This is a genomic window from Prevotella sp. P5-64 (assembly GCF_002251285.1).
Taxonomy (GTDB): Bacteria; Bacteroidota; Bacteroidia; order Bacteroidales; family Bacteroidaceae; genus Prevotella.
In genome coordinates, this window is the sequence record NZ_NPJK01000013.1 from 1 (window position 1) to 49,453 (window position 49,453).

Annotated in this window: 36 protein-coding genes and 4 tRNA genes; 18 read left to right on the forward strand and 22 right to left on the reverse strand. The window is 45.0% G+C overall.

Features of this window, described 5'->3' with window-relative positions; genetic code table 11:
• Positions 1 to 216: 216 nt before the first annotated feature.
• From CIK87_RS03090 to CIK87_RS03100, 3 genes are read right to left on the reverse strand one after another with little or no spacing between them, the layout of a single operon-like run.
• Positions 217 to 1,767 (reverse strand): peptide MFS transporter, encoded by a 1,551-nt coding sequence (locus CIK87_RS03090; RefSeq protein ID WP_094385383.1) that lies wholly within the window; start codon positions 1,765 to 1,767, stop codon positions 217 to 219.
• A gap of 5 nt (positions 1,768 to 1,772) precedes the next feature.
• A complete protein-coding gene (locus CIK87_RS03095) occupies positions 1,773 to 2,516 on the reverse strand; it encodes a porin family protein (RefSeq protein ID WP_094385385.1) in 744 nt (247 codons plus the stop codon).
• A complete protein-coding gene (locus tag CIK87_RS03100; RefSeq protein ID WP_094385432.1) occupies positions 2,516 to 3,871 on the reverse strand; it encodes a LysM peptidoglycan-binding domain-containing protein in 1,356 nt (451 codons plus the stop codon). Before CIK87_RS03100 ends, CIK87_RS03095 begins: the two co-directional genes overlap by 1 nt.
• 108 nt (positions 3,872 to 3,979) lie before the next feature.
• Between CIK87_RS03100 and CIK87_RS03105 the strand changes: the two genes are divergently transcribed.
• From CIK87_RS03105 to CIK87_RS03160, 12 genes are all read left to right on the forward strand, one after another.
• Complete coding sequence (locus CIK87_RS03105; protein ID WP_022311403.1) at positions 3,980 to 4,687, forward strand: gliding motility-associated C-terminal domain-containing protein; 708 nt, start codon at positions 3,980 to 3,982, stop codon at positions 4,685 to 4,687.
• 19 nt (positions 4,688 to 4,706) lie between these two features.
• Positions 4,707 to 7,535 (forward strand): excinuclease ABC subunit UvrA, encoded by a 2,829-nt coding sequence (uvrA, locus tag CIK87_RS03110; RefSeq protein ID WP_094385387.1) that lies wholly within the window; start codon positions 4,707 to 4,709, stop codon positions 7,533 to 7,535.
• 142 nt (positions 7,536 to 7,677) lie between these two features.
• On the forward strand, positions 7,678 to 9,300 hold the full coding sequence (locus tag CIK87_RS03115) for an ABC-F family ATP-binding cassette domain-containing protein (RefSeq protein WP_094385389.1): 1,623 nt from the start codon (positions 7,678 to 7,680) through the stop codon (positions 9,298 to 9,300).
• 48 nt (positions 9,301 to 9,348) lie between these two features.
• Positions 9,349 to 9,924, forward strand: coding sequence for a nucleotide exchange factor GrpE (locus tag CIK87_RS03120; RefSeq protein ID WP_022311400.1), 576 nt, complete (start codon positions 9,349 to 9,351; stop codon positions 9,922 to 9,924).
• 19 nt (positions 9,925 to 9,943) lie between these two features.
• A complete protein-coding gene (dnaJ, locus tag CIK87_RS03125; protein ID WP_022311399.1) occupies positions 9,944 to 11,092 on the forward strand; it encodes a molecular chaperone DnaJ in 1,149 nt (382 codons plus the stop codon).
• Between the two features lie 6 nt (positions 11,093 to 11,098).
• Complete coding sequence (locus CIK87_RS03130) at positions 11,099 to 12,385, forward strand: folylpolyglutamate synthase/dihydrofolate synthase family protein (protein WP_094385391.1); 1,287 nt, start codon at positions 11,099 to 11,101, stop codon at positions 12,383 to 12,385.
• 177 nt (positions 12,386 to 12,562) lie between these two features.
• A complete protein-coding gene (locus CIK87_RS03135; protein ID WP_094385393.1) occupies positions 12,563 to 13,654 on the forward strand; it encodes an aldose epimerase family protein in 1,092 nt (363 codons plus the stop codon).
• Positions 13,655 to 13,688: 34 nt separating this feature from the next.
• Positions 13,689 to 14,984, forward strand: coding sequence for an MFS transporter (locus tag CIK87_RS03140; RefSeq protein WP_094385395.1), 1,296 nt, complete (start codon positions 13,689 to 13,691; stop codon positions 14,982 to 14,984).
• A 44-nt stretch (positions 14,985 to 15,028) separates the two neighbouring features.
• Entirely contained in the window at positions 15,029 to 16,189 is a 1,161-nt protein-coding gene (gene galK / locus CIK87_RS03145; protein ID WP_022311395.1) for a galactokinase, read from the forward strand.
• A 181-nt stretch (positions 16,190 to 16,370) separates the two neighbouring features.
• Positions 16,371 to 17,531 carry an aldose epimerase family protein gene (locus CIK87_RS03150; RefSeq protein WP_094385434.1) on the forward strand — a complete coding sequence of 387 codons (1,161 nt, stop codon included), beginning with the start codon at positions 16,371 to 16,373 and terminating at the stop codon, positions 17,529 to 17,531.
• A 43-nt stretch (positions 17,532 to 17,574) separates the two neighbouring features.
• The gene (locus CIK87_RS03155) at positions 17,575 to 19,593 is read left to right on the forward strand and encodes a transketolase (RefSeq protein WP_094385397.1); all 2,019 of its coding nucleotides are present in this window, start codon (positions 17,575 to 17,577) and stop codon (positions 19,591 to 19,593) included.
• A gap of 4 nt (positions 19,594 to 19,597) precedes the next feature.
• Positions 19,598 to 20,041 (forward strand): RpiB/LacA/LacB family sugar-phosphate isomerase, encoded by a 444-nt coding sequence (locus CIK87_RS03160; RefSeq protein ID WP_094385399.1) that lies wholly within the window; start codon positions 19,598 to 19,600, stop codon positions 20,039 to 20,041.
• Positions 20,042 to 20,102: 61 nt separating this feature from the next.
• Here the strand turns inward: CIK87_RS03160 and CIK87_RS03165 are convergent, their stop codons facing one another.
• The 9 genes from CIK87_RS03165 to CIK87_RS03205 form a co-directional block, all read right to left on the reverse strand.
• On the reverse strand, positions 20,103 to 21,137 hold the full coding sequence (locus CIK87_RS03165; RefSeq protein ID WP_094385401.1) for an esterase-like activity of phytase family protein: 1,035 nt from the start codon (positions 21,135 to 21,137) through the stop codon (positions 20,103 to 20,105).
• Positions 21,124 to 21,729 (reverse strand): 4'-phosphopantetheinyl transferase superfamily protein, encoded by a 606-nt coding sequence (locus CIK87_RS03170; RefSeq protein WP_094385403.1) that lies wholly within the window; start codon positions 21,727 to 21,729, stop codon positions 21,124 to 21,126. Before CIK87_RS03170 ends, CIK87_RS03165 begins: the two co-directional genes overlap by 14 nt.
• 2 nt (positions 21,730 to 21,731) lie before the next feature.
• On the reverse strand, positions 21,732 to 23,060 hold the full coding sequence (gene gldE, locus CIK87_RS03175; RefSeq protein WP_254046049.1) for a gliding motility-associated protein GldE: 1,329 nt from the start codon (positions 23,058 to 23,060) through the stop codon (positions 21,732 to 21,734).
• Positions 23,061 to 23,077: 17 nt separating this feature from the next.
• Positions 23,078 to 23,494: a single-stranded DNA-binding protein gene (locus CIK87_RS03180; protein ID WP_094385407.1), complete on the reverse strand. Its 417-nt coding sequence runs from the start codon at positions 23,492 to 23,494 to the stop codon at positions 23,078 to 23,080.
• Positions 23,491 to 24,054 carry a hypothetical protein gene (locus CIK87_RS03185; protein ID WP_094385409.1) on the reverse strand — a complete coding sequence of 188 codons (564 nt, stop codon included), beginning with the start codon at positions 24,052 to 24,054 and terminating at the stop codon, positions 23,491 to 23,493. The genes CIK87_RS03180 and CIK87_RS03185 overlap by 4 nt, the downstream gene beginning before the upstream one ends.
• Before the next feature lie 42 nt (positions 24,055 to 24,096).
• Positions 24,097 to 24,169 (reverse strand) — tRNA-Gly (locus tag CIK87_RS03190).
• A gap of 22 nt (positions 24,170 to 24,191) precedes the next feature.
• Positions 24,192 to 24,275, reverse strand: a tRNA-Leu gene (locus CIK87_RS03195).
• Positions 24,276 to 24,303: 28 nt separating this feature from the next.
• Positions 24,304 to 24,385, reverse strand: a tRNA-Leu gene (locus CIK87_RS03200).
• A 37-nt stretch (positions 24,386 to 24,422) separates the two neighbouring features.
• Positions 24,423 to 24,495: transfer RNA gene (locus tag CIK87_RS03205), tRNA-Gly, on the reverse strand.
• Between the two features lie 414 nt (positions 24,496 to 24,909).
• On the opposite strand from CIK87_RS03205, the gene CIK87_RS03210 reads away from it, so the two are divergent.
• Complete coding sequence (locus CIK87_RS03210; protein ID WP_022309601.1) at positions 24,910 to 26,001, forward strand: hypothetical protein; 1,092 nt, start codon at positions 24,910 to 24,912, stop codon at positions 25,999 to 26,001.
• 3 nt (positions 26,002 to 26,004) lie between these two features.
• Here CIK87_RS03210 and CIK87_RS03215 read toward each other — a convergent pair whose 3' ends face one another.
• From CIK87_RS03215 to CIK87_RS03260, 10 genes are all read right to left on the reverse strand, one after another.
• Positions 26,005 to 26,592: a YigZ family protein gene (locus CIK87_RS03215; RefSeq protein WP_094385411.1), complete on the reverse strand. Its 588-nt coding sequence runs from the start codon at positions 26,590 to 26,592 to the stop codon at positions 26,005 to 26,007.
• Positions 26,585 to 27,835, reverse strand: coding sequence for a DUF1015 domain-containing protein (locus CIK87_RS03220; protein ID WP_094385413.1), 1,251 nt, complete (start codon positions 27,833 to 27,835; stop codon positions 26,585 to 26,587). Before CIK87_RS03220 ends, CIK87_RS03215 begins: the two co-directional genes overlap by 8 nt.
• Positions 27,836 to 27,904: 69 nt before the next feature.
• Positions 27,905 to 28,822 (reverse strand): NAD(P)-dependent oxidoreductase, encoded by a 918-nt coding sequence (locus CIK87_RS03225; RefSeq protein ID WP_094385415.1) that lies wholly within the window; start codon positions 28,820 to 28,822, stop codon positions 27,905 to 27,907.
• A gap of 10 nt (positions 28,823 to 28,832) precedes the next feature.
• Complete coding sequence (serC, locus tag CIK87_RS03230; protein WP_022309597.1) at positions 28,833 to 29,900, reverse strand: 3-phosphoserine/phosphohydroxythreonine transaminase; 1,068 nt, start codon at positions 29,898 to 29,900, stop codon at positions 28,833 to 28,835.
• Between the two features lie 120 nt (positions 29,901 to 30,020).
• Positions 30,021 to 31,346, reverse strand: coding sequence for a DEAD/DEAH box helicase (locus CIK87_RS03235; RefSeq protein ID WP_022309596.1), 1,326 nt, complete (start codon positions 31,344 to 31,346; stop codon positions 30,021 to 30,023).
• Positions 31,343 to 32,536 carry a lipopolysaccharide assembly protein LapB gene (locus CIK87_RS03240; RefSeq protein WP_094385417.1) on the reverse strand — a complete coding sequence of 398 codons (1,194 nt, stop codon included), beginning with the start codon at positions 32,534 to 32,536 and terminating at the stop codon, positions 31,343 to 31,345. Before CIK87_RS03240 ends, CIK87_RS03235 begins: the two co-directional genes overlap by 4 nt.
• Positions 32,537 to 32,547: 11 nt before the next feature.
• Positions 32,548 to 33,612 (reverse strand): lipopolysaccharide assembly protein LapB, encoded by a 1,065-nt coding sequence (locus CIK87_RS03245; protein ID WP_144008086.1) that lies wholly within the window; start codon positions 33,610 to 33,612, stop codon positions 32,548 to 32,550.
• A gap of 113 nt (positions 33,613 to 33,725) precedes the next feature.
• Positions 33,726 to 34,961, reverse strand: a complete 1,236-nt coding sequence (locus CIK87_RS03250; RefSeq protein ID WP_094385422.1) for a hypothetical protein — start codon at positions 34,959 to 34,961, stop codon at positions 33,726 to 33,728.
• A 28-nt stretch (positions 34,962 to 34,989) separates the two neighbouring features.
• The gene (gyrA, locus tag CIK87_RS03255; protein ID WP_094385424.1) at positions 34,990 to 37,578 is read right to left on the reverse strand and encodes a DNA gyrase subunit A; all 2,589 of its coding nucleotides are present in this window, start codon (positions 37,576 to 37,578) and stop codon (positions 34,990 to 34,992) included.
• Positions 37,579 to 38,130: 552 nt separating this feature from the next.
• On the reverse strand, positions 38,131 to 39,192 hold the full coding sequence (locus tag CIK87_RS03260; RefSeq protein ID WP_022309591.1) for a hypothetical protein: 1,062 nt from the start codon (positions 39,190 to 39,192) through the stop codon (positions 38,131 to 38,133).
• A gap of 154 nt (positions 39,193 to 39,346) precedes the next feature.
• Between CIK87_RS03260 and CIK87_RS03265 the strand changes: the two genes are divergently transcribed.
• From CIK87_RS03265 to CIK87_RS03285, 5 genes are all read left to right on the forward strand, one after another.
• Complete coding sequence (locus tag CIK87_RS03265; protein ID WP_022309590.1) at positions 39,347 to 40,537, forward strand: ATP-binding protein; 1,191 nt, start codon at positions 39,347 to 39,349, stop codon at positions 40,535 to 40,537.
• Positions 40,538 to 40,594: 57 nt separating this feature from the next.
• Positions 40,595 to 44,191: a pyruvate:ferredoxin (flavodoxin) oxidoreductase gene (gene nifJ, locus CIK87_RS03270; RefSeq protein WP_022309589.1), complete on the forward strand. Its 3,597-nt coding sequence runs from the start codon at positions 40,595 to 40,597 to the stop codon at positions 44,189 to 44,191.
• Positions 44,192 to 44,406: 215 nt separating this feature from the next.
• Positions 44,407 to 45,792 (forward strand): chitobiase/beta-hexosaminidase C-terminal domain-containing protein, encoded by a 1,386-nt coding sequence (locus CIK87_RS03275; protein ID WP_094385426.1) that lies wholly within the window; start codon positions 44,407 to 44,409, stop codon positions 45,790 to 45,792.
• Positions 45,793 to 46,035: 243 nt separating this feature from the next.
• Positions 46,036 to 47,724, forward strand: coding sequence for a putative transporter (locus CIK87_RS03280; RefSeq protein WP_094385428.1), 1,689 nt, complete (start codon positions 46,036 to 46,038; stop codon positions 47,722 to 47,724).
• Between the two features lie 97 nt (positions 47,725 to 47,821).
• Entirely contained in the window at positions 47,822 to 49,210 is a 1,389-nt protein-coding gene (locus CIK87_RS03285; RefSeq protein ID WP_094385430.1) for a threonine/serine exporter ThrE family protein, read from the forward strand.
• The last annotated feature ends 243 nt before the right edge of the window (positions 49,211 to 49,453 follow it).

Here is a 49,453-nt window from a genome sequence, read left to right on the forward strand (position 1 = left end):
TTATTTACAAACTTTATGTCACAGTTTCGCATCGGAGTATATTCTTTTTTTCGTGGTAAAGTTAGTAAATATTTATAAATCAAGCATATACAAAGCTGTTTTTCTAATGGCGGTCATTAGAAAATGACAAGAAACTTTTTCTAATGACCGATTTGGGTTAAAGGCTGATTTCTATACGTTTAGAAATCAGCCTTTAATAGTAAATAATCTATCTGCCTATGCTGTCATTTCCTTCAGCTTCTTGAGCAATGCAAACATTACCAATGCGCTGACGAGACAAAGCGCGATGAGGATACCCCAGTTGTACATCAGTGGTATTCTGTTCCACAACATAGATGGGATTGAGCTCAGGTAGTTACCAATGGCTGTGGCAACAAACCATCCACCCATCATAAGGCCCTTATACTTAGGAGGTGCAACCTTGGAAACAAATGAGATGCCCATAGGCGACAGCAACAGCTCTGCCAGTGTAAGGGTAAAGTAGGTAGAGATGAGCCATCCTGGAGACAGTATGCTCTGGGTCTTGTCGCCCAATGACATCGGCGAAATAAGGTCGGTAGATGCCATGGTGATGACGCCAAATCCAAGAGCGGCCACAAGCATACCCCATGCGATACGGGTTGGTGCGCTAACCTCTTTGCCCTTGTTGGCAAGAGCGCCGAAGAATGCCATGCTGAATGGGGTGAGTGCTACTACGAAGAATGGATTGAACTGCTGGAAGTCTGATGGCTGTGCGTATGTAGGATTGTCCATTACTGCATAGAGAGCGTAGGCTCCAGAGAGCAGCAGAACGGTAGCGACACCACAGATAGCACGACTGCGAGTAGACTTGGATTGGAATGTTGCAAAACCGGTATAAACAGAGATGGCGATAAGAGCCAAACTGAAGATGTTGAATCCGATGCGCATAGTGCCGCTAACAGTCAAGTCGGTATACTTCTTCGCAAAGAATGTAAGAGCCGAACCGTTCTGGTGGAATGCCATCCAGAAGAAGATAACCACGGCAAAGACGAGCAGCAATGCCACGATGCGGTCTTTGGTCTGCTTGGGAGTCAACTCCTCTACGGCTACAGCCTGCTCCTTGGCCTGCTTGGCAGTAACATCGGCATGCTTGAACCATCCGCGGAAGGCGAAATAGATGACAGCTGACAGAATCAGAGAGATACAGGCTACACCAAAGCAAAGACCGTATGCGCCAGAGAGGGCCTGGAGATAACTGGGGTCAGTGTTTGCTGCGTTATATTGTAAGCCATAGTGAGACAGATATACGTTGGTAATCCATTTAGCCATTGAGGGGGCAAACATTGCACCGATATTGATAGCCATATAGAAAAGGCTGAAGGCCGAATCACGACGTGATGAGTACTTGGGGTCGTCGTAGAGGTTACCTACCAATACCTGGAGATTGCCTTTGAACAAGCCGGTACCCAATGACACGCAAGCCAGTCCGCCAAACATGGAAATCTGTCCGATAGTATCGGCCTCTGTGGGGATGGCAAGACCCAGATAGCCGAGGAACATTGTGGCAAAACCAATGGTTACGCACTTGCCATAGCCAATCTTGTCGGCTATCATACCGCCAAAGAGCGGAGCAAAATAAACTACTGCCAGGAATATGGCATAAACCTGTCCGGCTTGTGACTCTGTCCATCCGAACTTAGCCTGCATAAACAGGGCAAAGATGGCAAGCATGGTGTAATAACCGAATCGCTCGCCGGTGTTGGCAAGAGCCAACGCATAAAGACCTTTAGGTTGTCCTTCAAACATAATTATTATTTTTTGGTTTTGGTTATATCAAACAGATAAGCAGCCTTGATGATTATATTGCCAAAGTTGGAACTGCCAAAGTAATCGCGCTTGGAGTCGCCGTATATGTTGCCGAGTCCATAGTAGTATCGGGCCTCTATCAGGAAATGCCCTACCTTGGGCACGGTGTACTCCATGCCTGCTCCGACGGCAATGCCATAATCAAACTTGTTTTCTACGGCCATTGTATCTTGTGCAACCACGGTCGAAACGCGGTCATTCATATTGCAATCCTTAACATTAAAGTTGCTTTTGGTCTTCTCGCTGAGATAGAACCCAAATTGTGGACCCAAATTCACAAAGAAACTGACGCCCTTGTATTCCTTTCCCCATGCCAAATGGGCCAATATGGGGACCTGTACATAGTTGATAGTACGGCTATAGTTTTCTGCCAATCCTGTGACGGGATTGATTACAGCCTGGTTGTTGATGTCAAGAATATCCTCCTTCCATCCCAACTGCGAATAGTTGACCTCTGCATATACTGAAGCAATGGTCTTGAAATATTTTTCGCATACATAGCGCATGGACAAACCACCTGTAAGGCCGCCATGATAACCTTGAGTCACCTTAGGGGTAAAACTGACATTGCTCAGGATATATCCGCCATTGACGCCCAATGTGAAATCGTTCCGATGTTCGCCTATCTGCGACATGACGGAAAGAAACGGCATCATGGCTAAACTTAAAATCAAATATAACTTCTTCATTAATATGTTATAGATTCTATCGTTTGGTCGTTTTTATAGTGAATTAACTGGAAACAGGCATTCTCCATACCTCCGTTAGTGTTCTTGTCAAAGTACAACTGTGTCTGAATGGGTTTCATGACTTGTTGCTTTTTTGTTCCGGAAAAGCTCTGTCCGTATTTGTGCAATCCATTGATGAAATATATGGCATGGTCGTAACCGGTCAAGGCAAACTTGGGGAGTGCCTGGATGGTCTCGGTCTTGAACCACTGTCGATAAAGGGCTTCTATCTGCTGGGTCGATTCGGACAAAGGATTGTAATAGAAAGTGGTAGGGATATATGCATCAAACTGATAATAATTGGCAAGATTGTATTTGGTGTACATAAGCCACTCAGTATAGCCAAAGACGGAAATCTGGACATTGGGTGCTGTCATCTTCAGACCATTGAGTTTGGCAAAAACAACATTAAGTTCTGGAGACCGTCCCGAATTAAGTACAACTACATTGGGGAGAGTACGGCTGAATGCCTTACCGAACTGCTGTTCAGATGATTTGATATTGGTAATGCTGTACTTGATGCCTTTGCTATCCAGCTGCTTTCTCAAACCGAATGTGAAAATGCCCTTCTTGCTGGTGCTGTCATTGCAATCTACAAAAATGGCGTGGTGCTTGGGGAAACGTTCCATAAAGGCATAGATAGCCTTCTCGTTGAGACGCTCGGGCGACTGGTAAACTTGGAAAATCTGGCTATTGTGTTTCACCTCGTCGCCAGTGATGGAAAATGGGATAACCATCTTAATCTTATATGTCTTGCAGAATTCGGCAAGATACTTGACCTGATTGGAATACAGCGGGCCAAAGATGATATCACAATTCTGGGCGCCCTTGTCGAGCAAAGTCTGGCGTATATCCGCATCTATCGGTACATTCCATGCGTGGATATCAACTGAGATATTTTGGGCTTTCATCTGCTCGCATGCCAAAAGGAAACCTCGGTAATACTCAGTCATGCGTTTGCCGTCGCCATCAACATTGTGCAGAGGCAGCATCATGCCTATTCTAATGGCTCTCGAGCGTATATCGATGTCTTTCTCGGTGCTCTTCTTGGATGGTTGCTGTACCTCTTTGGGCTGTGATACAAAGGGGATGAACACAATGTCGCCCTTCTTCAACTGATAGCCGTCCTTTTTCATGTCAGGATTGGCCTCCATCAGCTGGTCAACGGTGATGCCGTATTTATGGGCAATGCCATAGATGGTATCTTTCTTCTTGGCCTTGTACAAGTCTTGCCAATTGTTTATCTGGGCATCGCAGACGGCACACGCCATAAGGAGCATGGGCAGCAAAATATAGCGTAACAAACGTTTATTCATTATCTTTATGATTATTTCCATTTGCAAAAATACAAAAAAACTATTACTTCACTCCCAAAACTCTAAACTTTTTGTTAACTTTGCTATCTATTTTTAAGTTCATACACAATGAAGATAGCAAAATTAGTTTTTTTATTGCTAACACTTGGCATATTTGGTCCCGTCTATGCTACACCAGGAATGCCATCAATCGCCCCTTCGGTTGTATTTACAGATGCTGCTGGCAACGAGAGTACGGACAGTTATTTCTCTGGTTCGGCGCCTATAAAAGCGACCTTCAAGCTCAACCCCTCTGATGCGGATGGATGGACGGCGCATTACGAATGGCGCTTCTTCAAAGAAGGTAAAGAGAATGAGCCATATCTTGTGAGATATGAAGAAGATACAGAATACATATTTGCCGAATCGGGAGTCAATCATGTGGTATGCTACACGGTGTTTACCCTCGGGGCAGACACGGTCAGATACGAAGCTGACTATTGGCGTGAGGCCCGCTTCACGGTAACCGTCTACGAAAGCAAACTCGAATTTCCAAACGCTTTCTCTCCCAATGGAGATGGTATAAATGATATCTATCGCGCCAAGCCTGGATATCAGAGTATTGTAGAGTTTAAGGCTATTATTATCAACCGCTGGGGCCAGAAACTGTATGAATGGAATGATCCGGCAGGTGGCTGGGACGGCACATTCAAAGGAAAGGATATGAAAACCGGAACATACTACTGCGTCGTCAAGGCACGCGGTGCAGACGGCCGCGTATTCAATATCAAGAAGGATGTAAATCTCATGCGTGATTACATCGAAACCGAACATTAAAGAAGATATCTTCAGACCGATGAAAGATAAGAAAGAAACTATAAATGTATGGGGGGCACGCGTGCACAATCTCAAGGATGTGGATGTCACAATTCCCCGCAACTCACTCACAGTAATAACAGGCTTGTCGGGTTCTGGCAAGTCTTCGTTGGCCTTTGATACCATATATGCAGAGGGTCAGCGGAGATATATCGAAACCTTTTCGGCATACGCACGCAATTTTTTGGGCAATATAGAACGCCCCGACGTGGATAAAATTACCGGTTTAAGCCCTGTAATCAGCATTGAACAAAAGACCACCAACAAGAATCCCCGCTCAACGGTCGGAACTACTACCGAAATATACGATTATCTGCGTCTGCTCTATGCAAGGGCTGGTACGGCATATAGTTATTTGTCGGGAGAGAAAATGGTAAAATATACAGAGGAGCAGGTGATGGAAATGATACTCGAACAGTATATCGACCATCGCATCTTCATCCTCGCCCCCTTGGTCCGTCAACGCAAAGGACATTATCGCGAACTCTTTGAAAGCATGCGGCGTAAAGGATACCTCTATATACGCGTAGATGGAGAGATAAAGGAGATTGAGCGTGGCATGAAGGTTGACCGATACAAGAATCATAACATCGAGGTGGTTGTCGACAAACTGAAAGTACGTGGTAAAGACGACGAACGGCTCAAGAAAAGTGTGCAGATAGCGATGCGCCAAGGCGACGGCACGCTAATGATTTTTGACGAACACGATAATAGCATCAAGAATTACTCCAAGCGTCTTATGGACCCTGTAACCGGGTTGTCGTATGGTGAACCGGCTCCAAATATCTTTTCGTTTAATTCTCCTGAAGGCGCCTGCCCGCGATGCAAAGGTTTGGGTGTGGTCAACGAAATAGATTTAAACAAGGTAATACCCGATGACAAGCTGTCTATCCGTGATGGAGCAATATCTCCCTTGGGCAAATATAAGAACCAAATGGTATTTTGGCAGATTGATGCTATCCTGCAAAAATACGACTGTAACTTGAAGACGCCCGTATGTGATGTCCCACAGGAAGCCATGGACGAAATTCTCTATGGAACAATGGAAAACCTGAAAATTCCTAAAGAAGTGGTTCATACATCAAGTGATTACTTTGTCACCTTTGATGGTATCATCAAATACTTGCGTGACATCATGGATAATGATGACACATCGGCAGGACAAAAGTGGGCTGAACAGTTCCTGGCCACAAACGTATGTCCCGAGTGCCATGGATTAAGACTCAAAAGGGAATCCCTCTCATACAAGATTGGCGACCGGAATATCTCTGAAGTCGCCAATCTGGATTTGAATGAATTGGCAGAGTGGCTATCTAATATGGCTGAGGGCCTGTCGACAAATCAAAAAATAATAGCCAGCGAAATAATAAAAGAACTACGTACTCGTGTTGGCTTTTTATTAAATGTGGGCCTTGACTATCTGTCGCTTAATCGTCAGTCGGCAACCCTCTCTGGTGGAGAAAGCCAGCGCATAAGGCTGGCCACGCAAATCGGAACAAGGCTTGTCAATGTTCTGTATATTCTTGATGAGCCAAGTATCGGCCTTCATCAGCGTGATAATCAGCGGCTCATCAATTCGCTTAAAGAACTGCGTGATCTGGGGAATACTGTAATCGTTGTCGAGCATGATGAAGATATGATGAGAGCGGCTGATTGGATAATTGACATCGGTCCCAAAGCTGGGCGTAAGGGTGGTCAAGTGGTGTTTCAGGGTACGCCCGAAGAAATGCTTCACCGCGATACAATCACGGCCAATTATCTGAATGGAATCCAGAGTATACAGATACCAGCTCAACGTCGTCGGCCTAATGGCAAGGCGATAGTATTGCACGGATGTACTGGCAACAATCTGAAAAATGTTGATGTCGAGTTCCCTCTTGGTGTCCTTACTGTTGTTACCGGTGTCAGTGGTTCTGGTAAATCTACACTGGTAAACGAGACTCTTCAACCCATATTGGCGCATCATTTTTATCGGGCATTAAAGAAGCCTATGCCCTACTCTTCTATCGAAGGGTTAGAATATCTGGACAAAGTGGTAACTGTTGACCAAAGCCCCATTGGTCGTACACCGCGAAGCAACCCAGCGACTTACACCGGTGTATTCTCCGATATCCGCACCTTGTTTGTGGGGCTCCCCGAAGCTAAGATTCGTGGTTACAAGCCTGGTCGCTTCTCATTCAATGTTAAAGGCGGCAGATGTGAAACTTGTGGAGGAAATGGATACAAAACAATAGAAATGAACTTCTTGCCAGACGTGATGGTGCCATGCGAGACCTGCCATGGCAAGAGGTACAATCGTGAGACTCTGGAAGTAAGATATAAGGGCAAGTCCATTGCAGATGTTTTGGATATGACCATAGGCCAGGCGGTAGAGTTCTTTGAGAACGTTCCATCAATTTTGCCTAAAATCAAGACGCTGCAAGACGTCGGACTGGATTATATCAAGTTGGGACAGTCAAGCACTACCCTCTCTGGTGGAGAGAGCCAGCGTGTTAAACTCGCAACCGAGTTGGCTAAACGGGATACTGGAAAAACTCTGTATATATTGGATGAGCCAACTACCGGATTGCATTTTGAAGACATCCGAATATTAATGAATGTAATAGAGAAACTTGTCGACAAGGGTAATACAGTTATAATTATCGAGCATAATCTTGATGTCATTAAATTGGCTGATTATATAATCGATATGGGTCCTGAAGGTGGTCGAAACGGAGGCAGGGTGCTCGTAACCGGAACTCCCGAACAAGTGGCAGATTGCAAATTAGGATATACTTCAAAATACTTAAAGCTGGCATTGGCAAAATGACAAGTGCTGACCGAATGGGATTTGTGGTCGTTTTTAACACGTTGCATGTGGGTCGTTATAAAAAACGAGCATATATATTTTGTTCTACCCAAGAGTTTTTGTAACTTTGCACACTAAATTATAAATAAGGTATATACAAAAGATGATAACGCTTACCAATCTTGCCATTCAGTTTGGCAAACGAGTATTGTACAAAGACGTCAATATCAAATTTACTCCAGGAAACATTTATGGTGTTATTGGTGCCAATGGTGCCGGCAAGTCAACGCTGTTGCGCGCCATCAGCGGCGATTTGGAGCCCAACAAGGGAACTGTAGAACTTGGTCCTGGTGAACGCCTCAGCGTTCTTGAACAGGACCACTTCAAATATGATGACTACAGCGTAATGGACACTGTACTCATGGGGCATCAGCCCCTTTGGGAAAACATGAAAGAGCGTGAGCGTCTCTACTCTAAGCCGGAAATGACAGAGGAAGATGGCAATAAAGCAGCTGATCTGGAATTGAAGTTTGCTGAAATGAATGGTTGGGAGGCTGAATCTGATGCGGCTCAATTGCTCCAGAACTTGGGCATCAAGGAAAACTTGCACCAAAAGCAGATGGCTGAACTTGCCAATAATGAAAAGGTAAGAGTTATGTTGGCTAAGGCCTTGTTTGGCCATCCTGAGAATCTTCTTCTCGATGAGCCTACCAATGACCTCGATTTGGATACTGTAGAATGGTTGGAAGACTATTTGAGTGAAATCGACGAACGTCAGACAGTCTTAGTCGTATCGCACGACCGTCACTTCCTTGACTCTGTCTCAACTCAGACTATAGACATTGACTTCGGTAAGGTTACCGTTTTTTCTGGTAACTATAGTTTCTGGTATATGAGTTCACAGTTGGCTCTTCGCCAAGCCCAGAACCAGCGCATGAAGGCTGAAGAGAAAAAGAAGCAGTTGGAGGAGTTCATCCGTCGTTTCTCCGCGAACGTGGCCAAAAGCAAGCAGACTACATCACGTAAAAAGATGCTTGAAAAACTTAATGTGGAGGAAATCCGTCCTTCAAGCCGTAAATACCCAGGTATCATTTTCCAGATGGAACGTGAACCCGGAAATCAGATACTCGAAGTCGAGGGGCTGAAAGCTACAGACAACGATGGTAACGTGTTGTTTGACAATGTCAGCTTCAATATAGAAAAGGGACAGAAAGTTGTGTTCTTGTCACGCAATCCGAAGGCAATGACTGCGCTCTTTGAGATTGTGAACGGTAATAAAGAGGCTGATGCAGGTACCTTCAAATGGGGCATCACAATAACAACTGCCTACTTGCCCTTGGACAATACCGAATTCTTCCAGAGCGATATGAATTTGGTGGACTGGCTGTCGCAGTACGGACCTGGCAATGAGGTTCAGATGAAGGCCTATTTGGGAAGAATGCTGTTCTCTGGTGAAGAAGTAATGAAGAAGGTAAATGTTCTTTCGGGAGGCGAAAAGATGAGATGTATGATTGCACGCATGCAGTTGCGTAATGCCAACTGTCTCATACTTGACACACCTACCAACCATTTGGACCTTGAGAGTATTCAGGCATTTAACAATAATCTTACTTCGTTCAAGGGAAATATCATTTTCAGTTCACATGACCACGAGTTTATTGAAACTGTAGCTGATCGCATCATTGAACTTACACCTAATGGAATAATAGACAAACTGATGAGCTATGATGAATATATTCATGATGAGCAAATCAAAGAACTCAAGGCAAAACTCTACGCAGAGTAGTGTTTGGCATGCTTTTTGTTATTCCAAAAGTAATAAAAGATAAGTATTATGAGTGAAGTAAAAGAAAACAAAGTTAACGAAGAAACGTCATCAGAGGCTAAAGATACCATCTCTTCTCAGGCTGCTGATGACTCTAAGAATACCTCAACAGAGAGTTCTGAAGAAGATGCAAAAGAATCTTTAGATGCTCTTAATAAGGAACTGGCCGAAACTAAAGACAAATATCTGCGTACCTTGGCCGAATTCGAGAATTATAAGAAACGTACCATCAGAGAGAAAGCTGAATTGATTCTTAATGGTGGAGAAAAGGTTATCACTGCAATTCTTCCTGTTCTTGATGATATGGAAAGAGCTATAACCAATGCTACCAAAATAGAAACTAAAGAGGCTCTTGAAGAAGGCTGGGAACTTATCGACCAGAAGCTGCATAAGACTCTCGAAGGGCTTGGTCTTAAGCGCATTGAAACGGAAAACTCTGATTTTGATGTGGATTTCCATGAAGCTATAGCCAAAGTCCCTGGTATGGGCGATGACAAGAAGGGTAAGGTCGTTGACTGTACCCAGACTGGCTATATGCTGAACGATAAAGTGATACGACATGCCAAAGTTGCTGTTGGCGATTAATACATTATTATATTAACGTATGGCAAAGCGCGACTATTATGAGGTGCTGGGCGTTAGCAAAAACGCAACTGAAAGCGAGATTAAAGCCGCTTATCGTAAGTTGGCTATAAAGTATCACCCCGACAGAAATCCAGATAATGCTGAAGCTGAAGAAAAATTCAAAGAAGCGGCAGAGGCTTATGATGTTCTTCACGATTCACAGAAGAGACAACAATACGACCAGTTCGGATTTAACGCACCTGGTGGCGGATTCGGAAGTGCCGGAGGATTCGGTGGAGGATTCTCTATGGATGATATCTTCTCTATGTTTGGCGATGTGTTTGGAGGACATGCCGGCGGCTTTGGTGGATTCGGTGGAGGTCGTCCGCAATACAGGGGTACTGACTTGAGACTCACTGTAAGGCTTTCGCTTCTGGAGATATCGACAGGCGTAACAAAGAAGTTCAAGGTAAAGAAGGACATTACATGCAGCCATTGCCATGGAACAGGCGCCGCGGATGGAAGTGGCAATACGACTTGTCCGACTTGTCAAGGTCGAGGCTATGTCGTAAAAACAGTTCGTACGATGCTGGGCATGATGCAGACCCAAACGGACTGCCCAACATGTCATGGCGAGGGTTCTGTTATCAAGAATAAATGTAAGGCATGTAACGGCACCGGCGTCGAAAAAGGCGAAGAAGTCGTTGAAATCAACATCCCTGCTGGAGTCGCAGAAGGAATGGTCGTAAATGTCTCTGGTAAAGGAAATGCCGGTCCACATAATGGAATAAACGGCGATATTCAAGTCTACATCAAAGAAGAGGAAAACGATACATTCGTCCGTGACGGTCAAGATGTCATCTATAACCTTCTGCTCGATTTTCCTACAGCTGCACTTGGTGGTGAAGTCTCAATCCCTACTATTGAAGGAAGTAAAGTAAAAATCAAGATTGAGCCTGGTACCCAGCCAGGTAAGACACTGCGCTTGCGCGGGAAGGGACTGCCTCATGTACAAGGATATGGAACAGGTCATGGCGACTTGGTTGTCAATATCAGTGTTTATGTTCCGAAAGCCTTGAGTAAGCAGGAACGCGCTGCAATTGAAAGTATGCGTGACAGTGATAATTTCAAAGGAGACGCAAGTACTAAGAAATCGATTTTTGACAAGTTCAAAAACTATTTCAGTTAAGGTGTTATGAACTATCGGGAAACTGTTAATTATCTATATGAATGCACCCCTGTTTTCGAACATGTGGGTGCATCTGCATATAAAGAAGGTCTGGATAATACTCATGCGCTTGACAAACACTTTGGTCACCCGCATCAGCACTATAAGATTATTCATATTGCGGGAACTAACGGTAAAGGTTCTTGTTCTCATACGCTTGCTGCAATATTGCAAGCTATGGGATATAATGTCGGACTATATACATCTCCGCATTTGGTAGATTTCAGAGAACGTATCCGGGTAAATGGCGAAATGATACCCGAAGAGTATGTGGTGGACTTTGTCGACAAGGAAAAGAATTTCTTCACACCCCTTCATCCTTCGTTTTTCGAGCTAACCACAGCAATGGCCTTCAAGTACTTTGCGGAGAAGCATGTTGATTACGCCGTTGTCGAGGTAGGCCTTGGTGGGCGTCTTGATTGTACAAATATAGTAACTCCAATATTGTCAATCATTACTAATATAAGCAAAGACCATACCCAATTCCTTGGTGAAACATTGCCTCAGATTGCAGCGGAGAAAGCGGGGATAATCAAGCCCAATACGCCTGTCGTCATAGGGGAAGCAATCCCTGAAACGCGTCATGTTTTTGAACACAAAGCAATCGAAACACACTCCAAGATTATTTTTGCAGAAGACGCTTGCGAAGTTGTCTCGGTTGATAAATCTCAGGGTGGTGGTATCTCCTATCAAACGGTTAACTATGGCGTCGTTACGGGTGCTCTGATAGGAGAATATCAAATAAAAAACACAAATACAATCCTATGTGCTATCCGAGAATTAGGCATAACGGATGTTGAGGCTGTGAAGAAAGGATTCCTCAATGTTGTTCAGCTGACTGGCCTCATGGGAAGATGGCAAATATTGTGTAACCAGCCATTGATAGTATGTGATACAGGACATAATGTTGGCGGTTGGAAGTATTTGTCAAAGCAAATTATCCACCAAGAATGTCATCAAAAGCACATTGTATTCGGAATGGTTGATGACAAGGATATTGATTCTGTTATGGAGTTGTTGCCCAAAGATGCTATTTATTATTGGTCACAGGCAACTACGCATCGAGCTATTCCAAGTCAGGTTGTTGCTCAAAAAGGGCTTGCTCACGGACTTGTTGGTCGTGTTTACGATAGCGTTGAGAGCGCCTATATGGCTGCGCTTGCAATTGCCGTCCCCAATGATTTCGTTTTTATAGGTGGAAGCAGTTATATTGTGTCTGATCTGCTTGCCTGTCTCGCGACACCAAAAGAATAATTGTCTTTTGGTGTCGTTTTCTTTATATATAGCGGTACATTTCGCCAATCGTCTATTGCCATAGTGCTTTGTTAATTGTTTTTAACGCAACAAACGCGATAATAAATGGCGTGACTTTTGTGGTATTCACTTTTTTTTATTTACTTTGCAAGTACATAAAGTAACTAAAAACTTTTTATGATGAGCACAACAGAAACAGAACACATCTGTGGCCTGAGACGAGAAGACTTTCAGGCCACAATCAATGGAAAGAAGACAGACTTATACTTCCTGAAAAATAATCGTGGCAACGTGGTGGCTATTACCAATTATGGTGGCGCATTGGTTGCAATTATGGTTCCTGATAGAAATGGTGTAAAGGCCAATGTCATACAAGGACATGACAATGTACAAGATGTCATCAACAGCCCGGAACCCTATCTTTCGACCCTCATTGGTCGCTACGGTAATAGAATTTGTAAAGGCAAATTCCAGTTGCATGGCAAAGAGTATCAATTACCCATAAACAATGGTCCCAACAGCTTGCATGGCGGAAAGAAAGGATTTAACGCTAAAGTATGGGATGCCAGACAAATGAATGAACACTCTTTAGTTCTTGAATATACCAGCCCTTATGGCGAAGAGGGCTTCTCAGGCGAAGTTAAAACTACTGTTGTTTATAGTTTTACTGATGATAACGAACTTGTTATCGATTATATGGCCACTACAAATAAGAAAACCATCATTAACCTTACAAGCCACGGTTTTTTCTCTTTGTCAGGTATTGCTAATCCAACTGCAAGTATAGAGAATCTTATTTGTCAAATAAATGCTGATTATTATCTTCCAATTGACGAAACGAGTATTCCTACCGGAGAAATTCGTTTTGTAAAAAATACTCCATTCGATTTTACCTCACCCAAAGTTGTTGGCAAGGACATAGACGCCGATGACGAGCAAATCAGGAATGGAGCTGGCTACGACCATTGCTTTGTTCTTAATAAGAAAGAAGAAGGAGAGCTTAGTTTTGCTGCAAAAATCGTTGAACCCGTGAGCGGTCGTACTATGGAGGTTTATACAACAGAGCCAGGTGTCCAAGTCTATACAGACAATTGGGCTGATGGCTACAAGGGACAGAATGGAGCTACATTCCCCCGTCGTAGCGCAATCTGTTTTGAAGCTCAGCACTTCCCCGATTCCCCCAATCACCCATATTTCCCATCTGTCGTGCTTAAACCCGAAAGTAAATATACGCAGAAGACCATATACAAATTTGGCGTAGAACAATAGAATAATCATAATAACATCATTAATAACAAGTAAAATGGAAAAATTAGAAAAGAAACAAGGTAGTATTATTGCCATTTTGGCAATGGTCTTCCTTTTTGCGATGATTGCGTTTGTGACTAATCTCTGTTCGCCGATGGCAGTTATCCTGAAAAACAATTTCTCAGTAAGCGAATCGCTTGCCCAAGTTGGTAACTATGGCAACTTTGGTGCCTACCTCCTTATGGGTATCCCTGCAGGATTGCTTATTCAGAAGTTTGGTTATAAGACTACTGCATTGGCTGCTTTGGTTGTGGGTATCGTTGGCTTACTTGTCCAGTGGCTTAGCGGCTCTGTCGGATTCGTAGTGTATCTTATTGGTGCCTTTGTATCAGGACTTTGCATGTGTATGCTTAACGCTGTAGTTAATCCAATGCTTAATCTGCTTGGCGGAGGCGGTAACAGAGGAAATCAATTGGTTCAGATTGGTGGAGTCTTCAATTCTGCCGCAGCCGTATGCGTTTACATCCTTATGGGTAGCCTTATCGGCGATGCAGCTACAGCAAAGGTTTCAGACGCCCAACCTGCATTGTTTATAGCCTTGGCAATCTTCATATTTGCCTTTGTCGTAATATTCTTTACTAAAATCCAAGAACCACAGCAAGCTGCGAAAGCTAAAGAAGCAAAAGACGAGCACAGTTGCTATTCTTTCCGCCATTTCAAACTCGGTATGTTGGCTATTGCTGTTTATGGTGCAGTAGAGGTATGTCCTCCTACTTACATCTTCTCTTATCTTACCGCTGCAAAAGATGCTACTAATCCTGGATTAGGAATGGATGCAGGTTATTGCGGTACACTGGGTGCTGTTTACTTTATCTTTATGCTGATTGGTCGTTTCGTTGGTGGTATGATCGGTGGCAAGATTTCTGCCAAGTCCATGATTACTACCGTCAGCATTGCGGCTATCATCCTTACTGCAGCAGGTATGCTTTTGCCCGAGACCATGATGGTAAAATGTCCTGGTATCGACTATACCCATCTTACTTTGGTATGGGGTGAGATACCCGTCGGAATCTTTGCATTCCTGTTGGTTGGCCTTTGTGCTTCTGTTATGTGGGGTGGTATCTTCAATCTTGCCACTGAGGGACTCGGAAAATATACAGCTGCTGCCTCTGGAGCCTTCATGATGATGGTTGCTGGTTTTGCTGTTATGATCTTTATTCAGGCTAAGGTTATCGACTTTACTCACAACTACATCTCCAGCTTTATTGTAGTACTGCTGAGTGCTGTATACATTTTATATTATGCACTTCTCGGCTCAAAGAATGTGAATAAAGACATTTCTGTAGAATAACATTACAATTATTATATTGTCTAACCTTTTTGAATTTACAAACTATGGATATTGAAAAAGTAAGAAGCCGCTTCATCAAGCATTTTGATGGCAAAACTGGTAACATTTATATGTCTCCAGGTCGTATCAATCTTATTGGTGAGCATACTGACTATAACGGAGGTTTCGTCTTCCCAGGAGCTGTAGATAAAGGTATTATGGCAGAGGTGCGCCCTAATGGTACTGATACAGTCATGTGCTACTCTATTGACCTTAAGGATCGCGTAGAATTTAAGGTTAACGACCCCGTAGGTCCTCGCACTACTTGGGCAAGATACATTTATGGAATCGTGCAAGAAATGAAGGCCCTCGGTGTGGATGTTAAGGGTTTCAATACTGCTTTCTACGGAGATGTACCACTTGGTGCAGGCATGTCTTCTTCTGCTGCTTTGGAGAGTTGTTTCGCATTTGCGCTTAATGACCTTTTTGGTGACAATAAAGTTTCCAAATGGGATTTGGCTCTCGCCGGACAAGCTACGGAGCATAAATATGTCGGTGTAAACTGTGGTATTATGGACCAGTTTGCAAGTGTATTTGGTAAGGAAGGCAAACTTATGCGTTTGGATTGCCGTTCTCGAGAATTCGAGTACTTCCCTTTCAACCCAGAAGGCTACAAATTGGTGCTGCTTGATTCCAAAGTTAAGCACGAACTCAAGGGCTCACCATATAACGACCGCCGCAATAGTTGCGAGAATGTAGTAAAACACATAGCCGCCAAACATCCAGAGTCTCATTTTGAGACACTTCGTGATTGTTCTTGGGAGCAATTGGAAGAGGTTAAGGATGAGGTAGGAATGGAAGACTACACTCGCGCACACTTCGTTCTTGGAGAAAAGGATCGTGTACTTGCTGTATGTGATGCTTTGCAGAAAGGCGATTATGAGACCGTAGGCCAAAAGATGTATGAGACCCATGACGGCCTTAGCAAGGAGTATGAAGTTTCTTGCGAGGAGCTTGACTATCTCAATGAGTTGGCTAAGGAAAATGGTGTCACTGGAAGTCGCATCATGGGCGGTGGCTTCGGAGGCTGTACCATCAATCTGGTAAAGGACAGCATCTATGACTCATTCATTGCTAATGCAAAGCAGAAATTTGCCGAGAAATATGGTCATGAGCCAGCTGTATACAACGTCGTTATCAATGACGGTGCTCACAAAGTATGCTAATTTAGCATAGGTTCTTACGGCAAATAATATCATCTAATAATTATAAAAAAGCCATTGTTCTATACGGACAGTGGCTTTTTTTGTATCCATTAGAAAATAATCATTGCAAATGGCCGTTTATCTAAAAAAAAAGATGTATATTTACACCCAAAAAGGAAATAATACTAAAAACAACGAAATAATGAAAAGAGTCAGAAATCTAACATTATGCATTGGAATTATAACCGTTTTCCTCTGCGCTTGCTCAGGTGGTGGACAGCGTACTATCTCTGGACTTAACCCTGCTGATTTTGATACCATAATCAACAACAAAGCCGTAAAGCTGTTTACCTTGACCAATGAAAGTGGTATGGAAGCCTGTATCACCAATTATGGTGGAAGACTCGTTTCATTGTGTGTACCCAACAAAGCTGGACAATTGACAGATGTGGTCTTGGGTTTTGACAATATTCATCAATATGCTGATACGGTCAATACACCCAGTGATTTCGGAGCATCTATTGGCCGTTATGCCAATAGAATCAATAAGGGACAGCTTAAAGTTGGCGGAAAAACAATTCAGCTACCGACCAATAACTTTGGTCACTGTCTGCATGGCGGTCCGTCTGGATGGCAGTATCAAGTATATGATGCGGTTCAACCGAATGACAGTACTCTGCAATTATCAATTGTATCTCCCGATGGAGACAACAATTTTCCTGGAACGGTAACCGCTAAAGTCATTTATACATTAACAAGCGATAATGTATTGGATATCAAGTACGAAGCTACTACTGATAGAGAGACTGTAATCAATATGACCAACCATTCTTATTTTAATCTGACTGGCAATATGAGCCAGGCAGGTACAAATATGGTTCTTTATATTAATGCAGACAATTATACCCCAATTGATTCGACTTTTATACCCAATGGCAAGGTCAAGTCTGTCTATGGTACCCCATTGGATTTTACCAAACGCCATGCGCTTTATGAAACGATTGGTGATACAAGTTTTGAGCAAATCAAGTATGCCAGAGGATATGACCACAATTGGTGCCTGAACACATATACCAAAGGCAAAGGTAACGACAAAATAGTTGCAGCAAGCCTTTATGCTCCCAATACAGGAATTTGTCTTGAAATGTTCACTACCGAGCCTGGCGTACAAGTATATACAGGCAATTTCCTTGATGGTAAAGTTAAAGGAAAGCATGGCATTGCTTATCCCAAGCATGCGTCGGTATGCCTGGAAAGCCAGAAATACCCCGATTCACCGAACAATCCTAATTTCCCATCTTCATATATCAAACCTGGCGAGACATACATTAGCCATACAGCATACAGATTTAGAGTCAAGTAGTGTGCCGACAGATATAATGAGGACCATATAATTTTATTATATAATGAACGAAACGAAAGTTATGAACCGTGCAGCCGACAATATCCGCATTTTGGCTGTTTCTATGGTAGAGAAAGCTAATTCAGGCCATCCTGGAGGTGCTATGGGCGGAGCAGATTTTATTAATGTGCTTTTTTCCGAGTATATGGTTTATGATCCAGATGATGCAACGTGGACAGGACGTGACCGCTTCTTCCTTGATCCCGGGCACATGTCGCCCATGTTATATTCTGCACTTGCCTTACAGGGAAAATTTACAATAGACGAGTTGAAGCAGTTCCGCCAGTGGGACTCTCCTACTCCAGGTCATCCAGAACGTGACATCTGCCGTGGTATTGAGAATACATCAGGTCCGTTAGGTCAGGGACACACATTTGCAGCGGGTGCTGCAGTTGCCGAAAAGTTCTTGGAGGCACGTCTCGGGAAAACCGTTATGCAGCATAAGATTTATGCCTATATTTCAGATGGTGGCATAGAAGAGGAGATTTCCCAAGGTGCTGGTAGATTGGCCGGACTTCTCGGGCTCAACAATCTTATCATGTTCTATGATTCTAATGATATTCAGCTTTCTACCGAATGTAAAGTCGTAATGCAGGAAGATACCAAAGCAAAATACGAAGCATGGGGTTGGAATGTTATTACTATCAATGGAAATGATGCCGACGAAATTCGCCATGCACTTGACATGGCCAATCTTGAGCAACATCGCCCGACTCTTATTATCGGCAAAACCATTATGGGTAAAGGCGCCCTCAAAGAAGATGGCTCAAGTTATGAAAATACGATTAAGACTCATGGCGCCCCCCTTGGTGGGAATGCTTACCGCAATACGGTGACTGCTCTTGGTGGAAATCCTGATGATCCATTTGTTATTTTCGACGAAGTAAAAGCTCTCTATGCCAATCGGGCCAATGAATTGAGAACAATCGTTGCCGAGCGTAGAAAGACAGAAAAGAAGTGGGCAGAAGAAAATCCGGATAAGGCTCAGCTTAAGGACACTTGGTTCTCGGGCAATGCTCCTCAGATAGATTGGAGTGGTCTTATCCAAAAGCCAGACATCGCTACTCGTGCAGCATCGGCGGCTTGCTTGGGCGTTCTTGCCGAACAGGTACCCAATATGATTTGTTCCTCTGCCGATTTGTCTAATTCCGACAAGACCGATGGTTTCTTGAAGAAGACACATGATCTTAGCAAGGACGATTTCACAGGTGCGTTCTTTGAGGCAGGCGTCAGCGAGCTTACTATGGCTTGCATGTGTATAGGTATGTATCTCCATGGCGGAGTCATTCCTGCATGTGGAACATTCTTCGTATTCTCTGACTATATGAAGCCTGCTGTCAGATTGGCGGCATTGATGGAAGTGCCAATCAAGTTTATCTGGACTCATGATGCGTTCCGTGTCGGTGAAGATGGACCTACCCATGAACCAGTAGAGCAAGAGGCTCAAATCAGACTCATGGAGAAACTGAAAAATCATCACGGCAAGGATTCGGTTCGCGTATTCCGTCCTGCTGATGCCAATGAGGCTACAGTATGTTGGCAGATGGCAATGGAGAATATGGATACGCCGACAGCATTGATATTCTCACGTCAAGGAATCAAGAATTTGCCCGAAGGCAACGATTATCAGCAAGCTCGCAAGGGTGCATATATCGTGGCTGGCTCAGATGAGGCGTTTGATGTGGTGCTGCTTGCAAGCGGTTCTGAAGTGTCAACATTGCAGGCCGGTGCAGAACTTCTGCGCCAAGATGGCATTAAGGTTCGTATCGTGAGCGTGCCATCAGAAGGATTGTTCCGTCGACAGAGCAAAGAATACCAGCAGATGGTTCTGCCCGCAGGTGTCAAGCGCTTTGGTCTCACAGCCGGACTTCCTGTCACTCTTGAAGGTCTTGTAGGTGAGAATGGCAAGGTATTCGGTCTTAACAGCTTCGGATTCTCTGCTCCTTATAAGGTATTGGATGAAAAGTTAGGCTTCACAGCCCAGAATGTATATAACCAAGTTAAAGAACTTCTAAACAATTAAAACTATGGACGTAAAGACAGTCGGAGTCGCTTGCGATCACGCAGGCTATCCATTAAAGCAGTTTGTTATCGATTATCTTGAGAAGAAAGGTTATTCTTACAAAGATTATGGTACATATAGTGACTCAAGTGTTGACTATCCTGATTTCGCTCACGAGTTGGCTAAAGGTATAGAAAGTGGCGAAGTTTATCCAGGCATTGCTATATGCGGCAGTGGAGAAGGTATGGCGATTTGCTTGAACAAGCATCAGGCAGTTCGCGCAGGATTGGCATGGTGTATTGAGATTGCCGGCCTTATTCGTCAGCACAACGATGCAAATGTATTGGTTCTTCCTGGTCGCTTTATAGACAACAAGACGGCTGAAGCCATAATGAACAAGTTCTTTGCAACCACATTTGAAGGTGGTCGTCATGAGCGCCGTGTCAAGAAGATTCCTGTTCAGGATTAAGTAAATTACAACTAATATTAAAGTGCCATTGCTTTGCATTGGCACTTTTTTATTTTACTGTCTATTTTATGACAATGGTTTTGAACCAGTCCTTTAGTGTATTCGCATATTGCCCCTGTGAGTCTGACACCAAGACTACAACTTGCGAGCCATCGGCAAGTTGTGGGCCCAAGCACATGCCTTCATAATTGGCAATATTTCGTTTGAAAAGTCCTATGTTAGTTTTCCATTCCGCCAAAAGGAATTTATCCATAACAGGTGTTTCGTCTGCTGTGATTTCTTGATCATGCGTTATAGGCATTGAGGGCCAGGCTTGATAAATCTTGCAGTTTACAAAACTACCCATAAGCATTGGGGGAACGTAGAATTCTCGTTCCAAAACAAGCAGTGACCCGTCGGCAAGAGGTGTTATGGCCGAGACGCCCATGGCATAATACTTGGAAGGTTTTCTGGCAATAGGTTTGTCCATTTTGTAAACGTATTGCTCCATAGCCTTAAGAGAGTCACTGAAAGATTGAAAACGTAATCGGTTTTCAATCGGGTTGTTGACTTCAGCCCTACCCCCATCTCCATTCAATGGGCTTTCATTACAGGTCCATAAGCGATGCATAGACTCGGAATATCCCAAGGCTTCAAACCCCATGTTTGCAGCAGAATTCTTGAAGATTTCTGGTATTTCGGCCTCTCGTCCGGTAGGTGTTCCATCCAGACTATATTCCAAGATTCTATTAACAGCCTCTCCGCTTATCAGTACCGAATTGATAGGCTTGATATAAGCTATCCCCTCACCGTCTCGGTTGGCCATGCCCGATGACACAAAACCATGATTGGATACATACAGAATATTTCCGGTCAAGCTATCTATCTCTATAGTAAACAGATGGAAACCATCTGATGCTGATTTGTCATCGACAACGAGATATTCATTGTTGCCCAAATAGGTTATGCCACTATAGTTACCTGCTTTGACAGATAAGGGGAAGGAATGTTGCGGATTTATACGGATTATTTGTATAGTATCCCGGCTTTCCGCATGAGTGGCTATTGATGTCAGAAGAAGGTAAATAGCCAGACAGAGTTTTCTAAATCGCTGCATAGGTAAGCACATATTTGTCATTGCAAAGATAATGCACCGACTGTTTCTTTTCTATTTTCAGGTCATCTACCTCGATATTTCCTTCTTCCCGCTGATCAAATGGGGCGATTCGCATATCAAAGAAATCCAAGTTTTCGTTAGCAAATAGCTTATAAATCGTTTCCTTTGCGCTCCAATGGATGAGTTTCGCATAGAGAGAGTCTGCCACCTCATCATTTCTGATGAACTTGGAAGCGACACGCTCTACTCTATTGCTGATGAATTCGATGTCTATAGCCACCTTGTGCCGAGTTGAGAGCAGCAGTGCCGCATAGCCACGGGTATGGCTTATGCTGACATGATAGCCGTCGATTACTGGTCGTGACAAATCGTCATGCTCAATACGTAAATAGGGATTGTCTGTCATGGCAAACAATAATCCATAGACGGCCAGCACTTCTTTGCGTCTTGATTCTGAATGGAAATGCTCAATCTTATCAACCACGCCAGCCAACCGATTGTCAGTTGCTATTATATCGTCTATGGTTTCTTCTATCCGCCACAATCCCAAATGGCATTGAGGTGCGATTGCGTCAATACTTATAAGTGGCATGGTCAATTATTGTGCAAATCGTGTACGATAACCTTTACCCTACTGATGCGTCTGCCCTCCAGCTCCATTACCTCAAAGGTGTAATTCTTGTAGTCTATGCGTTCATGCAGGCTAAGGAAGTCTCCCTTGATTTCGAGCAACATTCCTGCCAGAGTATCAGCATCGCCTTCCACATCGCTGAAGGCGTCGTCATCGACATTAAGAATTCGGCTCAAATCACTTAGCAGTGTTTTACCCTCAAAGAGATAGGTATTATAATTAATCTTGGAATACGTTTTTTCGTCATCATCGTATTCGTCATTGATTTCGCCTACTATTTCTTCCAGAATATCCTCAAGTGTAACCAAGCCGCAGGTGCCGCCAAATTCATCTACCACAATGGCAATATGGATTTTGTTTTCTTGGAATTCGCGCAACAAGTCGTCTATCTTTTTGGTTTCGGGAACAAAATAACCCGAGCGAATCAGACTCTGCCATCTGAAATTGGCCGGCTTGGAGACGTGAGGCAGCAGATCCTTGATATACAAAATACCGCGTATGTTGTCATCATTGTCCTGATAGACAGGAATGCGACTATAGTTGTTTTCCAGGATACATGACATCACTTCAGAAAACGAGCTACGAATGTCTATATCGACAATGTCCTGTCGGCTGGTCATAATTTCCTTCGCCGTCTCATCGCCAAAGCGGATGATGCCTTGCAGGATGCTCTTTTCGTCCTTGATTTCATTCTTGTCAGTCAATTCCAATGCCTGTTCCAGGTCATCCATGCTCAGATGCTGGTTTTCCTTGTGCACCATCTTCTCCAAGAAAATGCCGCTCTTGATCAGTATCGTTTCGAGCGGCCAAAAGAGCCGGCGCATGAACATTATTCCTCCAACTGATACTCGGCAATATGCTAAAGGATTCTGCCGACTGTAGACCTTGGGTATAATCTCGCCGAAAAGGAGCAACAGGAATGTAAGGATGACAGTAAGGCTCATAAACTGCAGCCAATAAGCCTTGGCGCCAAAACTGATTAAGTTGCCAAAAGCATAGTTGCATAGCATGATGATGGTAACATTGACGAAATTGTTACCGATAAGGATGGTTGCCAGTGTGCGCTCATTGTCTTCGCGCAACATACTTATATGCTTGTCCTTCTTGGTCTTTGACTGCTCGAGTTCAGATACATCAGAAGGAGACAAACTGAAGAATGCTATCTCGGAAGCACTGGCAAACCCAGATACAAACAACAGCACTATTGCCATGAAGAAGGCAAAGAGTACGCCAAAGGATGGCGCATTCAAGTGTACATCGCTTAATGTTTCAGATAGAAATGTAATGTCCAATGTCAGAATAACCTTAATTAAAATGGAAGTACCTTGTTGTTTTCGGCAGAGGCAGTGCCACCATCAGTCTTGCCCTGTTCGCTTGTGGGCGTGGGCTGAGATGTAGTTTTCGGGGTAAGCATTTCCATATTTTCCACTAAAATCTCCGTCAAATATCGACGGTTGCCCTGCTTGTCGTCATACGAACGGTAACGTATGCGCCCTTCTATATACAACTTGTCACCCTTCTTGACGTATTTTTCGACAATTTTGGCTAAGTTGCGATAGAAGACAAGATTGTGCCAGTCTGTATGGTCTGGCACCTGTGTGCCATTTTGAAGGGTGTATCCGCGCTCGGTGGTTGCAAGTGATACTTGGGCTACGGCCTGGTCAGCCTCATAGTAGCGCACATCAGGATCTTTGCCCACATTGCCTATCAACATTACTTTATTCATAAGTCACATTCCTCCTTCCATCTTCCTAAATAAGAGAACTTAAAGTTTTTACCCTTGGCAGAAGGGAATTGGCTGCGTGCGTCGACGCGCTGGCGCAGATATTCTACCATCCGGTTATAGCAGTCCATGCCTGACACGGCTTTGCACCTTACCTCAAAATGGGTATCTCTATATTCGTGCTTGCCGGTATTGGGAACCATTACAACGCGCTTGAAATCCAAACTACCCTCATACCATCCTTCGCGAATCTCAGTAAGTTTAGTGGTGACAGAGGCTATCAAGTCGCGGCGGTCATTCATACCTGGAACCATTGGGCGTACAGCTTTCTTCTGCTTGAAATCATCCATGTTTTGAGCGGTCGTCTTTATCATTATAAAATATACGCGTGGACGAACCTTATATCTCTTCGGGAAAAACATATCGTTGCTTGCAAACTCACGTATGTCTTTCTCCATACTGGGGGTGATATCAACTTCTGGAATAGAACGAAGAAAATCCAATGCTTCTTCAACGCTATAAACAAGAATTTCCTTATCGAAATATCTAATGTATAAATTCATTTAATTTTGATGTTTCTCTATAAATAAAAAGGACAAGAAAAGAGCGGCAAACGAGACTCGAACTCGCGACCCCGACCTTGGCAAGGTCGTGCTCTACCAACTGAGCTATTGCCGCACAAGAAATAATTTTTTATTTGTGAAGAGGAGGAGACTCGAACTCCCACGACATAATTGTCACTACCCCCTCAAAGTAGCGCGTCTACCAATTCCGCCACCCCTCCAACAAATAAATATCTCAGATAAAAACCGTGCCCAGAACAGGACTCGAACCTGCACGCCTTGCGGCACACGCACCTGAAACGTGCGCGTCTACCAATTCCGCCACCTGGGCATTGAGAAAATTCTCTATTGGCTTTATCCAAAATGTGAGCGGCAAACGAGACTCGAACTCGCGACCCCGACCTTGGCAAGGTCGTGCTCTACCAACTGAGCTATTGCCGCATAAATCCTTTTGTAAGGAGCATTTCTCTAAATGCGATGCAAAGGTAGTGCTTTTTTGTTATACCTGCAAGTCTTTCCAAGTTTTTTTTCATAAAAACATTGATTTTTTCTATTCTTCTGCTCATATACGACAATGCCACCTTATTATATTATATAAACAGCAAATTCGAGCCTATTTTGCCCGAAACCGAAAAATACTAAAATTACAAGTGGGAAATGCTCAATGCGAGATTTTATCTGACGATTTCAGGCTATGATTTGAATAAATTCAACTTTGAAATGATAAATAATTGCTGTTTCGGACATTTGGTTTTGGATGGAAAAACTATCTTTTGATGAATAACCAAGATAAAAATACTCAGTTCCCTTTTGGTATAACAATAAAAAGCACTATCTTTGCTATAAAAATAAGCAATGCTAAAACGACTATATCTATTACAAGCTGCCTTATTGGTAGCGATGACAATATGCGGACAAAACCTTGAATACAAACAAATCAAGGCTACCAGCGGATTGAAAGATGGGCAAGACTGCTTTGTTACTGGTGAAAGACAGACTAAATTGTATGATTTGGTTCTTAGTAGAGATGATAGAAGTGATGTTGTCTATGACTTCAAAGGCACAGCTACGTACAAGGAAATTGATAAGTTAGCTGCTAATACCCAAATGTTTAAGGTAAAACTGGTCGAAGATAAGTTCTACCTATATTTGCCTGAGTCAAATGCATTTGTATCTATAGTCGATAATAGTATTTCATCTAACAATGTTTTGCAGTTCATGTTTGCCCTTACTGCCGACGCGCGTAGCCCCATTACCTTTGAAACCGCCAATGGCGTGACTGATGTCAAGGTGGGGAGCAAGTTCATGCGCTTTCATCGTACTGCATATACCTATCGCCTGATTAACAAAAGCTCTACTGATTATCTTCCTATCAAATTTTATGTAGTCCAAGAGAAGGGCGAGGACCCTGTGCTGGAGCTCAACGGTAATACCGACTTGACGAATACAAAGTTTACGGGTACCATCAAGTTCGATAGAAAATTTGAAGTGGGTTATTATAACACGTTGGTGCTCCCCTTTACCATTGATGACCCATGGGAAGTTTTTGGTGAAGGAGTTGAAGTTTATGAGGGTGTCTCTGGAACTGCAAACGAAGTGGGTTTCAAGAAGCTGAAAAAGGGTGACAAAATGACAGGTTACAAGCCATATCTCATTGGTGGCACTTGGAAGGAGGCTCCTTATTATATCAAAAATGTCACTCTTACCTACAATTCTGTTGGCACGAGACTCAAGACGACTGTGGGCAACCAAACCCTGCATAGCGTCTTCCAAAAGGCGCAAATGGGTAAAACGGGGAACTATGTACTCTATAAAGATCAGCTGCGCAGCTGTAAAAATGTTCAGTCGCTGTATATAGAGCCATACAAGTGGTATCTGATGACTCCTAAAACCAAATCCAGCGCAACGCAATGTGAGAGAATTATCTTTCTTAATACCGACAATTAGTGGTTATTCGAAAGATAATTTCTCAAGTCTGTCGCGCAGAACCGGGGCCATTTCTTGCCGTATCGACATAGAAATGGAACAAGTGTTATCAAAAGTCTGCGATACAATGCGCGGCTGCATCTCTTTGATGACACGCATCACTGCATTCATTATAGGGTATGGGAATGAATAGGTTATGACTTCCTCAACCAGGCGGGTTTCGATGGTCGCGTGGTCCAAGGCATCGGCGGCTGCGGTGCGGTATGCGACAATCAGGCCGCCGGTTCCCAAGTTGACACCGCCATAATACCTGACCACAATTACCAGCACATTGGTCAAGTCATAAGAATTAATCTGTCCCAATATGGGCTTGCCTGCCGTGGATGAGGGCTCGCCATCATCATTGGCTCGGAAATCGGCCTTGTCGGCACCAAGCACATAGGCATAGCATACGTGTCTGGCGTCATAATACTTTTTACGGTACGACGCCAGAATGTCCTTAATCTCATCGATGGTCTCTACATGATGAGCAAAGGCGAGAAATTTACTCCGTTTCTCCGAGTAGAATCCCTCGCCTATTATTTCTGTTATTGTCTTATATTCGTCAGTCATCAAGTTTGTGTATAACCAATCCGCTTCTCAATTTGGGTTCAAACCAAGTGGCCTTGGGAGGCATGATTTTGCCGCTGTCTGCAATATCCATAATCTGTTGCATGGTCACTGGATAGAGGGCTAATGCCATGCGCATTTCTCCAGAGTCAACGCGACGTTTGAGTTCGCCCAATCCACGAAGACCGCCAACGAAGTCGATGCGCTTGTCGCTGCGCAAGTCCGTAATATCGAGAAGTTTATCCAGTATCAATCGAGAAGATATGTCAACATCCAAGACGCCGATGGGGTCATTGTCATCGTAGGTTCCTTCTTTGGCAACAAGGCTATACCAAAGTCCATCAAGATAGAGCGAGAACTCGTGCAAACGGGCGGGATGATATTCCTGCTCTCCCTTCTTCTCTACGATGAAATCGGCTGTTAGCGCTTCCAAGAATTCCGCTGACGACATACCGTTCAAATCCTTGACGACTCTATTGTAATCGAGAATGGTAAGCTGGGATGCCTGGAAGCAAACTGCCATAAAGTAGTTGTATTCCTCGCTTCCTGTATGATTGGGATGCTTGCCTGCCTTTTCGGCACCTACAAGCGCAGCTGCTGCTGAACGATGGTGCCCATCGGCAATGTAAAGGCTCGGCATCTTGGCAAACTCGGCCGTGATGGTCTGGATGTCTGCAGCGTCAGACACAACCCACAACTGATGTCTGAAGCCGTCAATGGGGGCTATGAAATCGTATTCAGGTTTGGTCGCAGCATATCTTGTCAGCAATGCGTCAAGCGTCTGATTGTCAGGATATGCAAAGAAGACAGGCTCCATATTGGCATCACAGATTCTGACATGCTTCATGCGGTCTTCTTCTTTGTCTCTACGTGTCAATTCATGCTTCTTGATAACGCCATTAAGATAGTCATCTACATATGCTCCAACAACAATACCATATTGGGTTTTGCCATTCATTGTCTGGGCGTATATATAATAATGTTCCTCGGAATCCTGAACCAGCCATCCATTCTTCTGGAAAAGTTCAAAATTCTCTTTGGCACTTTCATAAACACGTGGGTCGTATTCGGAAGTGCCTGGCTCAAAATTAATTTCCGGTTTGATGATATGATAAAGACTCTTCTCGTTATCCCCTGCTTCTATTCTTGCCTCTTCTGAATCAAGAACATCATAAGGACGAGATTCTACATCCTCGACATATTGCTGAGGAGGACGAACACCTTTAAAGGGTTTGATGATTGCCATAATTAAGTTTAGGTTTGTTAAGAAAAAACATCCCCTCTACCAAGGGCAGAGGAGATGATCTTTTATAGATTATTTGTTCACTTGATACTTGGTGTCACCCTTTTCAAAGAAAGAGTTAATCTGACTCGCTGCGGCGATACCTGCATTGATATTTGCCTCAGCAGTTTGAGCGCCCATCTTCTTGGGAGTGGCATAATAGCGTCCTTCGAACTTTGCGAAATCCTCGTCGGCATCGGGCTTGATGTCTGATATGTATTTCATGTCAGTACGCTCTGCCATGAGCTTCAGCAGTTCGGCCTCATTGATAACCTCCTTACGGGCAGTATTGATGAGGATTCCTCCCTTAGGCATCTGGTTGACCGTGCGATAGTCGATGCTATTGATGGTCTCAGGGGTAGCAGGAATATGCAATGAAACCACATCATTGTTCTGGAACAACTCATCCACGCTGCTACATGCATGCACGCCTGCTGCTTCTATTGCTTCTGCAGGACAATATGCATCATATGCAGATACTGTCATACCAAATCCCTTTGCAATGCGGGCAACATTACGGCCGACATTACCAAAAGCCAAGATACCTAATCGCTTGTCTTTAAGTTCTGAACCGCTTTTACCGTTATAAAAATTACGTACAGCGTATACCAACAGACCAAAAACGAGTTCTGCTACTGCGTTGGAGTTCTGGCCTGGAGTGTTTTCTACAACTACGCCTTTCTCCTTGGCATAGGCGCAATCAACATTATCATATCCTGCACCAGCACGAACTACAATCTTGAGGTTCTTGGCTGCATCGAGAATTTCGGAAGTAACCTTGTCTGAACGGACAATCATTGCATCTATGTCAGCAACGGCCTCTAACAGCTGGCTCTTTTCTGTATATTTCTCAAGAAAAACAACCTCGTTTCCAGCGGCTTCCAACTCATTCTTGATACCTACAACCGCAGGTGCTGCAAATGGTTTTTCTGTTGCAACTAATACTTTCATATCCAATATATTAATGTTGATTCTCAAAATCCTGCATGGCCTTAATCATGGCCTTAACACCTTCGATGGTCTGTGCGTTATAGCATGACGCTCTGAAACCTCCAACAGAACGGTGGCCCTTAATGCCCACCATGCCGCGCTCAGTAGCGAAATCAAAGAAGTCCTTCTCCAACTCTTTGTATTCTTCGTTCATGACGAAGCAAATGTTCATCAATGAGCGGTCTTCCTCCTTAACTGTGCCATGGAACAGCTTGTTGCGATCGATTTCTGAGTACAGCATATCAGCACGCTCTTTTGCACGGCGATCCATTTCTGCGACACCACCCTGGGCTTTCACCCAACGCATAGTTTCCATCAATGAATAAATGGGGACAACTGGAGGAGTGTTGAACATAGAGCCCTTGTCTACATGTGTACGATAATCTATCATTGTGGGCAATTCGCGGGGAGCTTTACCAAGCATATCGTCTTTAACAATAACCACGGTAACGCCGGCCATGGCCATATTCTTCTGGGCGCCAGCATAAATAGCCGTATATTTAGACACGTCTATCGGGCGGCTCATAATATCTGAACTCATATCCGCGATAAGTGGAACGTCTACATCGAAGTCCTTGCGGTATTCCGTTCCATAAATCGTATTGTTGGTGGTAACGTGCAGATAATCAACGTCAGCAGGAACCTCAAAATCCTTAGGATAGTAGGTGTAACCTGCATCTGCAGACGAGGCGACTTCTACAACTTCACCAAAAAGTTTTGCTTCTTTCTCTGCCTTCTTTGCCCATGTTCCAGTGTTCACATAAGCTGCTTTCTTGAGCAAGAAGTTGGCTGGAATCTGCATGAACTGCAGAGAAGCGCCGCCTCCAAGGAAAATAACCGAATATCCGCTTGGTATATCAAGTAATTCCTTGATAAGAGCAACACTCTCATCTACTACAGGCTGGAAGTACTTAGCGCGGTGGCTAATCTCCATCAAAGACAAACCACAACCATTGAAATCCAACATTTGCTTGGCTGTGTTCTCAATCACCTCTCGTGGCAACATAGAGGGACCTGCATTAAAGTTGTATTTTTCCATACGAATCAATATTGATTAAATAGTTAAGTTGATTTATATTGCGAAAATACGAGATTTATTCGGCATGAACAAATAAATACCTAACAATTTTTGATAAACCTTTAATTTTTGTTCATTTTCTCATTTTAGGGGCTCAAAACGCGTCTTGACGCCTTTGATTTTCTCTCCAGCCAAGCGTTGTAGAACTCTCGATAATTTCTGCGAAGGAACGGCAACGTAGGAATAATAATCCTTGACATCAATACGACCTATCTCATTGTTTTCAAGCTCTGCCTTTTTGCACAACAGACCGACAATATCACCTTTGGATATCTTGTCTTTTTTACCCTTGCCGATATAAATCGTGGCCATTGTCGGCAGAGGTATGGTGGTGATGTCGTCTTGCAGGGTAAATTCCTTTATCTCAGCTTCCACATATTCCGGGATGCTTTCTTCTGGTCCCAGAACGAAGTAACTGTCACCCATAGCATTCCAGCGAGCCGTGCGCCCTACCCTATGCACAAAGGCATCTTCAGTATCGGGAAGATGATAATGAATTATATTCTTGATATTGGGAATATCCAGACCGCGAGATGCCAGGTCAGTACTTACGAGTATATTGGAAGAACCGTTAGAGAAACGGTAGATTGCTGCTTCGCGCTCTTTCTGCTCCAAGCCACCATGATAATAACTGACAACAAAGCCGCAATCCTTCAAGTAGTTAGCAGTACGCTCCACGCCATCCCTGTAGTTGAGGAAGACGATAGTACTGTCTGAGCCTAATTGACAAAGAAGTTTCCCCAAGACTTCCAATTTGTCCTTTTGAGGACTACGCACTTGGTATATACTTACTCTGTCGGAAATCTGTTCGTCTTTGGGAATGAAGTCCATCACCTTGAAATTGCTTTTCAAGATGGTCTGGTGGCGCATTTCTTCAGCTGGGGTTGCTGATAGAAGTATCTGCCGTGCTTTGAAGGGCAGACGATTGATAAGATAAGACATTTCCTCATGGAAGCCCATTTCGAGGCATTTGTCAAACTCATCTATTATTATCCACTTGACGCTGTCGACGTCCACATTGTCTTTGTCGATGTGGTCGTTCATTCTTCCTGGAGTAGCAAATATGATATGGGGCTTGAGCTGACGGAGCTGACGGTGTTCATCCATCGTAGGTCTACCACCATAGCATGCATAGCCGCGAACATCGTTGCCGAGGCTGCGCAACACATTCAAAGACTGCAGAGCCAATTCGCGTCCAGGGACAATGACTATCGCTTGCAAGTCATCCGAAGCCGTGTCTACCATGCATACCAATGGCAAAATATAGGCCAATGTCTTGCCTGAGCCAGTTGGTGACAAAACCATAATGTTGTCAGTTGTATGCTGAATAGCCTTGACTACAGTACCCTGCATCTCATTGAGATGATTTATACCGATTTTTTCGGTAAGTTCATTGATTGTTTTCATTTTAAGAGTTTGTCTATTTCATCAAATTCTTTGCCCATATTCAAGTTCAAGTAAATGGTATATAGAGGAAGCCCCCATAGCCCCTTCTCGTCCGGAACCATCTTCCTGTATTTTTCCAGGTATGGCAACGCCTTTTTATATAACTGTATGATTTCTTTCTTTTGTTTGTCAGTTTGTTTCAGAGCTTTGTCTGCTTCTACTGCTTGGTTGAAGTAGGACAAACCTGCATTAAGATATGCACCAAGGAAAGTGCTGTCTTTTGCAATGACGCTATCGCAGAGGTCGATGCACTCTTTATAGCGTTTCAAGCTAAGCAACACCGAACTTTTGGTGAACTTGAATAGATTGCTGCTATCATTTACTTGCAAGGCCTTATCACAAAGAGAAAGCGCAGCGTCATATTGTTCATTTTTGGTATAATATTCAATCAGACGTGGGAAAAAGAACGGGAAGCGGGGATACTTTTTGAAGCCTTCTTCCAAGACACTTACATATCTCATCGTGTCTTTCTCCATTTTATAAGTCTCGGCAAGATACTGTAGCATATATTGATAATGTACCGTATCCTTTAATGCCCAATATGCATAATGAAACGTAGCTTTCGGGTCTTGGAGTTTGTAACCGCAATAGACTGCCCAATAAGCAGCCGAAGGCATATTTTTGTCGGTTTCACCGTATTTGTAACCGGTGAACAGCGGCTGGATACTACAGTTGAGGTACATATCAAAGAAATTGTATGCCTCCTTGAAATTCTGCTTGTTTACAAAGTAGGCGCCACCATTGTAGAGATTTCTGCGATGTACGTCGAGCATAGCGGCATGCTTTTTGCGATAGACGAGTTTCACTCTACCCTTCTTGTCGGTCAGGCCGTCCACAGAGTCGAGCCCTTCAAGAGTCTGGAACATCTTTTTGACCGACAAGAATAACTTGGCTGTATCGTAATCTTGCTTCAGATACAACTTCTCATTGCCTTGTTCATATTGTTTCTTCTGGGCCTCATAGAGTGTGAGCCATATCTTCTCATTGTTTCTATTGGCCGAATCTTTCAGGAGATTAGCCATGCTACTCTCGGCCTGCTCCAGGTTGGTTCCTTTCTTGATATTGTCTTTGGCCAAAGATATTTCTTTCTTCTGCGCATTGATTTGCAGACAGATACATATTATGCATAATAGTAATGTTATCCTTTTCATCGTGCTTATGTTTAGTATTTAATCAATTTCTTTATATTTTCGGCGCGTTTATCGTTGAGCGCATAATAAATCTGATACAAAGGCGGAGCCCAGTCCACCGTATGCCTTGCCGGGTCCAATTCTTTGGCGCGCTCGAGATATACCTTGCCCTCTTCAAGCAGGGAGTTTATTGAGTCTATCTGCACTTTGTCTTTATCCTCTTTGTGCTTGTCGCTCAACTGAATGGCTTTGGATGTATAGCAGATACCTACGTTATAAATAGCAGGGAGAAACAGCGAATCTTGGGCAATTGCGCATTTGAACGCATCTATTGCAGTATCCCACTGATGGAGTTGCATGTGTCTTTCGCCTTTCAGAGCCCAAAGCATCTTGTTGCGCGGAGAGTTTTCCAGTTCGTGGTCAACAAAATGAGCCAATTCATCGGCAAGACCCTTGTCGGAATAATACTGTATAATCAATTCCACATAGTTATGATTAGACCTGTCTTTCTCGTGAAGCGCCAAGAGAGAATTGATGTAGATTACCGCATCCTTTTCCGTCTTCATCAGCATCTTCATGCAATATATTTTCAGTTGGGCAGCGTCCTTGGCGGTCTCTATATGCTGTAGAGCCAAATCTGCCATACGTTCCGCTTTGCTGTAATCCTTTATACCATAAGCCATCTTGCCGGCACACAATGCCGCCGGACCAATCTCTTGCTTTGACTTATCGAATAAGGGATGATGCTGTGTATCAATGTACAACTGCAGCAAAGCCAGACCTCTGACCGGGTCCTTCCCCTGATAATATATACCACCATCAACCAATTTGCGTCTGAGTTTACCCACAACGGATGAATTTGTGTGACGATAACGCGGCTTCACCTTTCCCTTGGCATTGGGTTGACAGTCCAGACTGTCGCACTCTATACTTTTTTCTACTATCTTCTCGATAAGACTATAATAATAGGTACTGTCGCGGCATACGGGCAACTTGGCTACAAGCAACTGCAACTCTCTGTTTGCCTTGTCTGCCTGTGCTGCATGATTTACGTTATCTCCCCAGATGCTGCCGACGCAGCAAGAAAGGAACATCATAATCATTATATACGCATTTGTCCTATTATCTCTAATCATATCTTCAAACAATAAAAGGGTTGGCAACCTATTGATTAGGCGACCAACCCCGGTATTTATCAGTGATTAAACCTTTACTTAGTCAGTGCCTCAATTTCCTTTGTACGAGCGTCATCGGCTCCATAGAGCGTATAATAACACTGGTAGAGAGGATAGGTCCAGTTGGCGCGCTCACGGTTGGGGTCCAACTCACGAGCCTTCTCCAGGTAAGTTACACTCTCCTGGCAAAGAACCTTCTGCTCATTGGCGTTCTGGCATGCAGCAGCCTTGGCATTGATGCTGAATGCAAGATAGGTATAAATCAGCGCGTTGTCATTGGGCTTGATAGCGATGGCCTTCTTGAAGTTCTCAATGGCTACATCATACAATGCAGGATCCTGTGTGGCAGCATTCATGGCGTTCTGAGCCTTGAGAGCCAAAGCTGAATAGTCATTGGGGTTCAGAGCAAGGCGAGACTCGATGAGCTTGCTTGCACCGTCCTTGTCGCCCAAAGCCTGCAGTACAGCAGCGAGCTGGCTGAATACCATATCATTCTTGGGATCCTTCTCGTTGAGAGTCTTCAGAGTGTTGGCAAACTTGACAGAGTCCTCCTTGGTCTTCAGGTCCTGCGATGAGAGATAAATCTTGAGATTGAGGGCTTCCTTATAAGAAGCGGTGTCGTTGAGAGCGATGTCAACATATTTGTTGGCATTGTCCATATCCTTGTTCTGGAATGCAAAGACGGCAGCAACACGTGCAACCTCACCGAGATACTTATCGGGGTTGGCAGTGCGGTCAACCTCCTTGAAGAGAGGATGAGAGTAGCTGTCTACATAGAGAGAGAAGAAGTCAAAAGCAGCCTTCTTGTTGTCTGCGGGCTGCAGCTGGCCGGCGTTGATCAGCTCAGTACGCATGTTGACCAGCTTGTTCTGGTTGGCCTGATGGAACTTGGGCTTGATTTTACCCTTCTCGTTAGGCATATTGTCCCACTTGTCACACTCCATGGCGTTGGTAAAAGCCTGCTCAAGAGCTTTGTAGAAACCCAGTGTGTCATAAGCCTCATACTTGCCTGTATTCAACTGCTGCTGCAACTGATTGGCTGCGATGATTTCCTGCTCGTGATTCACCTTCTTCATGGCGAGGTCTACCAGGTAATTGTAAGCCTTGGCCTTCTCTGCTGCGTTGGCGAGAGAGTTCACGCTTGACTTTACCAGGCTTTGTGCCTCGTCGTAGGTCTTGGCCTTCAAGATTGCCTTCAAAGCCTCACTGTCGCCTGCAAATACTGTGGATGTGCCCAGCATCATCAACACAGCGATCAATAGTTTCTTCATAAAATTTAATTTTTAGTTTGTATTTGTTTTATTCTTCTGTAGGTTCACCATTTTCGATTTCATCGACCGGCATAGAGGTGTTGTCGCTCATGATTTCATCGTTCTTCTGCGACCAGGCAGCGCGGCTTTCTTCCTCGACAGTTGCCTCAAGTTCAGAACTCATTACCTTGCAAACGCTTGCAATGATGTCGTTCTTCTTGGCCAGGTTGATAAGTCTCACGCCCTGTGTGGCACGGCCCATTATGCGTACATCAGCCACAGCCAGACGTATGGTAATGCCGCTCTTGTTGATAATCATCAGGTCGTTTTCATCGGTTACATTCTTGATGGCAACCAGACGGCCGGTCTTCTCAGTGATGGCGAGGGTCTTGACTCCCTTACCACCGCGGTTGGTGATGCGATAGTCGGCCACCTGCGAACGCTTGCCGTAACCATTCTCGCTTACTACCATTACAGACTCCTTGTCGGCATCGTTGACCACAATCATTCCGATTACTGCATCGTCATCACCGTCGAGACGCATGCCGCGTACGCCGGTCGATACACGACCCATAGTGCGGATTGCATTCTCGTTGAATCTTACGGCTCTACCATTGCGATTGGCCAGAATGAGCTCGTTATGGCCATTGGTCAGGCGAACATCAACCACCTCGTCGCCCTCAGTGATGTGGATGGCGTTTACACCATTTGCACGAGGACGGCTGTAGGCTTCCAGACAAGTTTTCTTGACTGTACCGTTTGCGGTGGCAAAGACAACGTAATGGCTGTTCACAAACTCGGCATCCTCCAGACCACGACCGCGCAGACGCAGGAAGGCGTTCACAGCGTCATCGGGCTCAATGTTGAGCAGGTTCTGGATGGCACGACCCTTGGAGCTCTTGTCATACTCGGGTATCTCATAACACTTCAGCCAGTAGCAACGGCCCTTCTTGGTGAAGAAGAGCATGGTCTGGTGCATAGTGGCAGGATAGATATATTCGATGAAGTCCTTGTCGCGTGTCTGTGCGCCCTTGGCTCCTACTCCACCACGAGCCTGCTCGCGGAAGTCACTGAGCGGAGTACGCTTGATGTAGCCCAGGTGGCTCACGGTGATAACCACGGGGTCATTGGGATAGAAATCCTCGGCATTGAATTCGTGCTCGGCAGGAATAATCTCGGTACGGCGATTGTCGCCATACTTCTCCTTGACCTCCTGCAGCTCGTCCTTCATCACCTGTCTGCACAGCGAGTCGTCGGTGAGAATGCGGTTGAGGTAGTCTATCTGCTTCATCAGCTCGTTGTATTCATCGTGCAGCTGGTCGACGCGGAGGCCGGTCAACTGTGACAAGCGCATGTCTACGATGGCCTGAGACTGCAGCTCATCAATCTCAAAGCGCTTCTCCAGGTTGACTCTGGCTTCGCTGGGAGTCTTGCTGGCACGGATGATGTGTACGACTTCGTCAATGTTGTCGCACGCGATGATAAGTCCTTTTAATATATGTGCACGGTCCTGGGCTTTCTTCAGCTCAAACTTGGTACGGCGGATGGTAACATCGTGGCGGTGTTCAACAAAGTAATGTACGCACTCGCGCAGCGTAAGCAGGCGTGGACGTCCGTTGACCAAGGCGATGCAGTTGACTGAGAATGAACTCTGCAGGGCTGTCATCTTAAAGAGTTTGTTCAAGATGACTTTGGCATTGGCGTCGCGCTTTACATCGACAACGATACGCATACCCTGACGACCGGTTTCGTCGTTCACATTAGAGATGCCATCTATCTTGCCCTCCTTTACGAGGTCAGCGATATACTCTATCAGCTGCTGCTTGTTGACACCGTAAGGAATTTCGGTTACTACAATCTTGTCATGACTGTCATCGGTCTCTATTTCAGCTTTGGCGCGCATCACGATGCGGCCACGGCCGGTCTCATAAGCCTGCTTGACGCCCTCCAAACCATATATATAGGCACCTGTGGGGAAATCGGGAGCAGGGATATACTTCATCAGACCCTCGGTGTCTATATCTGGATTGTCGATGTATGCACAGCAGCCGTCGATGACTTCGCCCAGATTATGTGTGGGGATATTGGTTGCCATACCTACGGCAATACCGTTACCGCCATTGACGAGCAGATTGGGTATCTTGGTGGGCATAACCGAAGGTTCGACGAGGGTGTCGTCAAAGTTGTTGGTCATGTCTACCGTGTCCTTGTTCAGGTCATCCATCACGTGCTCACCCATTTTGGCAAGGCGGCACTCGGTATAACGCATAGCTGCAGGAGAGTCGCCGTCTACGCTACCAAAGTTACCCTGACCATCAATGAGCTTATAGCGCATATTCCATTCCTGGCCCATTCTGACGAGGGCGCCATAGACCGAGCTGTCTCCATGAGGGTGGTACTTACCCAACACCTCACCAACAACACGCGCACACTTCTTGTAGGGCTTGTCGCTGGTATTGCCGATGCCAAGCATACCATAGAGAATACGGCGATGTACGGGTTTGAAACCATCGCGCACATCTGGAAGGGCACGAGCTACGATTACCGACATTGAATAGTCAATGTAGGATGACTTCATCTCTTCCTCAATGTTGATCTTGATTATTCTATCATGATCGATTGTCTGATTTTCGTCCATTTACTTACTTATATTTATTCTAATTGTTTTGCTGACTTAAAATGGTCGAAATCGCATTTAAGGGCATTTATTTGCGTTCTAAGCGATTTTCCTATATTTTATCAGAGTTCAAAAGTACAAAAAAATATCTTTCCGTGAAAACAAATTATGCAAAAAATAGCGCATCGTTGATGAATTATAACATTATTAGCATCAACAAATGTGTTTTTTCGTATTATTTAATGGATAATCGAGTGTGCTGAGCCACGAACACAGTGCGATGATGAGATAATTGAACGTGGATAAAGAGTTCGTGTCATTGTGCCGACGAGTACCACAAGTCATTTGATAATTGATGGACGTCTGCGCATAATGTGAGTCCCCAGAACTTAGAGCCTACAGATGGTCTATGGAATGAAATTAAGGTAGGAAACTGTTATTTCAGACTTCGCATTAATCTTTTCAGAATTCCAATTTGCCATTTCGTGGTTTGAACACAAGTTTAAGACAACCTACGAGCGGATGTCTTACAATCGTGTGCAATTGTAGGTGACTGAAGGCGTCCTGTGTTCATTACCACACTGACGGATAGCAGTTTTCGGCAGTTGTGAGCACTCTGAAATGATACCCTCTGCTATATGAAATCTGCATAAGTTTGCGCGGGGCGGTCTGGGTTTGGTTAAATGACAAAGCCACATGGCCCATGGTGCGCCTGAGGTTGAGCTCCACGCACGGGTGCAGCTTTATGCCGTTTTCATCGACTATCATCATGTCTACGCCAAGCGGTCCGGTGTATTTTCCGACCATTTCATCGGTCAGGATGGCACATAGTTCATCTATGGCCGACTGCACCCGATGAAACGGGATATATTTGGAGATAATTTCCACCTTCTCCTCTTCGCTCGCAAGGATGTTCCCTACATACGAACCATTGGAAGACTGGAACACAGACAATCCCAAATACTCGATTCTATCGGGATAGGCGTACAGCTCTACTGCAAAATCTTTTATCTTGCGATAGTAGGGTTCGAGGGTCAATGCTCCCTGGCGCGCAATCACATTCTTGGCCCAACCGCGTTGGTGGGAAGTGAGTTGGTCGACATATCTGAGCCCACGCCCGCTACTGCTCCACGGCGCTTTCATTACATAAGTATAGCCGATGTTCTCAAGTTGGCTTATATTGTCAATCAGTCGAGAACTGCCAACTCGCTCGTCATTTGCTTCAGTGAGCTTTTTCAGCAGATTCTGGCCAGCCCACCAGCGGTGGCTCATCGCGCGGATGCTGTCAAGATATGCGTCGGTTGGCAACAGTTCCTTAGCGATTCCATTGCGCTCCAACTGAAAGCGCAAAGACCTATCCCATCCCCACGGACATATCTCTTCAAGTGGCGGAAGGTGCTTCAGGTCCTGGTAAGTCACAAAAGCCACATCATGGGCATAGCGACCCAGGTGTCTGACCCTGCTCAGTGCCGATGCGATATCATCGACAAGGACCATATCGCCATCCTCGGCCCACAGCGCAGGCAGAAAACCCAGGTCGGAGCGCATCTCGCGACCTGCATGCGGGGCCACGAAATTGAACATGTCAGATGCAAGTGCTATATCGTGCTCGGGGTTAAATATATGTAGCTTCATAACTGTTTTGTAAATTGTCCACAAAATTACAAAGTTTATTCTTTAGCAACGCAAAGAAGTGACAAAAAATACGAAATTGGAAATATTTTGTAAAGTTGAGTTTGCAATTTTGAAAATTAGTATTACCTTTGCATCTATATAAGTAAATCGATTTATGGAAGAGGCCTTTTTCCGCACCCATGCCAATTTGGTAGACAACACAAATGCTGCAGTCCGTCGTAATCTTATGGATGAGATTGACTGGAGCGACCGCTTGATAGGTATCAAGGGTACAAGGGGCGTCGGCAAGACCACCTTTCTCCTGCAATACGCTAAAGAGAAGTTTGGTGCAGCCGACCGCAGTTGTCTGTATGTCAATATGAACAACTTCTACTTCCAGGGCTTGGGTATAGCTGAATTTGCCGAAGACTTCGTTAAAAACGGTGGTCGTGTACTGTTGATTGACCAGGTTTTCAAGCAGCCCAATTGGAGCAGCGAGCTCAGAAAATGTCATGACCTTTTCCCCAATCTCAAGATAGTCTTCACCGGCTCGAGCGTGATGCGCTTGAAAGAGGAGAACCCTGAACTCAACGGCATCGTAAAGAGCTACAATCTGAGAGGCTTTTCATTCAGAGAGTTTCTCAACCTGCAGACGGGCAACGACTTTCGTCCCTATTCGTTGGGCGAGATTCTGAACAACCATGAGCATATCATCAAGACCATTCTGCCCAAGGTAAGTCCTCTCAAGTACTTTCACGACTATATCCATCATGGTTTTTACCCATTCTTCTTGGAACATCGCAATTTCTCCGAGAATCTCCTGAAGACCATGAACATGATGACCGAGGTCGACATCCTCCTTATCAAGCAGATAGAGCTGAAGTATCTTCACAAAATCAAGAAGCTGTTTTATCTCTTGGCTGTCGAAGGTCCCAAGGCACCCAATATCAGCAATCTGGCTGATGAAATACAGACCAGCCGTGCCACGGTGATGAACTATATCAAGTATCTGGCCGATGCGCGTCTTATCAATATCATCTATCCCGTAGGAGAGGAATTCCCCAAGAAGCCTACCAAGGTGATGATGCACAATAGCAATCTCATGTATGCCATCTACCCCATCACCATCGATGACCAGGAACTGATGGAGACATTCTTCGTGAACTCGTTGTGGAAGGACCATATCGTAAATCAGGCCAACAAAGACCACTTCTACATCGTAGACGGCGAAAAGCACTTCAGAATTTGCGATGCCCATGGTGAGCAGAAAATCAGATTCTCTCCCGACACCATCTATGCGCGTTATAATACTGAGGTGGGTAAGGAAAACCAGATACCACTATGGCTATTCGGCTTCCTATATTAATATAATAAGGTGTAAATATAAAAACGAACATACAAACTTTCATTAAAATTTAGAAAAATGGCTAAAGAAAAAAAGTTTATCACATGTGATGGTAACACCGCAGCGGCTCATGTAAGCTACATGTTTACCGAGGTGGCAGCCATCTACCCCATTACCCCATCTTCTCCTATGGCAGAACATGTGGACGAATGGGCTGCTAAAGGCCGTAAGAACCTCTTCGGTCAAAGAGTTTCTATTCAGGAAATGGAATCTGAAGGCGGAGCCGCTGGAGCTGTCCATGGTTCTCTTCAGGCTGGTGCATTAACTTCTACCTATACAGCTTCGCAGGGTCTGTTGTTGATGATACCTAATATGTATAAGATTGCCGGTGAGCTGTTGCCTTGCGTATTCAACGTATCTGCACGTACTCTGGCTTCTCACTCACTCTGTATCTTCGGCGACCACCAGGATGTTATGGCCTGCCGTCAGACTGGCTTTGCCATGTTCTGCTCTGGTTCTGTACAGGAGGTTATGGATCTTTCTGCAGTTCCTCACCTTGCCACACTTGAGACATCTGTTCCTTTCATCAACTTCTTTGATGGTTTCCGTACTTCTCATGAGTACCACAAAGTTGAAGAAATTGATATGGAAGATATCCGTCCTCTGGTTAACCCTGAGTATATCAAAAAATTCCGCGACCGCGCATTGTCTCCAGAGCGTCCCGTAACTCGTGGTACCGCTGAAAACCCCGAGACATTCTTCACCCATCGTGAGGCTTGCAATGAGTATTATGACAGAATTCCTGAAGTAGTTGAGAAGTACTGCGGCGAAATCTCTAAGATTACTGGCCGTGAGTATCACCTCTTCAACTATTATGGTGCAGAGGATGCCGAGAATGTTATCATCCTGATGGGTTCTGCTACAGAGCCTGCCCGTGAAGCCATCGACTACCTGAACAAGCAGGGCAAGAAGGTGGGTATGGTTGCAGTTCACCTCTATCGTCCTTTCTCTGTAGACTTCTTGAAGAAGGCTCTTCCCGCTACTGTTAAGCGCATTGCCGTGCTCGACCGTACTAAGGAACCCGGTGCAGAGGGCGAACCACTGTATCTTGACGTTAAGTCTGCTCTCTATGACGACGAGCGCAAGCCTCTCATCGTTGGCGGCCGCTATGGTCTTGGTTCATCCGATACTACACCTGCTAAGATTGTAGCAGTATTCAAGAACCTGGAATTGCCACAGCCCAAGAATCACTTCACCGTAGGTATCGTTGATGACGTTACATTTACATCTCTTCCCGAAGAGGAGGAAATCCCAATGGGTGGTGACGACCTGTTTGAGGCTAAGTTCTATGGTCTCGGTGCCGATGGTACTGTAGGTGCCAACAAGAACTCTGTACAGATTATTGGTAACAATACCAACAAGTATTGTCAGGCTTATTTCTCTTATGACTCTAAGAAGTCTGGTGGTTTTACCTGCTCTCACCTGCGTTTCGGCGACAGCCCAATCCACAGCGCTTATCAGGTAAATACTCCTAACTTTGTAGCTTGTCACGTTCAGGCTTACCTCCACATGTATGACGTTACCCGCGGTCTGCGCAAGAATGGCACATTCCTGCTCAACACTATCTTCGACGGCGAGGAGTTGGTTAACTTCATTCCTAACAAGGTTAAGCGTTGCTTTGCCAAGAACAATATCAAGGTTTACTATATCAATGCCACTAAGATAGCTCAGGAAATTGGTCTTGGAAACCGTACCAACACCATTCTCCAGTCTGCTTTCTTCCGTATCACTGAGGTTATTCCTTTGGACCTGGCTGTAGAGCAGATGAAGGCGTTCATCGTGAAGTCATACTCTAAAAAGGGTCAGGATGTTGTTGACCTCAACTTCGCTGCAGTTGAGCGCGGAGGCGAGTATAAGGAACTGACAGTAGACCCAGCATGGGCTTCTCTTGCTGACGAAGAAGGCAAGGAAGACAATGCACCTGCATTCGTTAAGGAGCTGGTTCGCCCTATCAATGGTCAGGCTGGTGACCTGCTCAAGGTTTCTGACTTCGTTAAGCATAACACTGTTGACGGAACATGGGCCAATGGTACCGCTGCATTTGAGAAGCGTGGCGTAGAGGCTTTCGTTCCCGTATGGAATGTAGAGAATTGTATCCAGTGTAACAAGTGTTCATTCGTTTGTCCTCACGCTGCTATCCGTCCATTCGTTCTTACCGACGAAGAGCTGGCAGGTGTTCCTGGCCTGGCTACTCAGGAGATTAAGGCTCCCGCTGCACTCAAGGGAATGCACTTCCGTATCGAGACTTCTGTTCTCGACTGTCTCGGTTGCGGTAACTGTGCCGATGTGTGTCCTGGCAAGAAAAACAAGGAAACCGGAGAACTCGAGAAGGCTCTCAAGATGGTTCCATTCAATGTTGACGCTCCCGCTATGGTTGAGGAAGCTAAGACATGGGATTACCTCGTACACAATGTTGCCTCTAAGCAGGATTTGGTAGATATCAAGCAGAGCCCCAAGAACTCTCAGTTCGCTCAGCCTCTGTTTGAGTTCTCAGGCGCTTGCTCCGGATGTGGTGAGACACCTTATGTAAAGCTCATTTCTCAGCTCTTTGGTGACCGCCAGATGATTGCTAACGCTACTGGTTGTTCTTCTATTTACTCTGCTTCTATTCCTTCTACTCCTTACACTACCAATGCTAAGGGCCAGGGTCCTGCATTCGACAACTCTCTGTTCGAGGACTTCTGCGAATTCGGTCTGGGTATGGCTTTGGGTAACAAGAAGATGAAGGAGCGCATCTGCCACCTTCTCGAGGAGGCAAAGGCTGATGAGCATGTACCTGCCCAGTTTGTTGCTGCAGCTGACAAGTGGATTGCTGCTAAGGACGATGCTGACGGCTCTAAGGAAGCAGCTGCAGAGCTGAAGCCTCTGATTGCCGCTGGTGCTGAGCAGGGTTGCCCTGTATGTCAGGAGTTGAAGACTCTCGACCACTATCTTGTAAAGCGCAGCCAGTGGATTATCGGTGGCGACGGTGCTTCTTACGATATTGGCTACGGAGGTCTTGACCACGTACTCGCATCTGGTGAGGATATCAATATCTTGGTTCTCGATACTGAGGTTTATTCAAACACTGGTGGCCAGAGCTCTAAGTCTACTCCACTCGGTGCTATTGCTCAGTTCGCAGCTCAGGGTAAGCGCATCCGCAAGAAGGATCTCGGTCTTATGCAGACCACCTATGGCTATATCTATGTTGCCCAGGTTGCTATGGGTGCCGACAATGCTCAGACATTGAAGGCTATCCGCGAGGCAGAGGCTTATCCAGGTCCATCACTCGTTATCGCATACGCTCCTTGTATCAACCACGGTCTGAAGCGTAAGGGCGGTATGGGTAGAAGCCAGAATGAGGAGAAACTCGCCGTTGATTGTGGTTACTGGCACCTGTGGCGCTACAACCCACTGTTGGCCGATGAGGGCAAGAACCCATTCACGCTTGATTCTAAGGAGCCTAACTGGGCTGACTTCCGTGACTTCCTCCTTGGAGAGGTACGTTATCTGAGCGTTCAGAAGGCTTATCCTAATGAAGCAGAGGAACTCTTCTCTCAGGCTGAGCGTATGGCTAAGCTCCGTTATCGCAGCTATGTCCGCAAGACTCAGGAAGACTGGAGCGAGATTATCTAATCTTGAATTGATACACCTTATATAATATATAGGGATACTGATGAAGGGAGGTTTGCCAATTGGCAAGCCTCCCTTTTCAATTATCCTCAGCCTAACTTATTTCATAAACATTAAAATTGCATATATCTTGAAAATAATGTACTTTTTACTTGTTTGTGTCATAGATAACCACTAACTTTGCAGTAATATAACTTAACCCTTTAACAATAAACATTATGACTAAACTTTTACGCTTATTGACATTAACTATGCTTATCCTCGTATGTGGAGGCATTAATGCACAAACGACAATTACATTTGATTCAAAGACTGACAAGGCCAGTTCTGCTCAGTCAGGTGCCGTTTCCCTTACCAAAGATGCAGTTACAATTAATGCTGAAGAAGGTATATTGGGCAATGGAAAAGAATACCGTTTCTATAAAGGTAAGAAAGTTACTCTTACCACTACAAAAGACCAGATTCTTTCTGTCGAATTTACATGTACCGCATTAGGCAAAGAAAAATACGGTCCAGGCTGTTTTACTGCAGCATCTGGCGAATACAATTTCTCTGGCAAGGTTGGAACTTGGACCGGCGCAGCAAGTTCTGTTGTTTTTACCGCTACCGGAAATCAGGTACGTGCTACCAAGATTGTTGTCACTATTGGAAAAGCTGACCCTACAGCAGTTAAAGAGCCAACAATTACCGGTAACGCCACTTTTGAAACCTCTACCACTGTAACTATTACAGGCCCAGAGGGAGCTGACATATATTATACTACTGACGATAGGACTCCCACAACAAGTTCGCAGAAGTACACTGCACCTTTCTCTTTGACAGAGAGCACCACCGTAAATGCTATAGCTGTTAAGGGTGGCAAGTCGAGCAATGTTGCCAGCAAGGACTTTAGCAAGATTACTTGCACAGACGCTACCTTAGAGGAAGTAGTTGGATGGACTGCCGACAAGACTTATGTGAAGCTCGCCCTCAACAACGCCAAGGTGATATACGCTGATGGCAACACAGTCCATCTGCGCGAAAACGGCAAGTGCCTTATGCTTTACAATGTAGGCATCCTCGCCCTCACCCTCAACTCAACGGTAAGCGGAAGCATCAAGATGAACTTCAAATCCTACAATGGCATCCCCGAAATGATGAAAAATGAGTTCACCAATGCCGGTGACCTTTCCATTACCGCTGGCTCTTCTCTGGAATTGGACGCTACTGTAACTACCGTAGAAGACCTCCTCGCCAAGAAGAACCTCTGCGACTTGGTACTTCTTAAGAATGTCACCGTAACCGCAGAAGTCACAGGCAAGGATGCCAAGTATTTCATCGTGAGTGGTGCCAAAAAGATTCAACTCTGGGGTAACCAGAATCTTAGTGCTGTAGGCGTAGGCAAGTCTTTGGATATTTATGCTCTTTGCAATAGTATCTATTCTAACAATGTCCAGATTAAGCCTGTAAAGGTTGGCGACATCACCCTGGGTATCAACAACACTATCGTGGTTGAGAGCAAGAAGCAGGGCATCTACAACATCAATGGTGTTAAGATGAGCGAGGGTCAGACCCTTCCCGCTGGCTTGTATATCAAGAACGGCAAGAAAGTAATTGTTAAATAACACATATTTTTTCCTAACTCACACCTTACCAGCTGTCTCTACCCTTGTAGAGGCAGCCATTTTATTCATTATTGTCACGGCCGATAGCAATTATCGAGTTTTTTTCTATTCTTGTGTTCGTGAGATTTCATAAATATAAAGCCGCCAATACGCCAAATCTCCGTACCTTCGCAGCCAAAATGGGACAACTTTCCATTATAGGTTTCCATCTGCAATAGATAGCAAATAATAAACATAATAAAAATGGAACTACTTCACAACCTTTTCATGGGCTTCCCCAATCTTTGGGGCGGCGGTGTAGCTCACTCAGTAATGATTCTTTCGCTTGTAATATCCTTGGGATTATTATTGGGCAAGATCAAGGTCGCCAACATTTCTTTGGGACTGACCTGGGTATTGTTTGTCGGAATTACCTTTGGTTATTTCTGTTTTAATCTTGATGAGCATCTGCTCCACTTCCTCAAGGAGTTTGGCTTGATTCTCTTCGTCTATTCTCTCGGCCTCCAGGTAGGTCCAAGTTTCTTCTCCTCGTTTGGCAAAGGTGGTCTCAGGCTCAATATGCTTGCCATATCGACCATCGCGATAAGCATTGTTGTCACCATCATTCTATTCTATACCACAGGCACTCCTATCACCACCATGGCAGGTATCTTGTCTGGTGCCGTGACCAATACGCCTGGACTGGGAGCTGCCCAGCAAGCCAATAGCGACCTCAATGGAATAGACGCCCCCAGCATTGCCGCCAGCTATGCCGCTGCTTATCCTATCGGTGTTATCGGCGCCATACTTATCTTCCTTCTCTTGAAGTATATCCTTTGCATCCATACCGGTAAGGAAGAAGAGGCAGCCAAGCGAGGTCTCGGCGCTACTGAAGAACTGACCGTCCGTCCATTCTCCGTATGCGTGAAGAATGAGCAGATTGTCGGAAGAACCGTGCGCCAGATAGCTGAAATCTCGCAACGAGATTTTGTCATCTCTCGTATGTTTGTAAATGGAGCCTCCTCCCCCACCGATGTCATTAACGGCTCGACCGTGCTGAATCTCAATGACAAACTGCTCATTACAGCTGCCCCACGTGACATTGAAGCTATCATCGCCTGCCTTGGCGAGCCCACTACTGTAGACTGGGAGAAGTGTGACAAAGGCCACATCTCACGCCGTATTCTTATCACGCGTCCCGAAATCAATGGAAAGACATTGGCCCAACTCCGCATACGCTCTCTCTTTGGAGCCAACATCACCCATGTTTACCGTTCTGGTGTAGAACTCGTTGCCGCACCCCACCTCCAGCTTCAGATGGGCGACAAGGTCACCGTCGTAGGTAGCGAACTGGCCATCAGCCATACCGAGAAGCGTTTGGGCAATTCCATCAAGCGTCTCAACATCCCCAACCTCATTCCTATCTTCCTGGGTATTGCGCTCGGCTGTTTTGTTGCCAACATTCCCTTCTATCTCCCCGGAATCCAGGCTCCACTTAAGCTCGGACTGACGGGTGGCCCGTTGGTTGTAGCCATCCTTATCGGTTTCTTGGGTCCCAAATTCCACCTGATTACTTACAATACCATCTCTTCCAATCTGATGATACGAGAGATAGGATTGTGTATCTTCCTTGCCTGCGTAGGTTTGGGAACCGGCAAAGAGTTTATAGATACCGTCTTCAATGGCAACGGATTGGCCATGGTGGGTTATGGAGCCATCATCACGATGCTTCCACTCCTTATTGGCGGACTCATCGGCCGTTATGCCTTCCACCTCAACTACTACACCCTCATCGGAGTTCTGGCAGGCGCCAACACCAACCCCCCAGCCCTGCGTTATGCCAACGACCTCACCGCAAGTGATTCTCCTGCTGTAGCCTACTCCACGGTATATCCCTTTGCGATGTTCCTCCGCATTATCACCATTCAGATATTAATATTGACTTTAGGATAAAACTATATGCTGAAAATTATTGCCGTCGATGTGGCGCTATTGCTGATTATCGTTTATGGCGTCATTCAGTTTAGAAAAAATAAGAAAAACGACAGACATGGTTGAAACTTCTTCACTTATCACCCATCCCGTAACGGATGACGAGCGTTTGGTTCACCACAAATTGGATTTGCTGTTACGTACCGGCTGTATTCTCGTTGAAAATGCAGCCGACACCAGCCGCATCATCCGCACGATGAAGCGAGTGGCTATGTATCTCTGCATCCCCATCGAGAATCTGCATATTTACGTCAATTACAATATGCTGATGGTCAACCTTAGTGATGTCGAAAAGTCTTACACCAAGTTCCAGCGAGTAGACAAGCATGGCGTCAATCTGGATGCCATCCGAGAGGTTAGCCATCTCTCCTGGGACTCTATTCGTAAGAACCTGACTTTGGAGGAATACGAGCGACAGCTTACAGAGATACACCAGCGCAAGCGCAATTACACCCCTTGGCAGGTAGCCATCGGAGGAGGACTGGCGTGCGGCGGCTTCTGCATCCAGTTTGGTTGCGACTGGACGGCATTCTTCTATGCCTCCATTGCAGCCATATTGGGCTTGCGTCTGCGTATGTTCCTCAATTCCAAGGGCTCCAATGGATATTTCAACATCGGCTTGGCAGCTTTTGTATCCACGCTGTTGGCATGGCTCTTCGCCTTGATTTCCACCCGGTCTGGCATTTCCTTCTTGGAGTCCTCCACCCCATGGCATCCGCTTTTGGCCTGCGCCTTGTTCATCGTTCCCGGCGTACCGCTCATCAATTTCGTAAGCGACATGCTTTCAGGCTTTACCCAGGTGGGTATCACCCGAGCCACCAACACGCTGCTTATGCTTTTTGCCATGGCTTTCGGCATAGCCTTTGCCATCCAGTTTTGTGGCATCGACAATTTTGTCCACGACTTGTCCATGATTCCCCATCACACCTATGATGAATACATGCTGGCTGCTGCTATCTCGGCTATCGGTTTCTCCATGATATTCAATGTACCTCGCCACATGATGCTCTTTGTAGCCCTTGGAGGTATAGTAGCTGTCTGCACCCGCAATTTTGTCAATCTTGGAGCCAGTTCAGGCAACGTCGGATTGGATATGGGCCTCATCGTAGGCTCCTTTGTCGGGTCTGCAGTGATTAGTATCATCTGCTGCTTCATGGTACGTCGCCTGCACACTCCCCACCAGTGCCTGAGCATACCCAGTGTCATACCTATGATTCCTGGAGTGCTGATGTACAGAGCCCTGTTTGCCTTCATCAATATGCATGGAGTTATAGGCGAAGTCACCGTGGCGATGAACAATGCCATCCACGCATCGCTAATTATCCTGTTTATCGCTATTGGTGTGGCCATACCCAATATATTCTTCAGACGGATGATTAATCCCAAGCGGGAGCAGAAGCTGATGGAGCTGCTGCTCATCCGCAAAAATCAGATGGCTGACAAATAAACCCAAATCGGTCATTAGAAAAAGTTTCTTGTCATTTTCTAATGACCGCCATTAGAAAAACAGCTTTGTATATGCTTGATTTATAAATATTTACTAACTTTACCACGAAAAAAAGGATATACTCCGATGCGAAACTGTGACATAAAGTTTGTAAATAAGGAAATAACACCTTTTGGTGGTCTTTCCCTGTTCTTCAAAATGCTTGAGAAATGCCATTTTGAAGAGCATGTTATGCAAAGTGGT

Coding starts and splice junctions, on each gene's coding strand:
- galK (WP_022311395.1), top strand. CDS start 15,029: ATGGATATTGAAAAAGTAAGAAGCCGCTTCATCAAGCATTTTGATGGC.
- nifJ (WP_022309589.1), top strand. CDS start 40,595: ATGGCTAAAGAAAAAAAGTTTATCACATGTGATGGTAACACCGCAGCG.
- CIK87_RS03240 (WP_094385417.1), bottom strand. CDS start 32,536: ATGAAAAGGATAACATTACTATTATGCATAATATGTATCTGTCTGCAA.
- CIK87_RS03120 (WP_022311400.1), top strand. CDS start 9,349: ATGAGTGAAGTAAAAGAAAACAAAGTTAACGAAGAAACGTCATCAGAG.
- CIK87_RS03235 (WP_022309596.1), bottom strand. CDS start 31,346: ATGAAAACAATCAATGAACTTACCGAAAAAATCGGTATAAATCATCTC.
- gyrA (WP_094385424.1), bottom strand. CDS start 37,578: ATGGACGAAAATCAGACAATCGATCATGATAGAATAATCAAGATCAAC.
- CIK87_RS03285 (WP_094385430.1), top strand. CDS start 47,822: ATGGTTGAAACTTCTTCACTTATCACCCATCCCGTAACGGATGACGAG.
- CIK87_RS03130 (WP_094385391.1), top strand. CDS start 11,099: ATGAACTATCGGGAAACTGTTAATTATCTATATGAATGCACCCCTGTT.
- CIK87_RS03095 (WP_094385385.1), bottom strand. CDS start 2,516: ATGAAGAAGTTATATTTGATTTTAAGTTTAGCCATGATGCCGTTTCTT.
- CIK87_RS03210 (WP_022309601.1), top strand. CDS start 24,910: ATGCTAAAACGACTATATCTATTACAAGCTGCCTTATTGGTAGCGATG.
- CIK87_RS03215 (WP_094385411.1), bottom strand. CDS start 26,592: ATGACTGACGAATATAAGACAATAACAGAAATAATAGGCGAGGGATTC.
- serC (WP_022309597.1), bottom strand. CDS start 29,900: ATGGAAAAATACAACTTTAATGCAGGTCCCTCTATGTTGCCACGAGAG.
- CIK87_RS03185 (WP_094385409.1), bottom strand. CDS start 24,054: ATGAATTTATACATTAGATATTTCGATAAGGAAATTCTTGTTTATAGC.
- CIK87_RS03220 (WP_094385413.1), bottom strand. CDS start 27,835: ATGGCAATCATCAAACCCTTTAAAGGTGTTCGTCCTCCTCAGCAATAT.
- CIK87_RS03135 (WP_094385393.1), top strand. CDS start 12,563: ATGATGAGCACAACAGAAACAGAACACATCTGTGGCCTGAGACGAGAA.
- CIK87_RS03180 (WP_094385407.1), bottom strand. CDS start 23,494: ATGAATAAAGTAATGTTGATAGGCAATGTGGGCAAAGATCCTGATGTG.
- CIK87_RS03090 (WP_094385383.1), bottom strand. CDS start 1,767: ATGTTTGAAGGACAACCTAAAGGTCTTTATGCGTTGGCTCTTGCCAAC.
- CIK87_RS03265 (WP_022309590.1), top strand. CDS start 39,347: ATGGAAGAGGCCTTTTTCCGCACCCATGCCAATTTGGTAGACAACACA.
- CIK87_RS03100 (WP_094385432.1), bottom strand. CDS start 3,871: ATGAATAAACGTTTGTTACGCTATATTTTGCTGCCCATGCTCCTTATG.
- dnaJ (WP_022311399.1), top strand. CDS start 9,944: ATGGCAAAGCGCGACTATTATGAGGTGCTGGGCGTTAGCAAAAACGCA.
- CIK87_RS03280 (WP_094385428.1), top strand. CDS start 46,036: ATGGAACTACTTCACAACCTTTTCATGGGCTTCCCCAATCTTTGGGGC.
- CIK87_RS03155 (WP_094385397.1), top strand. CDS start 17,575: ATGAACGAAACGAAAGTTATGAACCGTGCAGCCGACAATATCCGCATT.
- CIK87_RS03250 (WP_094385422.1), bottom strand. CDS start 34,961: ATGAAGAAACTATTGATCGCTGTGTTGATGATGCTGGGCACATCCACA.
- CIK87_RS03150 (WP_094385434.1), top strand. CDS start 16,371: ATGAAAAGAGTCAGAAATCTAACATTATGCATTGGAATTATAACCGTT.
- CIK87_RS03105 (WP_022311403.1), top strand. CDS start 3,980: ATGAAGATAGCAAAATTAGTTTTTTTATTGCTAACACTTGGCATATTT.
- CIK87_RS03275 (WP_094385426.1), top strand. CDS start 44,407: ATGACTAAACTTTTACGCTTATTGACATTAACTATGCTTATCCTCGTA.
- CIK87_RS03165 (WP_094385401.1), bottom strand. CDS start 21,137: ATGCAGCGATTTAGAAAACTCTGTCTGGCTATTTACCTTCTTCTGACA.
- CIK87_RS03260 (WP_022309591.1), bottom strand. CDS start 39,192: ATGAAGCTACATATATTTAACCCCGAGCACGATATAGCACTTGCATCT.
- CIK87_RS03115 (WP_094385389.1), top strand. CDS start 7,678: ATGATAACGCTTACCAATCTTGCCATTCAGTTTGGCAAACGAGTATTG.
- CIK87_RS03225 (WP_094385415.1), bottom strand. CDS start 28,822: ATGAAAGTATTAGTTGCAACAGAAAAACCATTTGCAGCACCTGCGGTT.
- uvrA (WP_094385387.1), top strand. CDS start 4,707: ATGAAAGATAAGAAAGAAACTATAAATGTATGGGGGGCACGCGTGCAC.
- CIK87_RS03245 (WP_144008086.1), bottom strand. CDS start 33,612: ATGATGTTCCTTTCTTGCTGCGTCGGCAGCATCTGGGGAGATAACGTA.
- CIK87_RS03170 (WP_094385403.1), bottom strand. CDS start 21,729: ATGCCACTTATAAGTATTGACGCAATCGCACCTCAATGCCATTTGGGA.
- CIK87_RS03160 (WP_094385399.1), top strand. CDS start 19,598: ATGGACGTAAAGACAGTCGGAGTCGCTTGCGATCACGCAGGCTATCCA.
- CIK87_RS03140 (WP_094385395.1), top strand. CDS start 13,689: ATGGAAAAATTAGAAAAGAAACAAGGTAGTATTATTGCCATTTTGGCA.